Below are 56,422 nucleotides of genomic sequence, written 5' to 3'. Positions count from 1 at the left end.
TCGCCGCAGCAGCTGTTCGCGCTGCTGTCGACCCCGGCCCGGCACCAGGAGATCGACGGCGCCGACATGCTCCGCGGCGTGGACGGCGCGTCGGAGATCGGCGGTGTCGGCGACGAGTTCGTCATGAACATGCACAACGGCCAGCTCGGCGACTACCAGATGAAGAACACCGTCACCGCGTTCGAGACCGACCGCGTGATCGGCTGGGCCCCCGCGATGCACCCGATCGACCTGAAGAAGGACCAGATCGGCGACGTGCGCGCCGAGGGCCACACCTACACCTGGCACCTGGAGCCCGAGGGCGACGGCACGAAGGTCACCCAGGTCTACGACTGGAGCGGCGTGCAGGACCAGGACTTCCGGGGCTTCTTCCCGATGCTGTCCGAGGACCAGCTGGCCGACTCGATCGACAGGGCGGGCCGGGCCGCGTCCGCCTGAGCGACCCGCCACGACGGCGCCGCCCGCACCGCGCGGGGCGGCGCCGTCGTCGCGCTCAGGACGGCGCCAGCACGAGCCGGGCGAGCAGCCGGTCGGCCTCGGCGACCGGGTCCGCGGTGAGCCCGGCGTGCACCGGGCCGGGCCGCACGATCGTGCTGCGGGCGGTGGTCAGCCGCCGGAAGCGACGCCCGATGTCCTCCCCCGCCCCGGGCCCGCGGGCCGCCAGCGCACCGGTGGCGTGCCGGTCCGAGCGCGGCGGTTCGGGCACCGCGGCCACCGCGGCGACGGTCTCCAGCGCCTCGGCGACCGCGTCGGCGTCGGCCCGCGGGGCGAGCGCGGCCAGCCGGGCGCGGTCGAGGTGCACGCGGACGGCCAGCACGTCGCGGGCCCGGCAGTGCAGCAGCACCCCGGCGTTCATCGTCTCGCCGCGCTCGACGCACGGGACGACCTGCAGCAGTGCGTACTCGTAGGGCACCAGCGCGGTCACCGGACGCTCCCGCCGTCGCGCCCGGCGCCGCCGATGCGCAGCCACGGCGGGCGGCGCGGGGCCCGCCGCACCGGCCGCGGGCGGCCCGCCGCGACGGTCCGCGCCACCGCGGGCAGCCAGGCGTCGCGCTGCGCGACCCGGGCCAGCAGCGCATCGGCGTAGGCCTCGCGGACGGCGTCGGGGCCGTCGAACCCGTCGGGCAGGTGGGGGCCGTCGATCCACTCGTCGGGGACGAGCGCGACGACCTCGCCCAGCAGTGCCGGGGTGACCAGCGGGGCGAGCGCGGCGTCGGCGGCGTCGAGGTCGGGCGCGGAGCCCAGCAGCACGTGGTCGCCCGCGTCGAACGGGCGGCGGGCGAAGCGCGGTGCCGCCGACCAGTCGTGGGCGAAGGTCAGCGTCGCGCCGTGGTCGATCAGGTACGGGCTGCGGTGCCACAGCAGCATGTTGGAGTTGCGCCAGGACCGGTCGACGTTGCCGACCAGCGCGTCGAACCACAGCACGCGCCCGGCGAACCCCGGCCCCACGTCGAACGCGACCGGGTCCAGGTCGAGCGCGCCGGGCAGGAAGTCGACCGCGAGGTTGAGCCCGTCGGAGTGGCGCAGCAGCTCCTGGACCTCCTCGTCGGGCTCGGTGCGGCCCAGCCGCCCGTCGACGACGACCGTGGCCAGGCGCGGCACCGGCAGGCCCAGCGCGCGGGCCAGCTCGCCGGCGACGACCTCGTTGACCAGGACCGGGCGGCCCTGCCCGGCGCCGGTGAACTTCACGGCGTAGGTGCCCAGGTCGTCGGCCTCCATCAGCCCCGGCAGCGACCCGCCCTCGCGCAGCGGCGTGACGTAGCGGACGGCGGTCAGCCGGGGCAGCGTCCGGGCCGGCTCGGAGGTCACCCGCGGAGGCTATCGGGGCGCGCACGACACGAACGGCCCGCATCCCGTGGCGTCGGGATGCGGGCCGTCGTCGTGCTCGCCGGGGGTCGGCGGGGTCACCGGTCCGCCCGGCATCGGGGCGCGCGGGCGGACCGGGAGGTCGTCAGACCGAGACGGTCTGGCGCGGGATGGCCTGGGTCTGCTCCATCCGGCGGGCGGACTGGCGGGAGAGCACCTCGTCGAGGCTGAACCGGCCGGCGCCGGTGGACATCAGGATCAGGGTCGCGCAGATGATCGTGCCGACCAGCGCCCAGCCGTTGTCGGCCATGAACAGGCCGTTCTTGCCGTGGACGAACCAGATCGCGCCGCACATCACGAAGGTCATCAGCGCGCCGGGCACCACCATGCGCAGGCCGAGCGCGACCGACAGCGAGAACACGAGCTCCACGACGATCGTGAACGAGGCCGCGCCGATGGCCAGCGGGATGCCGAACTTCGCGAAGACCGTCGCCGTGTCGAAGAGACCGGCGTCGATCTTCTTCCACGAGTGCATGACCATGATGTAGGCGAGCACGAGACGGGCGACGAGCAGGACGACGTCGCGCGGGGTTCCGGTCAGGGAGCGGTACACGGTTCCTCCAGGTACGAGCTGATCACCGCGGGTGACCTCGTCACCACGGACTGCACAAGACCCTAAGCGCACGAACCCGCTCCGCCACCCGGTTCAGCGACTCTGCGCGACGAGACGGCCGCACCGCGCGACGAGATGCGCGCCACGGTGTGTCACCCGTACGGGGCCCGCCGCGACCGGTGCGTTCGGCGGCACGACCGGTCGAACGGCGGCCGGCGACCTCCCGCCCTCCGGATCGCCGCAGGTCACGAGCACGCAGCGTGCCACCCGGCACCGGCCCGTCACCCGGACGTCGTAGTGACACGCGCCTCACCCGGTCCGGTGTCACCCACGGTCGGGCCGGGGTGCAGTCCGGCGATGCGGACACACCGCTCGTCCCACCGGCGGCCGGTCGCGACGGGCGGTACGCCCGGGCGGCCCAGCGCCCTGCACCGGTGCCGCGGACCGGTGCGCCGCCGGTGGTCGTGTCGGCGCGCCCGGGGTGGGGTGCTGCGCCATGATGGCGGCCGTGTCCGACACGAACAGCAGAGACATCACGGCGACGCGGGAATGGACGGCGCTGACCGAGCACGCTGCGGAGGTCGAGCCACGGCACCTGCGGTCGCTGTTCGACGACGACCCGGGGCGGGCGACGGCACTGACCGCCGAGGGCGCCGACCTCGTGCTCGACTACTCCAAGCACCGCGTCACCCGCGACACCGTCGGCCTGCTCGCCGCGCTGGCCCGGGCGGCCGGGCTGCCCGCGCGCACCGAGGCGATGTTCACCGGCGAGCACGTCAACACCTCCGAGGACCGCGCGGTGCTGCACACCGCGCTGCGGCTGCCGCGCGACGCGTCGCTGACCGTCGACGGCCAGGACGTCGTCGCCGACGTGCACGAGGTGCTCGACCGGATGGGCGCGTTCACCGACGCCGTCCGCTCCGGGGAGTGGACCGGGTTCACCGGTCAGCGCATCCGCACCGTGGTCAACATCGGCATCGGCGGCTCGGACCTCGGCCCGGTCATGGCCTACGAGGCGCTGCGCGACTACGCCCTGCGCGAGCTCGAGTGCCGGTTCGTGTCCAACATCGACCCGACCGACCTCGTCGAGAAGACCCGCGACCTGGACCCGGCGACCACGCTGTTCGTGGTCTCGTCCAAGACCTTCACCACCCAGGAGACGCTGACCAACGCCCGCAACGCGCGGGCCTGGCTGCTCGACGGGCTGGGCACCGGCTCCACCGACGCCGTCGCCCGGCACTTCGCCGCGGTCTCGACCAACGCGGAGAAGGTGTCGGAGTTCGGCATCTCCACCGACAACATGTTCGGCTTCTGGGACTGGGTCGGCGGGCGCTACTCGCTCGACTCCGCCATCGGCCTGTCGCTGATGTGCGCCATCGGCCGGGAGCACTTCGCGCAGTTCCTGGCCGGGATGCACGCCATGGACGTCCACTTCCGCGAGACGCCGCTGGAGCAGAACCTGCCGGTGATCGCCGGGATGCTCGGCATCTGGTACTCGAACTTCTTCGGCGCCGACACCCGCGCGGTGCTCCCCTACTCCCAGTACCTGCACCGGCTGCCCGCCTACCTGCAGCAGCTGACGATGGAGTCCAACGGCAAGTCCGTCCGCCGGGACGGCACCCCGGTGACGACGACGACCGGCGAGATCTTCTGGGGCGAGCCCGGGACCAACGGGCAGCACGCGTTCTACCAGCTGCTGCACCAGGGCACCCGGCTCGTGCCGTGCGACTTCATCGGCTTCGCCCGCCCGCACCACGACCTGCCCGGCGAGGGCGAGGCCGACATGCACGACCTGTTCATGGCGAACCTGTTCGCACAGTCCGCGGCGCTCGCGTTCGGCAAGACCGCCGCCGAGGTCGAGGCGGACGGCACGCCCGCGGCGATCGTGCCGCACAAGGTGATGCCGGGGAACCGGCCGTCGTCGACGATCCTCGCCGAGCGGCTGACCCCGTCGGTGCTGGGGCAGCTCATCGCCTTCTACGAGCACGTGACGTTCGTCGAGGGCGTGATCTGGGGGATCGACTCCTTCGACCAGTGGGGCGTCGAGCTGGGCAAGGTCATGGCGAAGCAGTTCGGCCCCGCCCTCTACGCCGCCGACCCGCCGGACGCGCAGGAGGCGGGTCTCGACGGCTCCACCGCCGCCCTCGTCGGCCGCTACCGCGCCTGGCGCGGCCGCTGACCCGTCTCCCGTCCGGCGCGACCGTGCCCGCCGGGTGAGAATCCGGCCATGGACGACCGGGGACGACCGCCGCTGCCGGCCCGCCTGACCGGGCCGGTGGCGGCGGTGCTGCTCGTGCTGGCCGCCGTGCTCGTCGCCGTCGCGGCGACCGGCGGGCTGCAGGGCGGGGACACCGCGACGGCGGTCGGGCTGGCCGCCGACCGGATCCCGGGTGTCACGACCCTGGCCCTGGTCGTCACCGAGCTCGGCAACACCGTGGGCAGCACGGTGGTCGGGCTGGCGGGCGGGGCGCTGCTCGCCGGGCGCGGGCACCGCGCCGCCGGCCTGTGCCTGGCGGCGGTCCCGCTGGTCGCGAGCGTGGTGTTCACCGTCGTCAAGCGGCTCGTGGACCGGGCGCGCCCCCCGGCGGACCTGCAGGTGCTGGCCGTCGCCAACGAGTCGCTGCCGTCCGGGCACGCCACGATGGTCGCCGCCGCCTGGACGACGCTGGTGCTCGTGACCTGGCCGCTGCTCGCGGCACGGGGACGGGTGCTGCTCGCCGGGTTCGCCGTGCTGTGGGCGGGTGCGGTCGGGTTCACCCGGATCTACCTGGGCGTGCACTGGCTGTCCGACGTGCTCGCCGGGTGGGCGCTCGGGGCCGGGCTCGCGTTCGCCGGCACCACCGCACTGGCCGTGGTCACCGCGCGCCGGCGGGTGGGCGCGGCCTGAGCCCCGTCCCGGCGCCGGGCACCGGCGGCGTCACCACCGTCTCCGCCGGCCGAGGTGGCCGGACCGTCCCGGGAGGACCGATGAGAGCCGTCGAGTTCGGCACCGACCGCACCGCCCGCGTCGTCGACGTGGCCCCGCCCCGCCCGGATGCGGGCGAGGTGACCGTCCGCATCACCTCGGCCGGGGTCTGCGGGTCCGACGTCACCGCGCTGCGGGGGGTGCACCCCTTCCGGGTGCCGCCGCTGATCACCGGGCACGAGGGCGGCGGGATCGTCACCGCCGTCGGCGACGGGGTCGACCCGTCCTGGCGGGGCCGCCCGGTCGCGCTGGAGCCCCAGCGGGCCTGCGGGCGCTGCGCCCCGTGCACGACGGGTCTGGTCCACCTGTGCCGCGACCGGCTCATGCTCGGCATGGCGGGCTGGCCGGGGACCCTCGCCGAGCAGGTCACCGCCCCCGTCTCCTGCCTGCACCCGGTCGACGACGCCGTGCCCGCCGCGCTGCTCGCGCTGGCCGAGCCGCTGGCCGTCGCCGAGCACGCCGTCGCGGCGGGGCCCGCGCCCCGCGGGGCGCGGGTGGCCGTGCTGGGCGGCGGCCCGATCGGGGCGCTGCTCGTGCACCTGGCCGCGACCGGCGGTGCGGAGCACCTGCTCGCCACCGACCCGCGGGCGGCCAGCCGGGAGGCCTGCACGCGCGTCGGGGCGCACGCGACCGCCGACCCGACGACCGACGGGTGGCGCGACGCGGTGCGCGGCGACGGGTTCGACCTCGTCCACGTCGCCGCGACGGCCCCCGGGATCCTCGACGACGCCGTCGCGCTGCTGCGCCCGCGCGGCACCGTCGTCGTGGTCGGGCTGTTCGCCGGGCCGGTCACCTTCGACGTCGCCGCGCTGCAGCAGGACGAGAAGTCGCTGGTCGGGTCCACCGTCTACACCGCCGACGACTTCGCCGCCGCCGCCCGCGGGCTCGGCGAGCACTGGCGCACCCTGGCCGGCCTGGTCACCGACGGCGGGGGGCTCGACGGCGCCGTCGCGTTCCTGCGGGCCGCGCTGGACGGCCGCTCCGACGACGTCGTCAAGCTGCTCGTCGACCCGGCGGACGGTGCCCGGTGACCGGCACCCGCGACCCCCGGCGCGTCACCGCCGTCTACGACATCGAGGCCGTCGACCCCGAGCGGTCGGCCGCCGGGCTGGCCGGGGAGCAGTCCAGCGGCACCTTCACCGCCGTGCCGGGTGAGACCGACGCGCTGCGCGAACGCCACGGCGCCCAGGTCGTCGCCCTCGACGTCGGCGAGGAACGCGCCCCCTCGCTGCCGACCCGGTTCGCACCGGAGCGGGTGCGCCCGGCCCGCGCGACCGTCGAGTTCCCGATGGAGAACGTCGGCACCGACCTCGCGACGCTGCTCACCGCCGTCGCCGGGAACCTGTTCGAGCTGGGCGACCTCACCGCCTGCCGGCTGTCGTCGCTGACGCTGCCCGGGGAGTTCGTCGCCGCGCACCCCGGCCCCGCGTTCGGCGTGCCCGGCACCCGCGAGCTGATCGGCGGCGCCGGGGGCGTGCTGGTCGGGACGATCGTCAAACCCAACGTCGGGCTCGACGAGGACGGTTTCCGCTCCGTCGTGCGCGAGCTGGCCCGCGCCTCGATCGACCTGATCAAGGACGACGAGCTGATGACCGACCCCGCGTACCTGCCGCTGGCGACGCGGGTCCGGATCGCCACCGAGGAGATCGCCGCCGCCGAGCAGATCACCGGCCACCCGACGATGTACGCGTTCAACATCACCGGCGACCTGGCCGGGCTGCGGGCGCGGCACGACACCGTGGTCGCCGCCGGGGGCCGCTGCGTGATGCTGTCGGTGCCGATGATGGGGCTGCCCGCGCTGGCGTGGCTGCGCTCCTTCGCCGAGGTCCCGATCCACGGCCACCGGGCCGGGCTGGCCGCCCAGATGCGCCACCCCGCGCTCGGGGTGGACTACACGGCCTGGCAGCAGCTGGCCCGCCTCGCCGGGGCCGACCACGTGCACGTCAGCGGGCTGGGCAGCAAGTTCTCCGAGACCGACGACCAGGTCGCCGCGAACATCCGCAGCCTGCAGGCCCCGCTCGGGGAGACCCTGCCGGTGCTGCCGACGCTGTCGTCGGGGCAGACCGTGCACACCCCCGCCCCCACCTTCGCCGCCGTCGGCTCGACCGACCTGCTCATGCTGGCCGGGGGCGGGATCGTCGGGCACCCGGGCGGGCCCGGCGACGGGGTGCGGGCGCTGCGGGCGGCGTGGGACGCGGCCCGCTCCGGGACCCCGCTGGCGCAGGCCGCCCGGTCGGTGCCCGAGCTGGCGGCGGTGCTGTCGTGAGCGGGCCGGTGGTCGGGTTCTTCGCCGACGACCTCACCGGCGCCTCCGACGTGCTCGTGCAGGCCCACGGCGGCGGGCTGTCCGCGGCGCTGGTGCTCGACCCGGCGGGCGGGCTGCCGGACACCGACGTCGTCGGCGTCGCCGGGACCGCCCGGTCGCTGGCCGGCGACGAGCTCGACGCCGCCGTCCGCGCGGGGGTCGCGCCGCTGGTCGCGGCCGCCCCGCAGGTGCTGCTCTACAAGGTCTGCTCCACCTTCGACTCCTCGGCCACCGTCGGCAGCATCGGGCGCGGCATCGAGCTGCTGCACGAGGCGGTGCCCGGGCACGGGCCGGTGCCGGTCGCGCCCGCGCAGCCCTCGGCGGGGCGCCACACCGCGTTCGGCAACCACTTCGGCCGCTCGGGCGACGCGGTGCACCGCCTCGACCGGCACCCGGTCATGTCGCGGCACCCGGTCACGCCGATGCACGAGGCGGACCTGCGCCGCGTGCTGGCCGGGCAGCTCACCGGCGCCCCGGACGTGGCCCTGCTCGACCTGCCCGGGCACGCCGGCTTCGACGGGCACTGGGCCCGGCTGCGGGCCGGGCACGGCCCGGCGTTCGTCGTCGACGCCGTCACCGACGAGGACCTCGACCGGGTCGCCGCCGCGCTGCTCGCCGACCCGGCCGCGCCGTCGCTGGTCGTCGGGTCCGGCGGGATCATGGCCGCGCTCGCCCGCCGCCGCGGGTCCGGCGCCCCGCCCGGCGACGGCGACCGGGGCGCCACCGGCCCGGTGCTGGCCGTCAGCGCGTCGGCGTCGGCGGTGACCGGGGACCAGATCGACGACGCACTGGGCCGCGGCTGGACCGGGGTGCCCGTCCCCGCCGGCGCCGGGCAGCAGGACGCCGAGGCACGGGCGGGCGACGCGGTCACCGCGGCGCTGCGGCGCGGTGAGGACGTCGTCGCCTACACCGTCCGCGGGCCCGACGACCCCGCGCTGCGCCACGACGGCGCCGACCCCGCCGCCACCGGCGCCCGGATCGGGCGGCTCGCCGCGGCCGCCGTCACCGGGGGCCTGACCGGCGACGTCGTCGTGTGCGGCGGCGACACCTCCGGCCACGCGCTGGTCGCGATGGGGGCGCGGGAGCTGCGCGTCGTCGCGCCGTTCGTGCCGCTCGCGCCGGTCTGCCGGGTCACCGACGGCCCGCAGGCACTGACCGGGTGCCGGCTCGTGCTCAAGGGCGGCCAGGCCGGGCCGCCCGACGTCCTGCACCGCTTCGCGGCCGGGCGGCCCCGGTGAGGGCCGTGCTCAAGCCCGCGGCCGGGCCGGGCGTGGCCTACCGCGACGACGTCGCCGAGCCGCGGGCCGGGGCCGGCGAGGTCCTGCTCGCGGTCGAGGCGGCGTCGCTGTGCGGGACCGACCGGGAGCTCGCCGCGTGGGGCTCCGCGGCGCAGGCGTTCGCGCCGGCCCTGCCGGTGGTGCTCGGCCACGAGGGCGCGGGCACCGTGCTGGAGATCGGGCCCGGCGTCGAGGGACTGCGCGCCGGGGACCGCGTCGCGCTGGAGAGCCACCTCGCGTGCGGGCTGTGCGTGCCCTGCCGGACCGGGTGGGCGCACGCCTGCGAGCGGACCCGCATCCTCGGGATGCACGTCGACGGCGTGTTCGCCGAGCGGGTCGCCGTCCCGGCCGGGATCTGCGTCGCGGTGCCCGACGGCGTCGGCCCGCAGACGGCGGCGCTGCTGGAGTCCGCGGGCGTGGCGATGCACGCGGTGCAGCGCTGCGGGTACGCCGTCGCCGGGCGGTCCGTGCTGGTCAGCGGCTGCGGGCCGGTCGGGCTGGCGGTGGTCCACCTGTCACGGGTGCTCGGCGCCGCGCACGTCGTCGCGGTGGAACCGAACCCCGCCCGCCGCGCCCGGGCGCAGGCGTTCGGCGCGGTCGCGCTCGACCCGGCCGCCGGCGACGTCGTCGCCACCTGCCGCGACCTGGCCGGGCGGCGCGGCGGGTTCGACGTCGCCGTCGAGTGCTCCGGCGCGCCCGGCACGCTCGACCCGCTGCTCGCCTCGCTCGCGGTCGGCGCGACGCTGGTGACCGTGGGCCATCCCGGGCGGCCCGCCGCGGTCGACCTCGCCGCGCACGTGAACCGGCGCCAGATCGAGGTCCGCGGGATCTTCGGGCGACGGCTGTGGGACACCTGGGAGGACCTGCTGCTGCTCGTCGGGTCCGGGCGGGTGGAGCTGGACCGGCTGGTCACCCACCGGCTGCCGCTGTCCGCCGTGGACGAGGCGCTGGGGCTGCTCACCGGCGACGCCGGCAAGGTCCTGCTGCTGCCCGGCCTCGGCTGAGCCCTACCGCGGCGGGTCCGGCTCCGACGCGGCGCGCAACCGTGCGGCCCGCTCCCCCACCGCGACGAGCGCGCGGGCGTGGTCGTGCCACGCGCCGACGTCGCCGCGCAGCCAGGCCGCGCGCAGGTCGCCGGTCGCACGGGTCCACTCCCGCACCACCGCGACGCCCTCACCGGCCCCGCCGGCGCGGCGGCTGCGCAGCGCCCCGGTCACGGCGAGCACGGCGCGCATCGCCGTCGCGACCTTCCCGGTGATCTCGATCGGCACGGGCAGCCCGGCCGCCGCCTGCGCGACGACGGCGGCGCGGGCGGCCAGCACCGCGACCACCACGGCGGCGAGGACGGCGAGCACCGCGAGCAGCCAGAACCCGGCCCCGCCGACGCCCGGCAGGACCGCCGCGACGACGAGGGCGGCGAGCACCGCGGGCGGCAGCCACCGCGCCCACCGGGCAATACGGGTGCTCCCGTGCGCGCGGCGCTGGGCGGCGAGGTCGGGCGGGGAGTCGTCGGCGCGGACGAGGCCACGCTGGACGTGGAGCAGGGCGGTGTCGGACTCGTCCGGCATGAGGTGATTCTGCACGGCGGCCCGCACCGGGCCGCGCGTCAGGTCTGCTCCTGCGGGCACCACCACGTCGAGCGCCCGCCCACGGTCCCGTGCACCATCTCCGTCCCGCAGCGCGGGCAGTGCCCGCCCGGGTGCCGGTGCTCGATGACCTCGCCGGTGTGCACGCCGCCGCGGGCGATCGCCCGTTCCAGCGCCCGGTCGAGGTTGCGGTGCAGCCTGTCCAGGTCGGTGCGGGTGAGGTCGTGCACCCGCGTGCGCGGGTCGATCCGCGCCTGCCACAGCGTCTCGTCGGCCAGCAGGTTCCCGACGCCGGCGAGCACCGACTGGTCGAGCAGCCGCGCCTTGACCGCCGCCGTCCCGCGCAGGAGCCGGTCGCGGAACTCGGCCGGCTCCATGCCCTCCGCGTCGGGACCGAGACCGGACAGGTCGGGGTCGAGCCGGACCCGGCCGAGGCGGCGCTTGTCGAAGAGCCGGAAGCGGCCGCCGTCGTCGAAGGTCATCGTGAACCGGTCCCACTCGGCCTTGCGCGGCTGCCGGTCGGGGCGGGCGGGGCCGCCGCCGATGCGCTCGCCGTCGCCGTTGGTGACCACGATCCGCCCGCCCATGCCGAGGTGCACGCCCAGCGCGGGGCCGGCGTCGCCGTCGGCGGTCTCGGTGTCGCACCACATGGTCTTGCCGATGCGGTGGGCCCGGGTGAGCCGCCCGCCCTTCAGCGCGGAGGCGATGTCCCCGGGGCGGTGCGGGCGGCACACCCAGTCGTCGCGGTCGTCGACGTCGGTGATCGTCCGGCCGACGGCCTCGGCGAGGACCGTGCGCGCGTTCTCCACCTCGGGCAGCTCGGGCATGACGATCAGTGTGGCGCGATCGGGGAACACCCGCGCGGCGGTGCGTCGTTGGTCCCCGGTGTGACCACGGGTGAACGCATGAAGGTCCGGGCCCCCGAGCTGCGCGGGCGGCGCTGGCTCAACACCGGCGGGCGGGAGCTGAGCCTCGCCGGGCTGCGCGGGCGGATCGTCGTCCTGGACTTCTGGACGTTCTGCTGCGTCAACTGCCTGCACGTCCTCGACGAGCTCCGGCCGCTGGAGGAGGAGTTCGGCGACGTCCTGACCGTCGTCGGGGTGCACTCGCCGAAGTTCGTGCACGAGGCCGACCCGGCCGCGGTCGAGGCCGCCGTCGAGCGCTACGGCGTGACCCACCCCGTGCTCGACGACCCCGAGCTCGCCACCTGGGACGCCTACGCCGCCCGCGCCTGGCCGACGCTGGCGGTGATCGACCCGGACGGGTTCGTCGTCGCACGGATGGCCGGGGAGGGCCACGGGCCCGGGCTCGCGGCGCTGCTGCGCGAGCTGGTCGCCGAGCACGGGGACCGGCTGCGCCGCGGCGACGACCCGGCGGTGCCGCCGCCCGCGCCGGACACCGCGCTGCGCTTCCCCGGCAAGGTCGTCGCGCTGCCCGGCGGGACGTTCCTCGCCTCCGACACCGCCCACCACCAGCTCGTGGAGCTGCGGGCCGACCTGGGCACCGAGGTCCGCCGGATCGGGTCGGGCACCCGCGGTCTCGCCGACGGCGACGCGGACCACGCCCGCTTCTCCGAGCCGCAGGGGCTGCTGGTGCTGCCCTCGGCCGACGCGGTGCTCGTCGCCGACACCGTCAACCACGCCGTGCGCCGGGTCGAGCTCGCCACCGGCGCCGTGTCGACGCTCGCGGGGACCGGCGAGCAGCTGCGCGAGCGGGTCGCGCCCGGCGGGGTCTCGGCGCTGCTGTCCTCGCCGTGGGACCTCGCACGGTGGGACGGGCGGGTCGTCGTCGCGATGGCGGGCCCGCACCAGCTCTGGACCGTCGACCCGGACGGCGGCGAGGCGCGGGTGCTGGCCGGCACCTCCAACGAGGGGCTGCGCGACGGCCCGTTCGACGCGGCGTTCTTCGCCCAGCCCTCCGGGCTCGCGACCGGCCCCGACGGCACGCTGTGGGTCGCCGACAGCGAGATCTCCGCGCTGCGCCGCATCGGCGACGGCCCGGGCGCGGACGTCGCGACCGCCGTCGGGCAGGGGCTGTTCGAGTTCGGGCACCGCGACGGCCCGGCCGCGCAGGCGCTGCTGCAGCACCCGCTCGGCGTGACGGTGCTGCCCGACGGCTCGGTCGCCGTCGCCGACACCTACAACGGCGCCGTGCGCCGCTTCGACCCGGCGAGCGGGCAGGTCTCGACGCTGGCCGAGGGGCTCGCCGAGCCCTCGGACCTGCTCGTCGACGGCGACACGCTCGTCGTCGTCGAGTCCGCGGCGCACCGCCTGGTGCGGGTCCCGGTCCCGGGCGGGTCGCTGGTCGCCGGGGCCGCGCACGCCGTACGGCGCGCCCCGACCGCGCTCGCGCCGCAGGTGGCGCTGCGCATCGGCTTCGTCCCGCCGGCCGGGCAGTACCTCGACGACCGCTTCGGGGACCCGACCTCGCTCACGGTCGCCGCGGACCCGCCGTCGCTGCTGCTGGACGGGGCGGGCACCGCGACCGGGCTGACCCGCGCGCTGCGCCTGGACCCGGCGGCCGGGCCCGGCGTGCTGCAGGTCGCGGTGGCCGCGGCCGCCTGCGACGACCCGGGCGACGGGTTCGCCGCCTGCCACCGCTACCAGCAGGACTGGGGCATCCCGGTGACCGTCGGCGACGACGGCGCCGCCGAGCTGGACCTGGACCTGCGCTCGGTCTGAGCCGGACCGGCCGCTCAGCCCTCCAGCCAGGCCAGCACCGCCATGACGCGGCGGTGGTCGTCGGAGGACGGCGGCAGCCCGAGCTTGGTGAAGATCGAGGAGATGTGCTTCTCCACCGCCCCCTGGGTGATCACCATGAGGCGGCCGATCGCGGTGTTGGTGCGGCCCTGGGCCATCAGCTCCAGGACCTCGCGCTCGCGCGGGGACAGCTCGGCGAGCGGGTCGCGGCGGCGGCGCTTGGTGAGCAGCGCGGACACGACCTCCGGGTCGAGCACGGTGCCGCCCGCGGCGACCCGGCCGAGCGCGTCGGACAGGTCGGCGAGCTTGGACACGCGGTCCTTCAGCAGGTAGCCGACACCGCCACCGGCCTCGAGCAGGTCGGTGGCGTAGGACTCCTCGACGTACTGCGACAGCACCAGGATCCCGACGCCGGGGTGGTCGCGGCGGATCTCCAGCGCGGCCCGCAGCCCCTCGTCGGTGAACGACGGCGGCATCCGGACGTCGACGACCGCCACCTCGGGCCCGTGCTCGGCCACCGCCGCGACCAGCGCGGTCCCGTCGCCGACGGCGGCGAGCACGGTGGCGCCCGCCTCCTCCAGCAGCCGGACCAGGCCCTCGCGCAGCAGCACCGAGTCCTCGGCGAGGACCACCCGCATCGTCATGGATCCATGATCGGTCACGCGTCGCCCAGCCCGGCGACCGGGACCTCGGCGACGAGCACCGTCGGGCCACCGGGCGGGCTGTCCACCTCCAGCCGTCCCTCGACGATCTCCAGGCGGTCGGCGAGCCCGGCCAGGCCGTGCCCCTTGCCCGGGTGCGCGCCGCCGCGGCCGTCGTCGCGCACGCACACCCGCAGCAGCGTCGCGTCGACGGTCACGGTGACGCTGACCGCGGTCGCGCCGGCGTGCTTGGCGACATTGGTGAGCGCCTCGGTGACCACGAAGTAGGCGGTGTTCTCGACCAGCGCGGGCAGCCGGGCGCCGTCGTCGAGGCCGACGTCGAGGTCCACCGGGACGGGGCAGCGCCCGGCGGCGGCGCGCAGCGCGGGCCCGAGGCCGCGGTCGGCGAGGATCGGCGGGGCGATGCCCCGGGAGAGCGCGCGCAGCTCCGAGAGCGCCTCGCGGCTCTGCTCCAGGGCCTCGTGCAGCAGCGGGCGGGCGCGCTCGGGGTCGTCGTCGAGCCGGCGCACCGCGGCCTCGAGGTCCATCCCGAGCCGGACGAGGCGCTGCTGCGGCCCGTCGTGGATGTCGCGTTCGAGGCGGCGCAGGGTCTGCGCCTCGGCGGCGACGGCGGCGCGCCGCCCCGCGGCCAGCGCGAGCGCGCGGGCCCGCAGCGCGGCGGTCTGGTTGGTGAGCAGGCCACGGGCGAGCAGCGCGCGCACGTCGGTCAGCCAGCGCACCACCGTCGGCAGCGTCATCAGCAGCAGCACGCCCAGGCCGGTGTTGAGCGCGACGTCGCCGAGGGTCGAGTCGATGCCGGTGATCGAGCCGAACAGCGTCCAGTTGCGCTCCCCGCGGGGCAGCGACCACTGCCAGAAGACGTAGAACAGCCCGCCCAGCCCGGTGACCGCCCACACCAGCGCGACGGCGGCGGTCACGATCCGCACCGGCAGCGCGGTGACGGCGTGCGCGACGTCGCGCCAGCTCTGCGGGTCGGCCAGCGCGCGGAACAGCCGCCCCATCAGCGAGCGGCCGCGGTTGGGCCGGTAGTGGTGCGGGGGCAGCGGGCCGCCGGTCGCGGCCTCGGTCGCCCGCCGCTCCAGCTCGGCGAAGCCGCGCGCGGCCGCCAGCATCCCGACGGTGATCGGCAGCCCGATCCAGACGACGAACGTCCCGGCGCCCAGGCCCAGCCCGACGAGCACGACGAGCCCGCTGACCACCGCCAGCGGCAGGCCGGCGAGCAGGTAGGCCATCTGCGCGCCGAGCCGGGTCCGTCCCGGCCACGCCGACGGCCAGCCGGTCGGGTGCGGCAGGTGCGGGCCGCCGTCGCGCAGCAGGTACTCGCGCAGTGCGCCGTTGCCCCAGCCCTCCAGGACGCGGACGAGGTGGACGTCCAGCGGGCTGCCGCCCGGCTCGTCGGGGGCAGGGCGCTTCCGCGTCGCGACGTCGCGGTCGTCGTCCGGCACGGTGTCGCCTCCGAATCGGGTGCGGTTGCTCCGCGGACGAGGATAGGCGGAGTGACGAACGCCCCCGCGGGGTCGCGCGTCCCGGCCGCGCCGTGATGAGCTACCCACAGTAAGAAACGCGACGACGCGAGAAGGTGTACCCGTGGACTCCGCCGACCTCACCGACGTTCTGACCTCGGTCCGTGACTTCATCCGCACCGAGGTGGTGCCGCAGGAGGAGCGGATCGACGCCGAGGACGCCGTCCCCGAGCGCATCGTCGCCCAGTGCAAGGAGATGGGGCTCTACGGCTTCACCATCCCCGAGCAGTACGGCGGCCTGGGCCTGACCGCGTCGCAGGAGGTGCGGCTGGCCTTCGAGCTCGGCTGGACCACCCCGGCGCTGCGCTCGCTGTTCGGCACCAACAACGGCATCGCGGGGCACGTCCTGCTGGAGGGCGGGACCGAGGAGCAGAAGAAGCAGTGGCTGCCCCGGCTGGCGTCCGGCGAGGTCACCGCGTCGTTCGGGCTCACCGAGGCCGACGCGGGCTCCGACCCGTCCTCGCTGTCCACCCGGGCCGTGCGCGACGGCGACGCCTGGGTCCTCAACGGCTCCAAGCGCTACATCACCAACTCCCCCGTCGCCGACGTGATCATGGTGTTCGCGCGGACCGACCCGGACGCGCCGGGCAACCGCGGCATCTCGACCTTCCTCGTCCCGAAGGACACCCCCGGCCTGTCCGTCGGGCCGAAGGACCACAAGATGGGCCAGTTCGGCGCGTGGACCGCCGACGTGCACCTCGACGACGTCCGCGTCCCGTTCGACCACGTGGTCGGCGGCGAGGACGGCATCGACAAGGGCTTCCTGGTCGCCGCGAAGTGCCTGGCCCACGGGCGGCTGCACATCGCCGCCGTCTGCGTCGGGATGGCCGACCGGCTGGTGCACGAGACCGTCGAGTACGCCCGCACCCGCGAGCAGGGCGGCAAGCCGATCGCCCGCTTCCAGCTTGTCCAGGGCCTCGTCGCGGACTCGGTCACCGACGCCCGCGCCGGCCGCGGCATGGTCCTCGAGGCCGCCCGCACCTTCGACGAGGGCACCGACATGGTCTCCGGGCCCGCCGCCGCGAAGTACTTCTGCTCGGAGATGGTCGGCCGGGTCGCCGACCGGGCGGTGCAGGTGCACGGCGGGGCAGGTTACATGCGCGGCGTCGCCGTCGAGCGGTTCTTCCGCGACGCCCGGCTCTTCCGCATCTACGAGGGCACCAGCCAGATCCAGCAGGTGATCATCGCCCGCGACGCGCTGGGGAAGGCCGCCCGCGGCTGAGGCCCCCACGCAGGCGCCCGCCCGGTGCGCCCCGGCCTCCCCGGCCTGCCCCGAGGGGCACTCTCGTGACACCCGCCGGCCCCGGGCGGCGGCCCAGGGCGCCGGCCCCGGGCGGCGCCCCCAGGGGCACCTTCGTGACACCGCCCGCCCCCGGGGCTGCTCCGAGGGGCACCTTCGTTGCCCTCTAAGCCACGAGAGTGCCCCTCGGAGCAGGGCGGGGCGCCGGCCGACGCGCGACGGAGTTGTCCACAGGGGCGCAACTCGCACCGGGACCGGGGCCCGGCGGGGGCACGCTCTCCGTATGCCCCGCCGTAGCGCGCCGTCCCCGGCCGACATCGCCTCCCGCTGCGACGACGCCGTCGTCCCGGTCCGGCTCCTCGAGTCGTTCGGGCTGGACCGGCGCACCATCGCGCGGCGCTGCCGGCCCGGGGGTCCGTGGCGCAGCCTCTGCCCCGGGGTGGTCAAGCTGGCCAACGGTCCGGTCACCCGCGACGAGCGCCAGCGGGCGGCGCTGATCGTCGCCGGTGACGGCGCGATGCTCACCGGGCTCGACGCGTTGCTGCTGCACCGCGTCCGCGTGGCCCCGGCCCCGCACGGACCGGTGCACGTGCTGGTGCCGCACGAGCACCGCCGCGGCCGGGGGACGATCGTCCGGGCCGAGCGCACCCGTCGCGCGCCCGAACCGGTACGACGGCGGCACCCGGTCGCGCCCGTCGCCCGCGCGGCCGTCGACGCGGCCCGCTGCTCACGGGACCGCGACCTGGTGCGGACCCTGTTCGCCGGCCTGCTCCAGCACGGTCACTGCTCGCTCGCCGATCTGCGCGACGAGCTGGTCGCCTGCAGCAGCCGGGGGGCGGCTCTGCCGCGCACGGTCCTGGGCGAGATGGTCGCCGGCGTGCGGTCGGTCGCCGAGGCCAGGGCCCGACGGCTGGTGGCCCGCAGCCGTCTACCCCGGCCGCTGTCGAACGTGCGGCTGCTGGACCGCGACGGGACGGTGATCGCGGTCGTCGACTTCTGGTGGCCCGAGGCAGGACTCGTGTGGGAGATCGACTCGATCGAGTTCCACCTCTCCCCCGACGACTACGCCCGCACCGTGCGCCGGCGGTCGGCACTCGGCCGGCGCGGGGTCGTCGTCGTCCAGACGCTTCCCGGCGACCTCCGGCGACGGCCGGCGGAGGTGCTGGACGAGCTGCGCCGCTGCCACGCGCGCGCACTCGCGTCGCCGGCACCGGACGTTCGCCAGGATCTCTCCCCCGCCGCCTGACGGCGCCCGCCTGTCGCCGCGCCGCCCCTCTCCGCGTGCTCCGAGGGGCACCCTCGTAGCACAGCCCGATGCCGCGCCGCGCCGGGCCCGGCCGCGCCGGGCGAGGCCAGGCCGGGCCGGGCCGGGCGCGCGCCGGGCCGGCCCGGTGCGCGCCCGGGGACGACGACGGCCCCCGTCCCGGGTGGGGCGGGGGCCGTCGGTGCGTCGGGCTCAGTGGGCGGCGGGGCCCCGGTGGTACTCGAACACCAGCCCGCCGACGGCGATCAGCACGAGCGTCATGCCCACGACGATCATCCAGGCGTACCAGAAGGCGACGCCGAGTGCGGCGAACGCCGCGGCCGCGGCCAGGCCCAGCGGCCAGTAGCTGCCGGGCGAGAAGAAGCCGACCTCGCCGGCGCCGTCGGACACCTCGGCCTCCGGGTTGTCCTCCGGGCGCTCCTCGAGGCGCCGCGAGACGAACCGGAAGTAGGTGCCGACGATCAGGGACAGACCGGCGGTCAGCCACAGCGCCGTGACGCCGACGACCTCGCCGGCGATGAACATGTACGCCAGCGCGGCGAGAATGAAGAAGCCGGTGACGATCTCGAAGATCCGGGACTCGATCTTCATGGCGTGCTCGTCCTCCCTCAGCCCGTGACCTGCGCGGCCAGCTGGCCGCGGTCGGTCGAAAACGGCTGCGTGCTGATCGCCTCCGGCGCGCACCACTGACCGCAGTTCAGCGCCTGCAGCGCCTCACCCGTCGTGTAGGCCTGCCCGGTCTGCGGGTTGGTCTCCTTGCGGAGCTGGATGTACCGGTCGAACAGGGCGGGCTCCAGGGCGCGCACCTCGAAGTTCATCTGCGAGTGGTAGGTGCCGCACAGCTCGGCGCAGCGGCCGACGAACGCGCCCTCGCGGTCGATCCCGTCGATCACGTAGGTGTTGTCCTGCTCGTTGCGCTCCGGGTACGGGAAGACGTCCCGCTTGAACAGGAACTCCGGCACGTAGAACGAGTGGATCACGTCGGGCGAGCGCTGGGTGAACTCGATCGACCGGCCGGTCGGCAGGACCATGACCGGGATCGTGTCGCTGGTGCCCAGCGTGCTCACCGGGCGGCCGCCCTGGCCGGCCTCGTCGGGGTAGGAGAACTCCCAGTTCCACTGGAACCCGACGATGTCCACGCGCAGGTCGGCCGGACCGCCCGCGGTCGGGCTCTCCTTGTCGATGTAGTTCTGCACGTTGACCGTGAAGCCGAACAGCACCGCCACGATGACGGTGGGGATCGCGGTGAACACCAGCTCGACCGGCAGGTTGTACTGCGTCTGCCGGGGCAGCGTGCCGTCGTCGTCCTTGCGCTTCCGGTGCAGGATCATCGCCCAGAACATGGCGCCCCAGGTGATGACGCCGACGACGAGCGCGGCGATCGCGGACCAGGTCCACAGGTTGCGCATGGCCTCGGCCTCGGAGGTCACCCCCTCCGGCCACCCGAACCGGATGACCTCCTGGACCGAGCAACCGGCCAGAGCCGGCGCCGCCAGCAGGCCGACCACGGCCACCTTCGCCGCCCGGGCGATCCGGGAGCGGCCTTCGGTTCGGGCCACTGCACGCCGCCTTCCTGTCGTCTCCTGCGTACGCCGCACTGCCAGCACGTTCTTCCTTGCTTCGTCGATACGAGCCAGCGGCCGAAGATGATCGTGTGCCACCCGTATGGAGCACCGTCTTCGACCTCGCGTAGAGACTAGACGAACCCCCGTCGGCCCGCGCCCCCCGGGGTTGGGGGGACGGGACGTGAACGCGGTCACCGGCCGGAGCGAAACCGGCAGTCTGGCAGCGGGAAGACCGTTTCGCACCGGGGCGCGCGAGACCCGTCCGGCTGACTCGGCATACTGACCGGTGTGTGCGGACTGCTGGGACTGCTGACCGCCGGGGCGGACGCCGCGACCCGGGTCGAGCCGATCGCCGACGCGCTGCGCTGTGCGCGGCACCGGGGACCCGACGAGAGCGAGACGTGGAACGACCACGATCTCGTCCTGGGGTTCAACCGGCTCTCGATCATCGACGTCGACCACTCCCACCAGCCCCTGCACTGGGGGCCGGTGCCGGGTGAGGACACCCGCTACACCATCGTCTTCAACGGCGAGATCTACAACTACCTCGAGCTCCGCGAGGAGCTGATCGAGACCTACGACGCCGCGTTCGCCACCGACGGCGACGGCGAGGTCATCGTCGCGGCCTTCCACTACTGGGGCCCCGACGCCGTCCAGCGCCTGCGCGGGATGTTCGCCTTCGCCATCTGGGACGTCGTCGAGCGCGAGCTGTTCCTGGCCCGGGACCCGTTCGGCATCAAGCCGCTGTTCCTGGCCACCACCCCGGCCGGCACCGCGTTCGCCAGCGAGAAGAAGTCGCTGCTGCAGCTCGCCGGTGAGCTGGAGATCGGCCTGGACCTGGAGCCGGCCGCGCTGCAGCACTACCTGACCCTGCAGTACGTGCCCGAGCCGATGTCGCTGCACCGGATGATCTCGCGGGTCGAGTCCGGCACGCACGTCACCGTGCGCCCGGGCGAGGAGCCGCTGCACCAGCGCTACTTCGCGCCGAAGTTCATCTCGCTGCCCAGCCACGCCCCGGCCAGCGCCGAGGCCGAGGCGATCGTGCACGGCGAGATCGCCGACGTGCTGCGCGACTCGGTCGCCAAGCACATGCGCGCCGACGTCACCGTGGGCGCGTTCCTCTCCGGTGGCATCGACTCCACCGCGATCGCGGCGCTCGCCAAGGAGCACAACCCGAACCTGATCACCTTCACGACCGGGTTCGAGCGCGAGGGCTACTCCGAGGTCGACGTCGCCGCGGAGTCCGCGGCCGCGATCGGGGTGCGCCACGTCGTCCGCACCGTGAAGCCGGACGAGATGATGGAGGCCCTGCCGCTCATCATCTGGTACCTCGACGACCCGGTGGCCGACCCCGCGCTGGTCCCGCTCTGGTTCATCGCCCGCGAGGCCCGCCAGCACGTCAAGGTCGTGCTGTCCGGCGAGGGCGCCGACGAGCTGTTCGGCGGGTACTCGATCTACCGCGAGCCGCTGTCGCTGTCGCCGTTCGAGAAGGTGCCCGGCACGCTCAAGCCGCTGATGCGCCGGGCGTCGCGCAAGATGCCCGAGGGCATGCGCGGCAAGGACCTGCTGCGCCGCGGGTCGCTGTCGATGGAGCAGCGCTACTACGGCAACGCCCGGATCTTCCGCGACGACCAGCTGCACGAGGTCCTGCGCGGCTACGACCCGCGCGTCTCCCACCAGGACGTGACGGCGCCGCACTACTTCGCCAGCCACGACTGGGACCCGGTGGCCCGGATGCAGCACGTGGACCTGTTCACCTGGCTGCGCGGCGACATCCTGGTCAAGGCCGACAAGATGACGATGGCGCACTCGCTGGAGCTGCGGGTGCCGTTCCTCGACCCCGAGGTCTTCGACATCGCCTCGTCGCTGCCGCAGTCGCAGAAGATCACCCACGGCTCGAACGGCACCACGAAGTACGCGCTGCGCCGGGCCTGCGAGGGGATCATCCCGCCGCACGTGCTCAACCGCCCGAAGCTCGGCTTCCCGGTGCCGATCCGGCACTGGCTGCGCGACGAGATGTACGCCTGGGCGCGCGACATCCTGCAGAACTCCGGTGCCGGGCACCTGATCGACCTGCAGGCCGTGCACCGGATGCTCGACGCCCACCGCGAGGGCCCGGTCGACCACTCCCGGCGGATCTGGGCGGTGCTGGTGTTCCTGCTGTGGCACGGCATCTTCGTCGAGAAGCGGATCGTGCCGGAGGTCCCGACGCCGACCTACCCGGTCAAGATCTGACCCGTGCACGGCCGAACGGCCGGTACCCGCCTGGTGCGGGTACCGGCCGTTCGTCGTCGGTGGGGGCGGGATCAGGCGGGCAGGGCGCCGCGGATCTCGTCGGCGGCCGCGTCGCCGAACGCCCCGGCGAGACGGGTCAGCGCCGCGTCGCGGTCCCAGGTCCACTCCTGCGGGCCGTCGGACTCGAGCACGTAGGTCGCGATGAGCGCGCCGAGCTGGGCGGAACGCTCCAGCGACAGGCCGGCGCCGACGGCGGTGAGGAACCCGGCGCGCCAGGCGTCGCCGACGCCGGTCGGGTCGACCTGCTCGGTCGGCGGGACGACGTCGATCCAGGTCTCGGTGCCGTCGGACCCGACGATCACCGCGCCCTTCTCGCCGTGCGTGGTGATCCGGGTGCCGACCTTCGCGCCGATCTCCTCGGCGGTCCAGCCGGTCTTCTTGAGCAGCAGCTCGAACTCGTAGTCGTTGGTGACCAGGTAGGTCGCGCCCTCGACGAGGCGGCGGACCTCCGGGCCCTCCATCCGGGCGAGCTGCTGGGACGGGTCGGCGAGGAAGGGGTAGCCCTGGGTCCGGCACTCGTCGGTGTGGCGCAGCATGGCCTCGGGGTCGCTGGCGCCGATCAGCACCAGGTCGAAACCGCCGACGCGCTCGGCGATCGGGGCGAGCTCGATCTCCTTCGACTTGGCCATCGCGCCGGTGTAGAAGGACGCGATCTGACGCATGTCGTCGTCGGTGGTGCAGACGAAGCGGGCGGTGTGGACGTCGTCGTGGGTGTGCACCCCGGAGGTGTCCACGCCCAGGTCGTCGAGGATCGCGCGGTACTCGGCGAAGTCGGCGCCGACCGCGCCGATCAGCACGGGGTTCTGGCCGAGCACACCGAGGGCGAAGGCGATGTTGCCGGCGACCCCGCCCCGGCGGACCGTCAGGTCGTCGACCAGGAAGCTCACCGAGATCCGGTCGAGCTGCTCGGCGAGGATCTGCTCGGAGAACTTCCCCGGGAAGTGCATCAGGTTGTCGGAGGCGATCGATCCCGTCACGGCGATAGGCACGAAGGGCACCCTACGTCACCGACGACGACGGGCCCCGCCGGAGATCACCGGCAGGGCCCGTCGAGGTGGTGCTCAGTTGAAGCTGTCGCCACAGGCGCAGGAGCCGCCCGCGTTCGGGTTGTCGATCGTGAAGCCCTGCTTCTCGATGGTGTCGACGAAGTCGATGGTGGCGCCCTGCAGGTACGGGGCGCTCATCCGGTCGACGCCCACCTTGAGGCCGTGGAAGTCACGGAACAGGTCGCCGTCGAGCGAGCGGTCGTCGAAGAACAGCTGGTAGCGCAGGCCGGCGCAGCCACCGGGCTGCACCGCGATGCGCAGGTGCATGTCGTCGCGCCCCTCCTGCTCGAGCAGGGTGCGCGCCTTCACGGCGGCGGACTCGGTCAGCTCCACGCCGTGGGTCTGCTCCGCAGCGGTGGCAGCGTTCTCTACGGTCATGACTCTCCCAACAACGCGCATGGCCCGCCGTGTTCCCACCGGCGGTTGCTTTCCCGCGGCCCATACTACGACGGCCGCGCCGCGCGCAGCCCGCGGACGACCGCCCGATCGCCGGGACGGCGGATGAGCCGCGTCACCTGCTCCAGCGCGGCGCGACCCGGGCGGCGAGCCCGGCGAGCGTCCCGGCGGGGTCGGCCATGGACGCCTCGACGCCCACCTCGTCGGCCACCCCGAAGGCGGCGTCGACCCCGGCCGCGCCCGCCTCGCGGCGCCCGACGCTCACCTGCCCGGCGAGCACCACGCACGGCGTGCCCCGGTCGGCCGCACCCCGCGCGACGGCGGTGATGAGCTTGCCGCGCAACGACTGCCAGTCGAAGCTCCCCTCCCCCGTGACGACGACGTCGGCCGAGTCGAGCTCGGCGTCGAGCCCGACGAGCTCCCGGACCAGGCCGGCGCCGGACTCGACGCGCGCCCCCAGCGCGAGCAGCGCCGCGCCGAGCCCGCCGGCTGCCCCCGCGGCGGGGATCTCGCGCACGTCGCGGCCCGCGAGGCCGGCCAGGACGTCGGCGAACCGGGCCAGGGCGGTGTCGAGCTCGGCGACGGCGGCGTCGTCGGCGCCCTTCTGCGGGCCGAACACCGCGGCGGCGCCGTGCCGCCCGAGCAGCGGGTTGTCGACGTCGGAGGCCGCGACCAGCTCCATGCCGCCCAGGTCGGGGCGGCCGTCGAGGCGGGCGCAGCAGTCCAGGGCGGCGCCGCCGGGCGGGAGCGGCAGGCCGTCGTCGTCGACCGGGACGGCACCCAGCGCGGCCAGCATGCCCGCGCCGCCGTCGGTGGTGGCGGACCCGCCGAGCCCGACGACCGCGCGGGTCACGCCGGCGTCGCGGGCGTCGGCGAGCAGCTCCCCGACGCCGTGGGTGGTCGCGGTGCGGGCCACGCCCGGCACCCGGTCCTCGCGCGGGACGTGGTGCAGCCCGCACGCCGAGGCGCACTCCAGGTAGGCGGTGTCACCGACGCGCAGCCAGGACCCGGTCACCGGGTCGCCGAGCGGGCCGGTGACCTCGCGCTCGTGCACCGTCCCGCCGAGGGCGGTGTGCAGCACCTCGGCGAAGCCGGTGCCGCCGTCGGCGAGCGGGACGATCCGGACGTCGGCGCCCGGTGCGCCGCGCCGCCAGCCCTCGGCGATCGCCTCGGCCGCCTCCCGGGCACTGAGCGTTCCGCCGAAGGAGTCGGGAGCCACCACGATCCGCATGCCGGGCAGGCTAGCGGCGGCCCGTATTGTGAGTCCCTGTGAGGTTCCTGCGCCGTTCCGAGAGCTCCGACCAGGCCGGTCAGACGGCCGTCGAGCCCCCGGCGGGCACGGACGCGGCGGAGACGGAGGACGAGGGCGCGACCCGCTCGCGTCCCCACACCACTCCCGGCAAGGGCCGGGCGACGCCGAAGCGCCGTGACGCCGAGGGCAAGCGACGCGGGCCCGCCCCGCCCCCGCCCCGCACCCAGCGCGAGGCCGCGAAGCTCGCGAAGGCCAACCGGCCGTCGAAGGACCAGCGCCGCGCGCAGGCACTGGACCGGCGCAAGCGGATGGACGCCGGCGACGACCGCGTCCTGCTCCCCCGGGACCGGGGCAAGGTGCGCGCCCACGTCCGCGACATCGTGGACTCGCGCCCGCACGTGATCGGCCTGTTCCTGCCGCTGGCCGCGCTGGTGCTGGTCGCCGCGCTGGTCCAGAACCCGGTGATCCAGCAGTACGTCACGCTGTTCACGTTCCTGATGCTGATCGTGATGGTCGTCGAGGGCACGCTGCTGGGCATGCAGGTGCTCAAGAAGACCCGCGCGAAGTTCCCGGACGAGGAGATCAAGGGCCTCGGCACCGGCTGGTACGCGTTCTCCCGGGCCACGCAGCCGCGCCGGATGCGCGTCCCCAAGCCGCGGGTCAAGCGCGGCGACACCGTCTGACCGCCCGTCGCACGACGGCCCGGCCCCGCACCGCGGGAGCCGGGCCGTCGTGCGTTCAGGACAGGACGAGCGGCCCGCCGGGCAGGTCCAGCACCGCCTCCAGCGACGGCGTCTCCCCCGCGACGACGTCGGCCTCCCCGGCGGCACCGACCGCGTCGAGCAGCGCCCGCACCCGGTCCGGGTCGGGATGGGTCAGGCGCAGCGTGCGCAGGCTCGCGGGCACCGGCAGGTCGCCCGAGGGGTGGCGGGTGGCGCCCCAGTCGATGAGGAACGGCAGCACGCCGCCGCCGTCGTCGGGCGGGAACGCCAGCCGCCAGGCCAGCAGCTCGCCATCCGGGCGGCGCCGCGACATGTCCCGGGCCGGGCCCGGGTCGTGGCCGGCCGCGCGGGCCGCCGCGCGGGCGGCGTCCAGGTCCCCGACGCGCACCGCCCAGGTCACCAGCGCGGGCGCGGCCAGGGTGTCGATGCGGAACGGGCGGGGTGCGGGCGGCTCGTCCTGCGCGGGGTCGGGCCCGACGACCTCGAGGTAGCGGCCGGGACCGATCCCGGCGAGCCGGTTGCGCGTGCCGAGCCCGGTGTGCGGTCCGCCCTCCAGCGTGTGGAGGTGGCGTCCGGCCAGGTCAGCGGCGGTGCGGTCGACGTCGGGCGTGGCCAGGACGAGGTGATCGAGCACCTTCGCGACGCTACCGGGAACCGGTAGGACACGATGTGCGGCGTGACTCCTCCAGTCGAACTGCGGACGCTCGTCCTCGGGGGCACGCGCTCCGGCAAGTCGCGCCACGCCGAGGACCTGTTCGGCGACGCACCGGCGGTCCGCTATCTCGCGACCGCCCGGCGGGTCCCCGGCGACGCCGAGTGGGACGCGCGGATCGCGGAGCACACGGCACGCCGACCGGCGGGCTGGACCACCGAGGAGGTCGGCGGCACCGCGCTCGCCGAGGCGCTGACGCGGCCCGGGCCGGTGCTGGTGGACGACCTCGCGACCTGGCTGACCGGGGTCCTCGACGACGCCGGCGCCTGGGACGCGGCGACGGTGCCCGCCGCGGTCGGCGAGGCCGTCGACGGGCTGGTCGCCGCTGTCGCCGCCGCCCCCGGCCCGCTGGTGCTGGTGTCGGCCGAGACCGGGCTCGGGGTGGTGCCGCAGACGCGGGCGGGACGGCTGTTCCGCGACCGGCTCGGGGAGCTCAACGCGGCTCTGGCGCGGGTCTGCGGCGAGGTCGTCCTCGTCGTGGCCGGGCGGGCGCTGCCGCTCCCGGCCGACGCCGCCGCGGCCGCCGCGGGGCCGGGCACGCCCCGGGCGGCGCGCCCGGTGATGCGGGCACGCCAGGTCGGCGCGGGGTCGAGCGTGACCGGCGCACCGCCCGCCGACCCCGCCGGCGCGGCCGCGGAGCCCGCACCCGTCGGGGGCGCGCCCGCCGTGCCGGCCGAGCCGGGGTCCGCCGGACCCGCGGTCGCCGCGTCCTCGGTGCCGGAGGTCCCCGGCGACCCCGCGGCGTCGGAGGTCGCCGACCCCGCCGGTGACGTCGCCGGCACCCCCGCCGGGGTGCCCGGCGCGGTCGTCCCCGCCACCGGCGCGGCCGCGGGCGCCGTGGCCGGGGCGTCGGTCACCGACGAGCCGGACTCCGGGGTGGAGATCGTCCCGGTCGCCGTCGGGCGCCCGGACACCCGCAGCCGCCGCGAGGCCGTCGCCCTCGTCGAGCGGCTCGCCGCCCCCACCGGCGGGCTCGGCCGGCTCGGTGAGCTGGGCGTCTGGCTGGCGTCGTGCCAGGGCACCTGTCCCCCGCAGCCGCCGGCCCGCCCGCGGGTCGTGCTGCTGGCCGCCGACCACGGCATCGCCGCGAACGGTGTGTCCGCCTACCCGCCGGAGGTCTCCGCGCTGCGGGCCACCGCCGCCGCGGCCGGACGGCTGCCCGTCGCCGTCGCGGCGCGGGCGGCCGGGGCGACCGTGCGGACCGTCGACGTCGGGCTGGTGTCCGGCGCCGAGGGCGCCGAGCCCGGCTGGCTCGTCGCGCACGGCAGCGGGCGCATCGACCGCGAGGACGCGCTGAGCGAGGAGCGCGCGACCGCGGCGTGGCTGACCGGGCGGCGCCTGGCCGACTCCGAGATCGACGCGGGCGCGGACGTGCTCGTCCCGGCCACGCTCGCGGTCGGCGCCACCACCCCCGCCGCGACCCTGGTGGCGGCGCTGACCGGGGCCGAGCCGGTGGCCGTCGTGGGCCGGGCCTCGGGCATCGACGACCGGGCCTGGATGCGCAAGGCCGTCGCCGTCCGCGACGCGCTGCGCCGCGCCCGGCCCTACCTGCGCGACCCGCTGGGGCTGCTGCGCACGGTGGGCGGCATCGACCTGCTCGTCCTGGCCGGGTTCCTGGCCCGTGCCGCGGAGCGCAAGGTCCCCGCGGTGCTGGACGGTCTCGCCGTCGGCGCGGCGGCGCTGCTCGCCGACGAGCTCGCCCCCGGGGCGAAGGACTGGTGGCTGGCCGCGCAGCCGTCGACCGAGCCGGCCGCGACGCTGGTGCTGGAGCAGCTGTCGCTGGTCCCGGTGCTGGACCTGGCGGTCCGGACCGAGGACGGCACGGCCGCCGTGACCGCGCTGCCGCTGCTCACCACGGCCGCCCGGCTGCTCGCCGAGACCGGTTCGGCCGAGGACACCGGCGTCGTGACCGGGGACGTGACCGCGCCGGCCGGCGCCGGACGGTGACCACCCGGCCGGGACCGTTCGCCGGGCTCGCGCTGGCCGTCAGCTGGCTGACGGTGCTGCCCGCCCGGGTCCGCACCACCGACGGCGGCGCCCTGCCCGACGGCGTCGCGGCGGCCGCGCTGCGCTGGGCGCCGCTGGTCGGGTCCTGCCTCGGGGCGGCCGGCGGCGCGCTGCTGGCCGTCCTGACCCTCGCCGGGGTGTCGCCGCTGGTAGCGGGGCTGCTGACGGTCGGGGCGGGTGCGCTCGCGACCCGCGGGATGCACGTCGACGGCCTCGCCGACACCGCCGACGGGCTGGGCAGCTACGGCCCGCCGGAGCGGGCGCTGCGGGTCATGGCCGACGGCGGCGCGGGCCCGTTCGCCGTGGTCACGCTGCTCGTGGTGCTGGGGGCGCGGGCCGCCGCGCTGGCCCAGCTCGCCGTCGCACCGCCGCTCGTGGTGGTCCTGGCGTGCGCCCTGGCGGCGGCGGTCGGGCGGGCCGGGTTCTGCTGGGTGGCGCGCCGCGGGACACCGGCGGCCCGTCCGGGCGGGCTGGGCGCGACCGTCGCGGGGTCGCAGCCGGTGTGGGTCGCGCCGCTGTGGTGGGCCGGGCTGGCCGTGGCCGGAGCGGCCGCGCTCACCGCGGCGGAGCGGCCGGCGGGGCTGCCCGCGGTGCTGCCGGGCGTGCTGCTCGCGGTGCTGCCGGGCGTGCTGCTCGCAGCGCTGCTGGTGGTGGGGCTCGCCCGGCACACCCGGCGGCGGTTCGGCGGGATGAGCGGGGACGTCCTCGGCGCCGCCTGCGAGCTGTCCGGCACCGCGGTGCTGGTCGTCCTGGCGACGACACTGACGGCGTGATCACCGGTCGTGGAGCGTGGCGCCCGCCTCGCGGACCGCGCGCTCCACGACCGGTGATCGTGGGTCAGACCGAGGCGGGCGCCGGCACGAGGGTGTGCATCCAGCCGTGCGGGTCCGGGGCCGCGCCGCGCTGGATCGCCGTCAGCGCCTCGCGCAGCTGCAGCGTGACCGGGCCGGGCTCGCCGTTGCCGACGGTCACCTCCCCGCCGCTGTGCTTGACCGTGCCGATGGGCGTGATGACGGCGGCGGTGCCGCAGCCGAAGACCTCGGTGAGCGTCCCGTCCGCGGCGCCGCCGAGCCACTCCTGCCCGGAGATCCGCCGCTCGGCCACGGAGATCCCCAGGTCCTTCGCGACGGCGATCAGCGAGTCGCGGGTGATGCCGGCGAGCACCGACCCGCGCAGGTCCGGCGTCGCGAGCTCGACCGAGCCGTCCTGCCCGCGGAAGACGAAGAACAGGTTGTTCGAGCCCATCTCGTCGATCCACCGGCGCTCCTCGGCGTCGAGGTAGGCGACCTGGGCGCAGCCGTGCCGGGCGCCGACCGACTGCGGCAGCAGCGACGCGGCGTAGTTCCCGCCGCACTTCGCGGTGCCGGTGCCGCCGAGCGCGGCCCGGGTGTACTCGGTCTCCAGCCACACGTCCATCGGCTTGACCCCGCCCGCGAAGTACGGGCCCGCGGGCGAGGCGATGACGGCGTAGAGGTACTCCGAGGACGGGCGCACCCCGAGCCCGACCTCGGTCGCGATCATGAACGGACGCAGGTACAGCGAGTCCTCCCCGCCCGCCTCGGGCACCCACTCGGAGTCGACGGCGAGCAGCTCGGACAGCGAGGCGAGGAACAGCTCCTCGGGGAGCTCGGCCATGGCGAGCCGCCGCGCGGAGCCGGCGAAGCGGGCGGCGTTGGCGTCGGGCCGGAACGAGGCGATCGAGCCGTCGGGCTGCCGGTAGGCCTTGAGCCCCTCGAAGATCTCCTGCCCGTAGTGCAGGACCATCGACGACGGGTCCAGCGTCATCGGCCCGTACGGCACGACCGCCGGGTCGTGCCAGCCCGTCCCGGCGCTCCACCGGATCGTCACCATGTGGTCGGTCATGTACCGGCCGAAACCGGGATCGGCCAGTACGTCGGCGCGCCGCTGCGGGGACGCCGGGGCGGGGTTGCGGGTCACGGAGAACTTCGGCGCGCTCATGGGGGAAACGGTATCCCCGGTGTCCGGCCGGCAAACAGTCGGATTCCCGAGGAACGGACGCCCGGACGCGTTCAGCGCACGTGCGAGGGCACCATCGGCGGCTTGACGACCTCGACCGGCAGCGACCGGCCGCGGACGTCGATCACCAGGGCGTCCCCGACGGCGACGCCGGGGGCGGTGTCCACCAGGGCCAGCGCGATGCCGGTGCGCAGGGTCGGGGAGAACGTGCCCGAGGTGACGACGCCGACGGGGGCGCCGCCCTCGCCGTCGAGCACGGTCATGCCCGCGCGGGGCACCCCCCGCCCGGTGGCCCGCAGCGCGCGCAGCCGCCGCGACGGACCGGCCGCGCGCTCGGCGACCAGGGCGTCACGGCCCCAGAACGACGGCTTGTCCCAGCCGACGGCCCAGGCGCTGCCGGCCTGCACCGGCGTGATCTCGGTCGACAGCTCGTGCCCGTGCAGCGGGTAGCCCATCTCGGTGCGCAGGGTGTCGCGGGCGGCGAGCCCGCAGGGACCGCCGCCGACGGCGCGCACGGCGTCGAGCAGGGCGTCCCACATCGCCGGGGCGGCCGCCGCGTCGAGCACGACCTCGTAGCCGTGCTCGCCGGTGTAGCCGGTCCGGCAGATCCGCACCCCGCCGTCGGACAGGCCGCCCTCCAGGTCGGTGAAGGCCATGTAGTCCAGGTCGGCGACGCCCGCGCCGCCGGCCCCGAGTGCCGCGGCGAGCGCCTCGCCCGAGCGGGGGCCCTGCACCGCCAGCACGGCGAGCTCGCGGTGCCGGTCGGTGATCACGACCCCGGACGGCGCCCCCTCGGCCAGCGCGGTGACGATCCGGGTGGAGTTGGCGGCGTTGGGCACCAGCAGCAGGTCGTCCTCGGCGGCCAGGTAGACGATCATGTCGTCGAGGACGCCGCCGTGCTCGTCGCAGGCCATCGTGTACTGCGCCCGGCCGGGCCCGATGCGGCCCAGGTCGTTGGTGAGGCAGGTGTCCAGGTGCGCGGCCGCGCCCGGCCCGGAGATCGGGACGGTGCCGAGGTGACTGACGTCGAACAGGCCCGCGGCCTCGCGGACCGCGGTGTGCTCGGCGACGGTCCCGCCCGGGTAGGAGATCGGCATCGACCACCCCCCGAACTCGCCGAGGGTGGCGTCGAGGGCGACGTGCCGGTCGTGCAGCGGGCTGGGCAGGAGCTCGTCGGTCACGCGCTCGACCCTAGTGCCCGGCACGGGCCCCGAGGGGCCTCAGGCCGCCCGCTCCTCCGGATCGGTGCGCGGCACCGCGTCCCCGGCGGCGGCGCGGGAGCGCGAGCGCGCGGTGACGGTGCACAGCACCCAGCCCGCCGCGAGCGCGCCCACGGTCGCCAGCAGCGGAAGGACCGGCATCGCCGCCGCGACGACGAGACAGCCCGCCGCCCCGGCGGCCGCGACGGCGGCGGCCCGGCCCGGCCGGCCGGGCAGCTGCAGCACCGCCGCGTGCAGCACCGCGTGGTGCACCAGGGCCGCGACCACCGTGACCACGATGGCCGTGGTCGCGGAGAACAGCAGCGTCATCGCCAGGGTGAGCACGCCGAGCGTCAGGTCCGCGACCCACGGCGTGCCGCGGGACCCGCCGCGGCCGAGGAACGCGGGCAGCTCCCCCTCGCGGGACAGGCGGGCGGAGCCGGCCGCGGCCCGCGACAGCGCGCCGAGCAGGGCCGCGACCGTCGCCGCGGCCGCGCCGATCCGCACCAGCACCCCGACCGGGGCGCTGCTGCCGGTGTCCATCAGCGCCGCCAGCGGCGCCGAGGCCGAGGCCAGACCCGGCACGCCCAGCCCGCGCAGCAGCGCGGCGGAGAGCAGCAGCAGCAGCGCCGTGGTGACGAGGACGGCGATCGCCGGGGCCCGGCGGATCGCACGGGCCGGGTCGCGCAGGCTCCCGCCGAGCTCGGCGACGCGCGAGAGCCCGGTGAAGGCGAGGAGGACGAACCCGGCCGCCGCGAGCACGCCCAGCGGACCGGGCTCGATCGCGGCCTGCAGGGTGGCGACGGCGGGTGCCCCGGGCGTGCCGGCGGCGTCGCCGGCGAGCCCGGCCCCGGTCGCCGCGGCCGGCATCGCCGAGGACGGCGCCGTCTGCGGGCCCCCGGCCGACAGCCCGACCCCGATCGCGACGGTCAGCGCCAGCAGGGTGCCGACGACGAGCCCGCGCGCGGCGCCGGGCGAGATCCGCACGCCGAACGCGTTCACCGCGACGACGGCCAGGACCGCCACCACCGCGATCGTCACCGGCTGGGTGGGTAGCACGTAGGCCCCGAACACCAGTGCGGCGGCCGACCCGGCCGCGGCCCGTGACGTCACCCGGGCCACCGCCCCGAGCCGCAGCGCGCACACCGGCAGGTCCCCGCGGGCCAGCTCCGGGCCGGCCGGGCGGGCCAGCGTGAGGTACGCCGTCGAGGCCACCGTCGCCAGCGCGAGGAGCGCGGCGAGCACGACCCCGAGCGGGAACCAGCCGCCCGCCGAGGCCGCCGCGGGCCCCAGCGAGGCGTACAGCCCGGTACCGAACGTCGCCGAGAGGGCGACGACGACCGCGGTCACGGTCGGGATCCGGTACGGGGGGCGTGGCACCCGCCCACCATCCCATCCACCCCTGTGCCGCGCGGCGCCGCGGGGGTGTCATTACCATCTCGGTCCGGTCTCGCCGGGCCGCTCCCCACCCGCCCGGTGCACGGGACGCGTGCACCGGCGACGGAGCGTGACCCGCGGGCGGCCACGAGCCGCCCGATCGACACCCGATCGATACCGACCGCGACCGCGAACCCGTGCGACCCGAGGAGTGCCACCCGTGCCGATCGACGACCCGACCCTCCCGCAGACCGCCGCCCACAGCGGCTCCGAGCCGGAGGCGGTCGTCGACGCCGTCGTCGTCGGCCTGCACGCCCCCGAGTCCGACGGCGACGGGCCCGTCCTCGCCCCGGGTGCCGGCGCGGTCGACGCCGCGTTCTCCGGCGAGCTGCTCGCGCTGCTCACCACGGTCGGCGCGACCGGCAAGGCCGAGCAGGTCGTGTCGCTGCCCGCCCGCGGGGCGCTGGCCGCGCCGCGGCTGGTCGCCGTCGGGCTGGGGCGCCCGGCCGAGGGCCCGAGGGCGGCGGAGGCGGTGCGCCGCGCCGCCGGTGCCGCCGCCCGCGCGCTGGCCGGGACCGGCTCGGTGCTGAGCACGCTGTCCGCCCTCGACGCCGAGGCCGCCGTCGTCGGCGCCGTGCTCGGGGGCTACCGCTTCGACGCCCACCGCTCCTCGGTCGACCCGTCGTCGGCGCCGGTCGGGGCGTGGTCGTTCAGCGGGACCGACGACGGGTCGGTGCGGCGCGCGGCGCTGGTCGCCGAGGCCGTCGCGACCACCCGCGACCTGGTCAACACCGCCCCGAACGTGCTGTTCCCGCAGACCCTCGCCGAGCGCGCGGTCGCGCTGGGCGAGCGGGCCGGGCTGGTCACCGAGGTGTTCGACGACGCGCACCTGCGCGAGCAGGGCTACGGCGGCGTCACCGGCGTCGGGAAGGGGTCGGTGAACCCGCCCCGGCTGGTCCGCCTCACCTGGGACGGCGGCGGCGCGGCCACGAAGCGCGTGGCGCTGGTCGGCAAGGGCGTCACCTTCGACACCGGCGGCATCTCGCTCAAGCCCAACGCCGGCATGGCCGACATGACCTCCGACATGGGCGGCGCCGCGGCCGTGATCGCGACCGTCGTGCTGGCCGCGAAGCTGGAGCTGCCGGTCACGGTGACCGCGACCGTCCCGATGGCGGAGAACATGCCCTCCGAGCGCGCGTACAAGCCGGGCGACGTGCTCGACATGTACGGCGGGCGCACCGTCGAGGTCCTCAACACCGACGCCGAGGGGCGGCTGATCCTGGCCGACGCGATCGTGCGCGCCGCCGAGGACGACCCCGACTACCTCGTCGAGACCTCCACGCTGACCGGCGCCCAGCAGGTGGCGCTCGGCCTGCGCACCGCCGGGGTGATGGGCAGCGACGCGCTGCGCGACCGGGTCACCGCGCACGGCACCGCGACCGGTGAGGACGCCTGGGCGATGCCGCTGCCGGAGTACCTGCGCTCCGAGCTGGACTCGCGCGTCGCCGACATCGCCAACGTCAGCGGGCAGCGCTTCGCCGGGATGCTGCTGGCCGGGATGTTCCTCAAGGAGTTCGTGCCGGCCGGGCTGGAGTGGGCCCACATCGACATCGCCGGGCCGTCGTACAACACCGGCGGGCCGCGCGGCTACACCACCAAGGGCGGCACCGGCGTGCCGGTGCGCACGCTGCTGGCGTTCCTGGAGGACGTGGCCGCGAACGGCTAGCGGTCCTGCAGCGCGTCGAGCGCGACGGCGAAGGCGGCGGCCAGGCGGAAGTCCAGGCGCGGGTCCGGGACGGTGACGTCGTAGGAGTCGCGCAGCGACCACCGCCGGTCGCTGCTCATGAGCGTCGCGCCGCCGGCGTCCTCGGTCAGGTCGACGTGGTACGGCAGCGGCAGGTTCTCGAACACCCGCCGGGCCAGCGCGACGCCGAGGCTGCGCTCGCGCCCGGTCGCGGTGAGCCCCGGCGCGGTCACCGTCCAGGTCGAGCGCAGCAGGCTCGCGCCGAACCGCTTGCCGAAGGTCCCCAGCACCCGGCCGTGCTCGTCGACCACGTCGTGCTCGGCGCGCACGTCCAGGCGCTGGCGGGCCCGGAAGGAGAACACCGCGCGCGAGCGGCTGTCGTCGGCCCAGAACGTGACCTGCTCCTTGAACGCGAAGCGCTTCTGCTGGGCGAAGGCCATCAGGGCGCCCGCGCTGCCGTCCGGGTTCGCGGCGTGGACGTCGTAGCGGTTCACGCCGAGCGTGATCCGCTGGCGGACGAGGAATCGGGGCAGGTGCATCTCGGCGCTCACGCCCGCGAGTCTGGCCCGCCCGCGGTGCGGGCACCGGCACCGCCACGGGTGTTACCGACGGGTAGGGCATACTGCCGCGCATGCCGCGACAGCGCCGTCACGAGATCCCCGCGCACGCCCCCCGCTCCGCTGTGGTCACCGGTGCCGCCCGCGGCATCGGCGAGGCCATCGCCACCGAGCTGGTCGGGCGTGGCTACCGGGTGCTCGTCACCGACCTCGACGCCGCCGCCGCGCAGGCCACCGCGGAGCGCATCGGCGCCGCCGCCGGCACCGCCTGCGACGTCACCGACCCGGCCGCCTCGGCCGCCGCGGTCGCCAGGGCCCGCGAGCTCGCCCCGCTCGGCGCCTGGGTCAGCAACGCCGGGGTCGGGTTCGACGGCACCGTCACCGGCGTCTCCGACGCCCACGCCCGCGCCCTGGTGGAGGTCAACCTGCTGGGCCCGGTGTGGGGCGCCCGCGCCGCGGTCGCCGCGTTCCGCGAGCAGGCCGCCGCGGGCACCGCGCAGGGCGGCGAGATCGGCATGACCGTCTCGCTGTCGGCGCTGGGCCCGGTGCCGGGGCTGTCGCTGTACGCGGCGTCCAAGGCCGGGGCGCTGTCGGTGGCGTCCGCGCTGGCCTCGGAGGTCCGCCGCGAGGGCATCGGGGTGCACGCGGTCTGCCCGGACGGGGTGAACACCGAGCTGCTGCGCTCGATGGAGCCCGGCGGCCAGGGGCAGGCACTGGTCCGGTCCGGGGTGCTCGTCACGCCCGAGCAGGTCGCCACGGCGCTGGTCGGGATGTTCGGCACGAGCAGGGTCTACCGGACGCTGCCGGCCTGGCGCGGTGCGGTGCTGCGGCTGACCGCGCTGGTCCCGGGCCCGGCGCTGCGCCTGGAGCCCGCGATGCGGGCGGTCGGCGCCCGCCGGGCGCGGTCCCTGCGCCCCTGAGCCGCTACCGGTCGCGGTCGCGGTCGCGCGCCCGCAGCTCGCGCAGCATCCGGTCCCGGCGCTCCTTCTTGCGCACGGCCCGCTCCCGGGCGTCGTGCTCCCGCATCCGGTGGGGGTAGCCGACGAGCTGGACGTCGTAGATCGGCATCGTCATCGACCGCGCCAGCTTGCGGGCCGCCGCGGGGCTCGCGACACGCCGTCTGGTCCATTCGCCGTCGTGCGCGACGAACACCACGGTCGTCTCCGTCACGGTCGTGCGCGGCTCGACGAACGCCTCGACACCGATCCGCTCGGCCGACCACCGGCGCAGGTGGGCCTCCCCCTCGGCGTAGGCGCCGCGCCCTCGTCCGCCCCCGGATCCCCACCCGGACCTGCGGCCCGACGGTCCACGCGACCGGAACAGGTCCAGCAGACCCATGCACGTCACCCTCTCCTCGACCTGACGGCGTGCCGCCGCGTCCGGCACGAACCGGACACGCTCCCTGCGAGTGTCCAACGAGCGGCACCACCGATTTGCTCCCGACACCCCACTGGCGCAACCGGGGCCAGGTGACAAGATGGTCGCCGCGTGGCGGGGTCACGTCCGGCGGAACCGGTCCACCGGCGGTGATCCCCGGAGGGAGCTGATCGGTGTCCGACCCGGGCGCTCGTTCCGCCGACCTGGTGATCCTGGGTGGTGGATCCGGCGGCTACGCCTGCGCGCTGCGCGCCGCGGAGCTGGGGCTGTCGGTGGTCCTGGTCGAGAAGGACAAGCTCGGCGGGACCTGCCTGCACCGCGGCTGCATCCCGACCAAGGCGCTGCTGCACGCCGCCGAGGTCGCCGACCACGCCCGTGACGGCGCCGACGTCGGGATCCGGTCCACGTTCGACGGTGTCGACATGGCCGGGGTCAACGCCTACAAGGACGGCGTGGTCTCCCGGCTGTACAAGGGTCTGCAGGGCCTGGTCGCCTCGCGCGGGATCACCGTCGTGCACGGCGCGGGGACCCTGGAGGGCCCGGGCTCGGTGCGCGTCGGCGACGACCGGTTCACCGGGCGGCACGTCGTGCTCGCCACCGGCTCCTACGCCCGCTCGCTGCCCGGGCTGGAGCTCGACGACCGCGTCGTCACCTCCGACGCCGCGATCTCCCTCGACGAGGCCCCGCGCCGGGTCGTGGTGCTCGGCGGCGGCGTGATCGGCGTGGAGTTCGCCAGCGTGTGGCGTTCCTTCGGGGCCGAGGTCACCGTCGTCGAGGCGCTGCCCCGGCTCGTCCCGAACGAGGACGAGTTCTGCTCCACCCAGCTCGCCCGCGCGTTCCGGCGCCGCCGGATCACCGCCCGCACCGGGGTGCGGTTCGCCTCGGCGACGCGCAGCGGGGACACCGTCACGGTCGCGCTGGAGTCCGGCGAGGAGATCGAGGCCGACCTGCTGCTGGTCGCGGTCGGCCGCGGCCCGAACACCACCGGGCACGGCTTCGCCGAGGCGGGCGTCGCGATGGACCGGGGCTTCGTGACCGTCGACGAGCGCCTGCGCACCAACCTCGACGGCGTGTACGCCGTCGGCGACGTCACCCCGGGCCTGCAGCTCGCCCACCGCGGCTTCGCGCACGGGATCTTCGTCGCCGAGGACGTCGCCGGGCTGGCGCCGCGCCCGGTGACCGACGACGGGATCCCCCGCGTCACCTACTGCGACCCCGAGGTCGCCTCGGTCGGCCTGACCGAGCAGGCCGCGCGGGAGCGCCACGGCGAGGTGCACACCCTGACCTACGACCTGGCCGGCAACGGGAAGTCGCAGATCCTGCAGACCACCGGCGCCGTCAAGCTCGTCGCGGCGGGGCCCGCCGGGGAGGGCGGTCCCGTCCTCGGCGTGCACATGGTGGGATCACGGATCGGCGAGCTCGTCGGGGAGGCACAACTCATCTACAACTGGGAGGCTCTGCCCACCGACGTCGCCGCCCTGATCCACGCCCACCCCACGCAGAGCGAGGCCCTCGGAGAGGCCCACCTCGCGCTGGCCGGGAAACCGCTGCACACCCACGGCTGACCCCGGCCGTCCCACAGACCCGAACACCCCCGCGGAACAAGAGGAGCTCCACCCCACATGGCCGTCACCGTTGAGATGCCCGCCCTGGGCGAGAGTGTCACCGAGGGCACCGTCACCCGCTGGCTCAAGGCCGAGGGCGACACCGTCGAGGTCGACGAGCCGTTGCTCGAGGTCTCGACCGACAAGGTCGACACGGAGATCCCGTCGCCCGCTGCGGGCGTGCTGAAGCGCATCATCGCGGGCGAGGACGACACCGTCGAGGTCGGCGGCGAGCTCGCCGTCATCGGCGACGCCGACGAGGCCGACGACTCCGGCTCCGCCGACTCCGGGTCGGAGCAGGCCGAGGAGTCCGAGCCGGAGCCCGAGCCGGAGCCGGAGAAGGAGGAGACCCCGGCGTCCTCCGGCGGCTCCTCCTCGGGTGGCTCGTCGTCCGGCGGCGGCTCCGGCACCCCGGTCACGATGCCCGAGCTGGGCGAGTCGGTCACCGAGGGCACCGTGACCCGCTGGCTCAAGGAGGTCGGCGACTCCGTCGAGGTCGACGAGCCCCTGCTCGAGGTCTCCACCGACAAGGTCGACACCGAGATCCCGTCGCCGGTCGCGGGCACCGTGCTCGAGCACACCGTCGCCGAGGACGAGACCGTCGAGGTCGGCGCGCAGCTCGCGCTGGTCGGTGACGGCTCGGCCGCCCCGGCGCAGGACGAGGCGCCCGCGCAGGAGAAGGCTCCGGAGAAGAAGAAGGAGGAGCCGGCTCCGAAGAAGGAGGAGCCCGCGACCGAGGCGGAGCCGGAGCACCCCAAGGCCGAGGCCCCGGCGCAGGAGCAGAAGGCCCCGGCCGGCTCCGAGGACACCCCGAAGGGCGCGGTCGAGCCGTCGTCCAACGGGTCCGGGGACAAGCCCTACGTCACCCCGCTGGTGCGCAAGCTCGCCGAGGAGCACGGCGTCGACCTCGCGTCGGTGACCGGCTCGGGCGTCGGCGGCCGCATCCGCAAGCAGGACGTGCTGGCCGCCGCCGAGCAGAAGTCCGCTCCGGCGGAGAAGCCGGCCGCCGCGGCGGAGAAGCCCGCCGGTGGTGCGCCGAAGGAGCCGCAGGCCGTCCCGACCCGCTCGGGCGACGCGCCGGAGCCGGGCTCCACGGTCAAGCTCCCGCGCCTGCGCCAGGTCATCGCGCAGCGGATGAACGAGTCGCTGGCCACCTCGGCGCAGCTGACCACCGTCCAGGAGGTCGACCTCACCCGCATCGTCAAGCTGCGGAACCGGGTCAAGGAGGACTTCAAGAAGCGTGAGGGCGCCAACCTCACCTTCCTGGCGTTCATCGCCAAGGCCACCATCGAGGCGCTCAAGGCGTTCCCGTCGCTGAACGCCTCGATCTCCGAGGACAACAAGCAGGTCACCTACCACGGCTCGGTCCACATGGGCATCGCCGTGGACACCCCGCGCGGCCTGCTCGTGCCGGTGATCAAGGACGCCGACGACCTGTCGCTGTCGGGCATCGCCAAGAAGATCGCCGACGTCGCGGCCCGCACCCGCGACGCGAAGATCGGCCCGGACGAGCTGTCCGGCGGCACCTTCACGATCACGAACATCGGGTCCGCGGGCGCGCTGTTCGACACGCCGATCATCAACCAGCCCCAGGTCGGCATCCTGGGCACCGGCGCGATCTCGAAGGAGCCGAAGGTCGTCACCGGCCCGGAGGGCGAGGACGTCATCGCCATCCGCTCGGTGTGCTTCCTGCCCCTGACCTACGACCACCGCCTGGTCGACGGCGCCGACGCAGGCCGCTTCCTGTCGGCGGTCCGGGCGCGGCTCGAGGAGGGCGCGTTCGAGGCCGAGCTCGGCCTCTGACACCGCACGGTCAGCACGGCGGCCCGTCCCGGTTCCCGGGGCGGGCCGCCGTCGTTCACCGGTCCGGGTGAGCGGGTGACGACCGTCGCGGCGGGTCCGGCTCGCGCGCGCGCCCGTGACCCGGAAGGATCGCGCCCGTGCGAGTCGTCGTGGCCGGTTCGTCCGGACTCATCGGAACCGCCCTGGTCGCCCACCTGCGGGGCGCGGGGCACGAGGTGCTGCGTCTGGTCAGACGCACCCCCGCCGCCCCGGACGAGCGCGGCTGGGACCCGCCCGCGGGCACGATCCAGGACGGCACGCTCGACGGCGCCGACGCGGTCGTCAACCTCAACGGGGCCGGGATCGCGGACCGCCCGTGGACCGGGGCGCGCAAGCAGCTGATCCGCGACTCGCGCAACGTCCCCACCGACGTCCTCGCCGCCGCGGTGGCCCGCCACGGCGTCCCGGTGCTGGTCAGCGGCTCGGCCGTCGGCTACTACGGCGACACCGGCGACCACGTCGTCGACGAGTCCGCGCCGTCGGGCTCGGGGTTCCTCGCCGACGTGTGCCGCGACTGGGAGGCCGCGGCCGCCCCGGCCGCCGACGCCGGCGCGCGGGTCGTGCTCGTCCGCACCGGGCTGGTCCTGTCCCCCTCCGGCGGGCTGCTGGCCATGCTGCGCCCGCTGTTCAAGGGCTTCCTCGGCGGCCGCATCGGCAAGGGCACCCAGTACATGCCGTGGGTCTCGCTCGACGACCAGGTCTCCGCGATCCGGTTCGCCGTCGAGACCGACGGCCTGTCCGGCCCGGCGAACGTGACCGGCCCGGTGCCGGTCACCAACTCCGAGTTCACCCGGGAGATGGCCGCCGCCGTGGGGCGCCCCGCGCCGTTCCCCGTCCCCGGCCCGCTGGTGTCCACCGTGCTCGGCGAGATGGGCCGCGAGATGCTGCTCGGCGGGCAGCGCGCGGTCCCGGCCGCGCTGCTGGAGGCCGGGTTCCAGTTCCGCCACCACACGGTCGGCGACGCCCTCTCGGCGGCGGTCGGCACGTGAGCACCGCGGACGTCGACGTCGTGGTGGTCGGCGCGGGCCTGGCCGGCCTGCGCGCGGCCGCGGTGCTGCACCGCCACGGGCTCGCCGTCCGGGTCCTGGAGGCCGCCGACCGGGTCGGCGGACGGATCGCCACCGACGTCGTCGACGGGTTCCGCTGCGACCGCGGGTTCCAGGTCCTGAACTCCTCCTACCCGGCGCTGCACGCCGCGCTCGCCCCGCACGGGCTGGACAGCCTCGCCGCGCGACCGTTCGAGCCGGGCGCCGCGATCCGGGCCGGCGACGGCGAGCTGCACCGCTTCGTCAACCCGCTGCGCCGCCCCGCCTCGGCCCCGGCCACCGCGTTCGACGACCTGCTCGGGCCGGTGGACAAGGCCCGGCTGGTCGCGTGGACGGCCAAGGTGCTGGCCTCCCCGCCGTCGCGCACGGCGACCCTGGTCGCCCACTCGGCGGCCGAGGACCTGGACGCGGCCGGGATCGGCGGGGCGGTCACCGACCGGTTCCTGCGCCCGTTCCTGTCCGGGGTGCTGGCCGAGACCGCGCTGGAGACCTCGGCGGCGTTCGTGCGGCTGGCGTGGCGCAGCTTCGCCCTCGGCACGATCGTCGTGCCCGACGACGGCATGGAGGCACTCCCCCGCCGCCTCGCCGCGGCCCTGCCCGAGGGGACGGTCTCGCTGCACACCCCGGTGCGCGCGGTGCGCGGCGGACCGGTCCCGGCCGTGGACACCGGCGACGGGACGGTGCGCGCGCGGGCGGTCGTCGTCGCCGCGGACCCGCGCACGGCGGCCGCGCTGCTGCCCGGCATCGGCGAGCCGCGGATGAACGCGCTGACCACCTTCTTCCACGTCCCGCCGCAGGCGCCGACGGCCACCGGGCTGCTGCACCTCGACGGGACCGGCGGGCCGGTCGTGAACACGATGGTGATGACGGCGGCCGCACCCGGCTACTCCGCCGACGGGCGCCCGCTGGTGGCGTCCTCGATCGTCGGCACGCCGGGCGCGACCGGTGTCGACGAGCCCGCCGTGCGCCGCGAGCTCGCCCGGGTCTGGGGCGTGGGCACCGACGACTGGGAGCACCTGCACACCGCGCAGGTCGACGAGGCGCTGCCGCTGCTGCCCGCCGGGCGTCCGCTGCGCCGGGACGTGGACCTGGGCGGGAACCTGTTCGTCGCCGGCGACCACCGCGACACCCCGTCCACGCAGGGCGCGCTGGTCAGCGGTCGGCGGGCGGCGCAGGCGGTCCTGGCCCGGCTGGGGGCGGCGTAGGCTCGCGGGCATGGCCGCCCCGCACCTGACCTGCCGTGCCGGATCCGACGCCGTCCGGGTGGACCGGCTCGGCCGCGTCGAGTACCTCGCCGCCTGGGACACCCAGAAGGCGCACGCGGCCGCGCGGAAGGACGGCACCGGCCCGGACGTGCTGATGCTGCTGGAGCACCCGCCGGTCTACACCGCGGGGCGGCGCACCCAGCCGCAGGACCGTCCCACCGACGGCACCCCGGTGATCGACGTCGACCGCGGCGGGCGGATCACCTGGCACGGGCCGGGGCAGCTGGTCGGCTACCCGATCGTCGCCCTGGGCGAGCCGATGGACGTCGTCGACTACGTCCGCCGCCTCGAGGAGGCGATCATCCGGGTCTGCCACGACCTGGGGCTGGCCGACGCCGGCCGGGTCGAGGGCCGGTCCGGGGTGTGGCTGCCCGCGCACGGCTTCACCCCCGAGCGCAAGGTCGCCGCGATCGGCGTGCGGATCTCGGGCGGGGTCACCCAGCACGGCTTCGCGATCAACTGCGACGCCGACCTCGGCGACTTCGGGCGCATCGTGCCGTGCGGGATCCCGGACGCCGGGGTCACCACGCTGACCGCCGAGCTGGGCCGCGACGTCACCGTCGACGAGGTCGCCGGCCCCGCGGCGGCCGCCGTGCTGGACGCGCTCGACGGCCGCCTGCCGGTGACCGAGCACCCGGTCGCCCGGCAGGTCGACCTGATGTCCGGCCTCGGCTGAGGTCCCGCCCCGCTCAGGCGAGCTGCGGCACGACGGTCGCGGCGAAGTCCTCGATGTGCGCGAGGTCGGCGAGGTCGAGGACCTGCAGGTAGAACCGCGTCGCACCGGTCGTCTCCGACCACCGGCCGAGCTGGTCGACGACCTGGTCCGGGGTACCGGCCAGGCAGTTCGCCCGGACCTCGGCGGCGTCGCGGCCCACGGCGTCCGCGCGGCGGTCGACCTCGGCGTCGTCGCGGCCCAGGCACAGCATCTGCGCCACCGACCAGGTGAGCGCGCCCGGGTCGCGCCCGGCGGCGGTGCAGGCGTCGCGCACCCGGCCGAACTGCGTGGCGACGGTGCCGGGCTGCTGGAAGGGCACGTTGAACTCCGAGGCGAACCGCGCGGCCAGCGCCGGGGTCTTCCGCTTCCCCATCCCGCCGACGATCACCGGCGGCGCGTCCTGCACCGGGCGCGGCAGGGCCGGGGAGTCGGTGATCGTGTAGTGGGTGCCCCGGTGGTCGAAGCGCCCGCCCTCCGGGGTCGCCCACAGCCCGGTGAGGATCTCCAGCTGCTCGGTGAGGATCTCGAAACGCCGTGCCAGCGGCGGGAACGGGATGCCGAGCGCGGCGTGCTCGGCCTCGAACCAGCCCGAGCCGAGGCCGAGCTCGATCCGGCCGCCGGACATCTCGTCGGCCTGCGCGACGGCGACGGCCAGCGGGCCGGGCAGCCGGAACGTGGCGCTGGTGACCAGGGTGCCGAGCCGGATCCGCTCGGTCTCGCGGCCGAGCGCGGCCAGCGTCACCCAGGCGTCGGTGGGACCCGGCAGGCCGGGGCCGTCGCCCATCGCGAGGAAGTGGTCGGAGCGGAAGAACGCGTCGTAGCCGGCGTCCTGCGTGGTGCGGGCGACCCGCAGGAGATCGGTGTAGGTCGCACCCTGCTGGGGCTCGGTGAAGATCCGGAAGTCCACGGAGGGCGACGCTAGCGCGCCCGCCGCCGGGGCGCCGCCGGTGCCGGGGGCTACGGTCGCGCCGTGCATCCCGTCCCCGACCAGACCGGCCGGACCGTCGTCGTCACCGGCACCACCTCCGGGCTCGGGCGCGCCCTGGCCGCCGCGCTGGCCCGGGCCGGGGCCCGGGTCCTGATGACCGCCCGCGACGAGGCCCGCGGCCGCGCCGCGGCGGCCGAGGCCGGGGGCGAGCTGGTGCTGCTCGACCTCGCCGACCTGGGCTCGGTGCGCGCGGCGGCCGCACGGATCCGCGAGCGCACCGGCGACACGGTCGACGTCCTGGTCAACAACGCCGGCGTGGCGATGGGTCCGCGGGCCGCGACCGCCGACGGGTTCGAGCTGCAGATCGGCACGAACCACCTCGGCCCGGCCGCGCTGACCTGGCTGCTGATGCCGGCGCTGCGGGCCGCCGGGGACGCCGAGCGGCCCTCGCGGGTGGTGACGACCTCCAGCCTCGGGCACCACGGCGCCCGGCTCGACGTCGACGACCTGCACCGGCGCCGCCGCCGCTACTCCCCGACGGCCGCCTACGGGGCGTCCAAGCTCGCGAACCTGCTGTTCGCCGCGGAGCTGGACCGACGGCTGCGCCTGGCCGGCGACCCGGTCCTGTCGGTGGCCGCCCACCCGGGCATGACCGAGTCCTCGCTGCTGGCCAACGCGGTCCGCCGTGCCGGGGGCGGGCCGTGGTCGCGGGTCGCGCTCGCGGCGGAGCGGCTCGTCGTGCAGCCGGTGGCCGACGGCATCGCCCCGCAGCTCGCCGCGGCGACCGGGCCGGTGCACGGCGGCGACTACCTGGGCCCGACCGGACAAGGGGGGACCCGCGGCCCGGCCGGGCCCGCGCGTCGGTCCGCCGCCGCCCGCGACGCGGTCCTCGCGGGCAGGTTGTGGCAGGTCACGGCCGCCGAGACCGGCATCACACCCGACCCCGGGCGTAGGGTGCAGGGGTGACCGTCGCACCCGAAGGCCGCAAGCTGCTCCGCCTCGAGGTCCGCAACAGCGAGACCCCGATCGAGCGCAAGCCGTCCTGGATCCGCACCCGCGCCAAGACCGGTCCGCAGTACACCGAGCTGAAGGGCCTCGTCCGCTCGGGCGGCCTGCACACGGTGTGCGAGGAGGCCGGCTGCCCCAACATCTACGAGTGCTGGGAGGACCGGGAGGCGACGTTCCTCATCGGCGGCGAGCAGTGCACGCGGCGCTGCGACTTCTGCCAGATCGACACCGGCAAGCCCGCCGACCTCGACACCGACGAGCCGCGCCGGGTCGCGGAGTCGGTGCAGCAGATGGGCCTGCGCTACTCGACCGTCACCGGCGTCGCCCGCGACGACCTGGACGACGGCGGCTCCTGGCTCTACGCCGAGACCGTCCGCAAGATCCACGAGCTGAACCCGGGCACCGGCGTCGAGCTGCTCGCCCCGGACTTCAACTCGATCGACGCGCAGCTCGTGCCGGTGTTCGAGTCCCGGCCCGAGGTGTTCGCGCACAACCTGGAGACGGTCCCGCGGATCTTCAAGCGGATCCGCCCGGCGTTCCGCTACGAGCGCTCGCTGGAGGTCATCACCAAGGCCCGCGAGTTCGGCCTGGTCACCAAGTCGAACCTGATCCTGGGCATGGGCGAGACCCCCGACGAGGTCACCGCCGCGCTGCGCGACCTGCACGCCGCGGGCTGCGAGATCATCACGATCACCCAGTACCTGCGCCCGACCAAGCGCCACCACCCGGTGGAGCGCTGGGTCAAGCCCGAGGAGTTCGTCGAGCACTCCCGCGCCGCGGAGGAGATCGGCTTCGCGGGGGTCATGGCGGGGCCGCTGGTGCGCTCGTCGTACCGGGCGGGGCGGCTCTACGCCCAGACCGTCGCCCACCGCGGCGAGGAGCTCTCCCCCGCCCTGGCGCACCTGGCCGAGTCCGGCCCGGCCGCCCAGGAGGCGAGCTCGCTGCTCGCCCGCGGATAGGCACTAGGCTGCCCGCACCGTCGATCTCCGCGCAGAAGTAGGCTGGTCACATGCCCGGCAAGCCCCGCAAGCCCACACCCGATGAGAAGAAGGCGCTCAAGGCCCAGAAGAAGGCCGCGTCCAAGCAGCGTCGCCAGCAGATCTGGCAGGCGTTCCAGATGCAGCGCAAGGAGGACTCTAAGCTCCTCCCGATCATGATCGGCGTGTTCGTCGGGTCGATCGTGGTGCTCACGCTCATCGGGTGGCTGGTCGGCCTGACCTGGTTCTTCGTGCCCTTCGGCGTGCTGATCGGCGCGCTGGCGGCGTTCAGCGTGTTCGGGCGCCGGGTGCAGAAGTCGGTCTACCTCAAGGCCGACGGGCAGCCGGGAGCCGCGGGCTGGGCGCTGGACAACATGCGCGGGCAGTGGCGGATCACCCAGGGCGTCGCGGGCACCACCCAGCTCGACGCCGTGCACCGCGTCATCGGACGGCCGGGGATCATCTTCGTCGCCGAGGGTGCGCCGCACCGGGTGAAGAACCTGCTCGCGCAGGAGAAGAAGCGCACCGCGCGGGTCGCGGGCTCCACCCCGATCTACGACGTGATCGTCGGCAACGAGGAGGGCCAGGTCCCGCTCAAGGGGCTGCAGCGCCACCTCATGAAGCTGCCGCGCAACATCTCCGCCGCGGAGATGGACTCGCTCGAGGGCCGGCTCAACGCCCTCGGCAGCCGCGCCGCGGCGATGCCCAAGGGGCCGATGCCGCAGGGCGCGAAGATGCGCAGCGTCCAGCGCGCCGTGCGCCGCCGCTGAGCCCTCACCCGCCCGCGCCCGGGTCGCCCCGGTCGGCGAGCACGCAGTCCGCGCAGGTGCTCCCGCCCGGCACCCGGTAGTACAGGCAGCACGACCGCCGCCGGAAGCTCCAGACGTGGTCCGGGGCGACCGGCGGCCTGCGCTCCCCCGTGCCCGTCAGGCGCGGGTGGGCCAGCAGGTCCGCGGCGGCGGCCGCGACGGCCGCGCAGGCGTCGGGCCGCTCGATGTCGAGCACGCGTTTCGCGCCCGCGACCGACGACGCGACGTTGCCCCACAGCACCGTGCCCGACACCCCGAAGCGGTCCCGGGTCGCAGCCACCAGGGGCGCGAGGACGTCGTCGAGCAGCGGGCCCAGCGGCGACGGGCCGCCGGACGCCGCGGGCACGATCCGCGGCGGGCCGAGGGCGACGACGTCGCCGAGCGGGGTGGTGGACCACCACAGCGTCGCGGGCGCGACGTCGAGCACCACGCCGTGCAGCGCGAGCGCGGCCAGCGGCCCGGACACCAGCCGTGCCGCGAGACCCTGCACCATCACCGACGCGGCGATCCGCCGGCCGAGCGGGGGCGGCGCGCCGAGCGCCACGCGGGTGCGCTCGACCCGGTCGAGCAGGGCGTCGGGCGCCAGGAACGCGGCCAGGTCGCGTACCGGACGGCCGGCGGCGCGCTCGGCGGCCAGCTCGCGGAGCTCGAAGAACGGCCCGACGGCGGCGAGCCCGGCGAGCACCTCGCCCACCGGCGGCGCCGCGGCCCGCACCCGGGTCACGACGCCACCGGCCCGGCGCCGGGCACCACGGCGCTCCCCGGTACCAGCACCACCGCGGCGGCGACCACGGCGAGCGCCTGCGCGCCGGCCGACACCACCAGCAGCAGCAGGAGCACGGCGGCCCAGACGAGCACGCGGGCGAGCGACCGGCCCGGTGCGGCCCGCCCGGTCACGGCCGGTCCCCGGGCACGGCGGGCAGCGGCAGCCCGGTGACGATCCGGGCCGCGGCGGCACCGGCGGCACGCCCGTACGGCGGGTGGGCACCCGCCCGCACCGGCCCGGGCTCGGTGAGCGCGGGCCGGTCGGCCGGCAGCTTCGCGTGGTGCACCACGACGGCACCGGCCGCGTCGATCCCGACGCCGACGTCGAGCCGCGACCGCCGGGCCGCCCGGTGGGCCAGCGCGACCGCGCCCGCGTCGCCGGGCGGCCCGCCGACGGCGGTCGGGTCGGGCCACGCGGCGGCGGGCACCCCCTCCTCCTCCACGCCGGCGAGCACCTCGCGCAGCACCGCCGCGGGGGCGTCGGGGTGGTGGCGCACGACCACCGCGGGCGGTTCCGGGGCCGACGCGGCGGGGCTCACGCGACCGGCTCCGCGTCGGCGACCATCGCGTGGGCGTGCGCGTCCACCAGCCCCGAGGCCACCGCGTTGCGCGGGCCCTCGGTGCCGTGCACGTTGCCCGTCCCGCAGACGACGCCCTGCCCGGCGAGCGCGTCGGCGATCATCCGGGGGATCTCGAAGTCGAGCGCCGAGCCCCCGAGCAGCACCACGAAGTCCAGCATCCGCAGCGACCCGCCCGGCGCGACCTGGCGCAGCGCGCGCAGGGCGTTGACGACGAACACCCGGCGCTTGGCCTCCCGGCGCACCCGCACGACGTGGTCGACCGAGTGCCGGGTCGGCACCGGGACAGGACCGTCCGGGGTCATCACGACGACCCGGGCGAACACGTGCGACGGCAGCGGCTCGGTGTAGAACTGGACCGAGCCGTCCTCGTGACGCAGGTGGAAGAAGCTCTCCACCTTGGCCAGCGGGTACCACTTGACCTGCTCGGCGGTCTCCCGGTCGTCGAGGGCGAGCTCGGAGTCGATGAGCTTGGTGACCAGCTCCCCCGCCCCGGCGACGTGCACCGCGGTGGACGTCCCGTCGCGGGTGAGCAGGGCCGCGTCGGTGGAGCCGCCGCCCATGTCGAGCACCGCGATGGGGGTGTCGGTGCCCGGCGTGGTGAGCGCCCCGCGCACCGCCATCTCCCCCTCGACGCCGCCGATGCGGGCGTGGCAGCCGAGGGCCGCGGCGACCCGGTCGGCGACGACCTGCATGCGGCTGCGGCTGGTGCGCACCATCGCGGCGAGCGCCACCGCGTTCTCCAGCGCGACCTCGCCCGCCAGCCCGCCGCGGACCTCCCGCGGGACGAAGGTGTCCACGGCCAGGACGTCGCGGATCCGGATCTCCGCGGCCGGTCGCCCGGTCACGTCGGTCATGGTGTCGCGGACCTGGGCGAGCATCCCGCCGACGTGCGTGCCGGGCTGCCCGGTCGCGTCGTCGAGGGGCTGGACCCGGGCGAGCAGGTCCATGATCGCGTCGGCGCCCGCGTCGACGTCGATCCGCAGGGTCTTGCCGGCCCCGGTCAGGGCCAGCTCCCCGACCGGTACCCGGCGGTCGGAGACGTCCCCGGCCGGCGTCCGCACGACGACCGCCGACCGGTTCCCGGTCAGCGCCCGCGCGACCGGCGCGACCTGGCGGGTCTGCTCGGGGTCGAGGCCGAACACCGTGGCCAGGCCGTAGGAGTCGGCCAGGGTCCGGATGGTGCGCCCGGGCGCGGCGACCTCGACCGCGGCCGTCATGCCCAGCGGCACCCGCTCGACGGCGCCGACCTCGTCGACGATCGGGACGGCCACCGGGATCCGGTTGGCGACCAGGACGGCGTCGTCCTGGGCGAGCACGGCGGCGACCAGGTCCAGACCGCGCCCGAGGGCACCGCCCAGCACCGCGGCGACCCGGTCGAAGTCCCACCCCCGCCCGACGACGGCGATCACCGGCCCGTCCGGCACCGGTCCCGTCCCGGCCAGGTCCTCGATCGCCACCGTGACGCCGACCCCGAGGCCCTCGCCACCCGGGGTCGACGGGTTGTGCCCGATCATCGTGGACTCGGTGATGATCGTCTCGGTGATCGTCTCCATGGCCAGCCCGCTGATCACCGGGGTGGCCTCGTTGAGCAGCACCTCGTCCAGCTCGGCCACGCTCCGCCGGGCCCGCTCCAGGGCCCGGCGGACCGCGGTGACCGCGCCGTCGGTGTTGTCCGGGGTGCCCTTGACCCCGGTGGTGCGGGTCAGGGCGGTACCGAGGTGGGTGACCCGGCCGCGCGCGTCGACCGTCGCCGCGCAGGCCTCGGTCGTCGAGTTGCCGATGTCCACACCCACGACGAGGCGCGACGCGTCCGTCCCGTGCACCCGTCCCCCTCTCAGCCCGCGTCGCTCAGTGCGCCGGACACCGACACCTCGACGGGCCGGACGCCGTGCCGGATCTGCTCGAACTCCTTGAGGTGCAGCAACGCCGCCTTGGCCTGCCAGCGCGGGCGTGCCATCTGGTCGTTGCGGGTCGGGACCGGCTGCGGGGACTCGCCCTTGGCGTACTGGGCGGCGTTGGACCCGATGCCGCGGAAGACCTCGGCGTCGAGCAGCGGGGACTGCGGGAACAGCTCCAGGTTGCTCAGCCGGGCCAGGTCCTTCTGGTGGATCATCGTGGTGCCCCGCGACAGCACGCCGACGCAGATGCCCGAGCCGGACAGCTTCGCCCCGGTGTGCGCGATCGCGGCCAGGTCGGCGGTGTCCCACACCCGCACCAGCCGCGAGGTGACGCCCTGCTCCTCGATGCCGGCCATGAGCTGGCGGAGCACCTCGGCGTGCGGGACGTCGACGATCGTGCGGGTGAAGAACCCGCCGAAGGCCGGGGACAGCGCGATGACGACCTCGTCGGGCCGGGTGCCGCGGGCGGCGGGGCCGGTCTCGGTCAGGGACAGCCGGTACGGGTTCTCGGTCGGGGTGCTCACGAGACCTCCTCCTCGGGGTTCTCGGCGCTGGTGACGTGACGGAGCCGCTTGAGCTCGGTCCACCGCTCACCGCTCAGGCGGTAGCCGGTGCCCGGGCCGGCGTAGTCGTTGGCGTCGTTGATCGCCGCGCGCGGCACGAAGTCCCCGTCGAGGATCGCCGAGGTCTGCAGCAGGTCGCCGGACACGCGCTGGCGCAGCACGGCCAGCAGGTTCTCGGCGATGTCGTGGAAGCCGGTCCGCTCCAGGATCTTCACCAGGTCCAGGCCGGTGACACCGCGGTCCATCACCGACTGGGCGCCCTTGAGGTCCTCCAGGACCTCGCGCAGCGGGTAGTCGGCGCTGGAGTTGGCGTAGGTGGCGGCCTCGACCTCGTCGTCGGTGATGCGCGGGAGGTCGAGCTCGGCGAACACGGCCTGCATGGCCCGCGCCGCCTTCTCCCGCACGGCGAGGATCTCCGGCTCGCGGACGTGGCGCAGCCCGCCGTCGATCTGCAGGTCGCGCTGGATGGTGTTCCAGTCGTCGTAGTCCTCGACGTCGAGGTTGGACCCGGCGAACATGTTGTCCGAGTTCGGGACGCCGGAGAAGCCGGAGCACACCAGGTCCTGGCCGGACAGCAGCTGCGGCATGAGCCGGCTGGTCCGGCGCATCGCCGAGTGCGAGAACGACTGGTCGTTGCCGGCTGCGCACTCCAGGTCGACCATGTTGCAGACGAGGTTCTCCGCGGCGACGGCGCGGATGCCGCCGGGCACGGCGCCGGGCACACCGATGCAGGAGATCGAGCCGTTCTGCAGCCCCTGCACCCCGGCACCCTTGGCCATCAGGATGCAGCGGATCTCCAGGAAGAGCATCGAGCGGCCCTCGGCGTTGCCCATCTGCACCTCCGAGCCGGTGCCCGAGGTGAAGCGCATCTTGATCCCGCGCGAGGCGTAGGCGCTCGCGAGGAACGTCTTGGACCAGGGGGTGTCGTCGCCGTCGACGAAGACCGACTCGGTCCCGTAGACCGAGATCGTCTCGGCGTAGCCGGTGATGCCGCGCATGCCGAGGTCGAGCTCGGTGGCCTCCTCCAGGGCGCACTGGGTGATCACCCCGCCGCGCCCGGCCTGGGCCCCGACCTGCAGGCCGATCGCGACGAGCGGGGCGTAGCGCAGCACGCCCAGGGTCGTCTCCAGCTCGGCGAAGCCGCGCAGCGCGGCCTCCGCGGCGTCGGCGGCGACCTGCACGGGGTTGTCCCGGGCGCTGGTGGAGTGCGCCTGGTTGGCGGGCGTGCGGCGGGCCCGCATCTTCTGCATCGACATCATGATCTCGACGACGTTGAGCAGCTTGACGACGTCGAGGAGCTTGGCCGGGGTGAGACCGCGGGTGAGGTCGAGGACCTCGGCGCGGGTGACGCGCGGGTCGACGAGCATCCGGGCGATGTCGGCCGACGGGACGGCGTTGGCGTGCTCGGCGACGTCCACGTCGAGCGCGTGGTCGGCGATGAAGGTGTCCATGAAGTCGAACTCGGCGCGCGGGCGGCCGTCGAGCTCGACGATCACGCCGTTCTCGACGCGCACGCTCGGCGCGGGGTCGAAGTCGCTCTCCATCGCGACGAGGCCCTTCTCCGGCCACTCCTCGACGAAGCCGTCGAGGTTGACCGGGCGGGACTCGAGCATCTCGGTGCGCCGCGAGGTGCGCGGGGGTGCCGGCGCGCCGGCGGCGGGCAGGGTGCTGGTCATCGGTCAGTCTCCTTCGCGGGCGAGCAGGTCGCGGTCGGCGTAGACCTGCGCGGCCTCGCGGACGAGCGCGGCGCAGAGCGTGGCGGAGTAGGCGTTCTCGAGCCGGTCGGCGATCTCGGCCAGCCGCGCCGCCGAGGAGGCCCGCGGGCGCAGCGCGTTGTAGATCGCGAGGACCTCCTCGTCCGGCACGGCGGTCAGCTCGGCGGCCCGGCGCATGTTCTCCCCGAGCTGGCGGCGGCCCACCGCCTCGGAGATCTCGCCCTGCAGCTGCAGGGTCCCGGGTGCGATGCGCAGGTCCTCGTTGCGGATCTCCCCCGCGACGACGGCGGCCATCGTGACGTCGGCGAGCGGGCGGCCGGTGGGCGTCCGCAGCAGCTCGGGCCGCTGCACCGACAGCGGGTAGTCGGTGGGTCCGAGGGTGGTGCTCATCGGGTCTCCTCCAGCTGGGACGGGTGCTCGGCGGGCGCCGCGGGCTGCGGGACCCGGCCGACCGGGACCTCCCCGCTCGCGGCCATCTCGATCTCGGCGGGGGTGAGGAAGCGCTCCACGAGCAGCACGAACGCGCCGCCCCCGAGCAGGCCGCCCAGCAGCGGGGCGACGATCGGCAACCACCAGTAGGGGACGCCGGCGGCGGTGACGAAGGCGGTGTCGTAACCGGTGACGAACGAGGCCAGCCGCGGGCCGAGGTCGCGGGCCGGGTTGATGGCGTAGCCGGCGTTGGCCCCGAAGGAGATGCCGATGCCGACGACCAGGAAGCCGATCATGAACGGCGCGGTGTTCGCGCCGGGCGGGTTGTTCAGCGCGTTGGTGAGCGCGAAGATCACGAACACGAGGATCGCGGTGCCGACGATCTGGTCCCCGAACGCGGTGAGGATCGAGATCCCCTCGCCCGGCAGCGTCGAGAAGATGGTCTGGGTGGCGGTGGTGTGGCCGGCGTCGACCCGGGCGATCGCGTCGGCGTAGACGGCGCGCACGACCAGGGCGGCCACGAACGCGCCGGCGGTCTGGGCCAGCGAGTACGGCAGCACCTTGCGCCAGGCGAAGCCCTTGAACACCGCCAGCGCCAGGGTGACGGCCGGGTTGAGGTGGGCGCCGCTGACCCGTCCGGCGACGTAGACGCCCATCGTCACCGCGACGCCCCAGCCCCAGACCAGGGTGGACCAGTCGCCGGCGGCGCCGTCGGAGGTGAGGACCTGCGCGACGGTGCCGCAGCCGATCACGATCAGGACGAAGGTGCCCGCGAACTCGGCGGCGAGCTCGCCGACGTCGCCGCGGGTCACGCCAGCGCCGCGACGGCGGCCTCGGCCACCGTCACGTCCTGCTCGACCGACCCGGCGCTGACGCCGACCGCCCCGACCAGCTCGCCGTCGCGGTGGATCGGGATGCCGCCGCCGAAGGTCACCAGCCCGCCGGAGGTCTGCTCCAGGCCGTAGAGCTCGGCGCCGGGCTGCACCAGCGGGGTCAGTGCGGCGGTCGGGAGGTTCATCAGGATCGAGGTGCGCGCCTTGCGCTGGGCGATGTCGATGCTCACCCGGATCGCGCCGTCCTGGCGGGCGAAGGCGAGCAGGTGGCCGCCGTCGTCCACGACGGCGACGTTCATCGGCTGGCCGATCTCGGTGGCCTTGGCCAGTCCGGCGGCCAGTGCCTTCTCCGCGTCCTGCAGGGTCAGTCGCTGCATTCGGGCCTCACTCCTCGTCGAGTCCGGCCCGGTGTGACCCCGGGCACGTCACGACGCTAGGAGTTCGGCTGCCTGCGCAGATATGAGGACTGTCCCTACCCCCACGCCGTCCGGTCAGGTCCGGACGGCTCAGCTCCCCGCGCCGAACCGGGCGAGCATGGTGCGGTTGCGGGCGCCGGTCTTGCGCAGGACGGCGCCCACGTGCTTCTCGACGGTCTTCACCGAGATGGCGAGCCGGAAGGCGATCTGCTTGTCGGCCAGCCCCTGCTCGACGAGCTCGCGGACCTCCCGCTCGCGTTGCGTCAGCACGCAGCGCGACCCGGTCGCGGGCGCGGCGACCCGCGCCCCGGGGGAGAACGACGCGCACGGCGCCGGCGGGTCCGGGAAGCAGGCCCGCACCCGGGTGCCCCAGCCCGGGGTGCTGTCGACGTCGAGCTGACCGCCGGCGGCGCGCACCGCGGCGGCCGCGCGGGCCAGCCCCGCTCCCGCGCCGCGGACCGGGTCGAAGCCGCGTCCGTCGTCCTCGACGATCAGCCGGACCGCGCCGGGCTCGAACACCAGCCCCAGCCGCAGCGTGCCGGCCGCGGAGTGGCGCACCGCGTTGTCGAGCAGCGCCCGCGCGACGACCAGGACCGCCTCGCCGACGGCCGGGTCGGGCACCCGGTCCGCGCCCATCGTCACGACCCCGCCGCGGGCTCCGAGCGCGTGCAGGGCCCGGTCGAGCTCGGTGCGCAGCACCGTCACCAGGTCCGGGGCCGCCGGGACGGCGTCGGCGAGCAGCCGGGCGGCCACCACGGCGACCGCGGCCCGCCCGGCGAAGCCCTCGACCTCGGTGGTGTCGGCGACGGCGAACGGGTCGCCGCCGAACACGCAGGCCCCGAGGAGCTCGTCGTCCCACCAGAGCGGGGCGCCGATCAGGCCGGGCGGGCCCGGCACGACGACCGTCCGCTGCTCCCGGACGAGGCGGCTCAGCACCGGCCCGACCGAGGGCAGGGGGTCGTGGTGGACGACGGTCGTCGCGACGCCGTCGCCGGCACCGGGCGCGCGCAGCAGCGCCACGGCGCCGCCCGCGCCGCCCAGCCGTCGCGACGTCCGCCGGACGAGGTCGTCCAGCAGCGTCGTGACACCCCGGTCCTGCACCGCACCGTGGCTGAGGATCACCCGGTCCTCCCGGTATCCAACATGCATCTATGTCGCGTGCCCGACCCGAACGGTAGGGACAGCGGGCTCGACGGGCAAGCCTCGCGAACACGAACGGCCTGCGTACGGCATGATTCAGTCGTGGACGACAGACCGGGCGACGCCAGCGCGACCGAGCGCGCGTACCGGTTCGCGAAGGCCGGGATCCTCGACGGGACGCTCCCGGCGGGCGAGCTCATCAGCGAGGGGCAGGTCGCCCGCCCGCTGCAGCTGAGCCGCACCCCGGTGCGCGAGGCCTTCCTGCAGCTGCAGTCCGAGGGGCTGCTCAAGCTGTTCCCCAAGCGCGGCGCACTGGTGGTGCCGGTCTCCCCCGGCGAGGTGGACGCCGTGGTCGAGGCCCGCGACGTCATCGAGTCCCACGCCATCGAGACGGTCGTCGGGACCGACGACGAGACCCTCGGCGAGGTCGTCGCCGCCATGTCGGCCGCGATCGACGAGCAGGTCGCCGCCGTCGCGGCGCGCGACGAGTCCGGCTTCGTCGAGGCCGACCGCCGGTTCCACGTCGCGCTGGTGTCCGCCGGGTGCCGCAGCCTCCTGCTGGAGGTCTACGGCTCGCTGCGCGACCGGCAGCTCCGCATGAACCACGGCGCGCTCGGCGGGCGCTTCCCCGGCCGGGCCGAGCGGCTCGTCACCGAGCACCGGGCGATGTTGGACCGGGTGCGTGCGCGCGACCACCGCGGCGCGGTGCACGCGCTGCGGGTGCATCTGGCGGGCACCCGCGCCTCGGTCCTCGGCACGCCGCCGCCCGCGGCGGGCTGAGCGGGCTCAGGCCCGCAGCGTCCGGACGACGATCGTCGAGGACGCCCGGTCGTGCCAGCCGCGGCCGTCGGCGTCGCGCAGGAACGGCGGCAGCACGACCGCGACCATCGCGGTGCGCAGCACCGCCCGGGGCACGCCGACGTGGGTCGCCATGTCGGTGCGGGCCACGCGCATCCCCAGCGCCCGGTGTCCCGGCGAGGTGCCGAGCACCGCGACCGACAGCGAGGTGAGGACGAACCACGCCCCCAGCACCCACCAGCTGAACTCCGCGGTGCCCAGTGCGTCGACCCCGGCCACGAGCAGGACGAGCAGGTAGCACAGGAACCAGTCGATGCAGACCCCGCCGACGCGGCGCCCGAACCCGGCGACGCTGTAGTGCCCGCTCGCCGGCAGCCCGAAGCGCTCGCCCGGGTGCGCCGCCGGACCGTCGCCCCCTCCGGGGGATGAACCGGGGAGCCAGGACTCGATCCAGCGGGCCATGCCTTCTAGCGTAGGCGGCGCAGAGACACCGGCGGTGGCGGCCCGGACCGGGCATCGGGAACGAACGTGACCCAGGTCGCGGGCGGTTCAGTTAACGTCGGTGAAACAGGTGAGTGATGGGTGAGCAACACGGCACTCCTACCGTCACCCACGATCTCCACCAGCGATTGAAGGAGCCCGAGAGAGTGTTCAGCAACGCCGAAGAGGTACTCAAGTACATCTCGGACGAGAAGGTCGAGTACGTCGACATCAGGTTCTGCGACCTGCCCGGCGTCATGCAGCACCTCACCGTCCCCGCCAAGACGGCCGGTGATCTCCTGGAGAACGGCGCGGCCTTCGACGGCTCGTCGGTCCGCGGGTTCCAGGCGATCAACGAGTCCGACATGGCGCTGTTCCCGGACCCGAACACCGCGCGCGTCGACCCGTTCCGCAAGCACAAGACGCTGAACATCAACTTCTTCG

At 75.6% G+C, this 56,422-nt stretch carries 56 protein-coding genes (2 of these 56 only partly in view); 26 read left to right on the top strand and 30 right to left on the bottom strand.

The annotated features are described in order from the left end of the window. Positions 1–438, top strand: the 3' portion of a protein-coding gene (locus WJX68_RS00550; RefSeq protein ID WP_340285446.1) for an SRPBCC family protein. 39 nt of this gene lie to the left of the window's left edge; the window shows 438 of its 477 coding nt (coding positions 40–477); the start codon falls outside the window, past its left edge; the stop codon is at positions 436–438. A gap of 55 nt (positions 439–493) precedes the next feature. Here the strand turns inward: WJX68_RS00550 and WJX68_RS00545 are convergent, their stop codons facing one another. The 3 genes from WJX68_RS00545 to WJX68_RS00535 all read right to left on the bottom strand — a co-directional run bounded on the left by WJX68_RS00545 (position 494) and on the right by WJX68_RS00535 (position 2,419). Continuing rightward, a complete protein-coding gene (locus tag WJX68_RS00545; RefSeq protein WP_340285445.1) occupies positions 494–925 on the bottom strand; it encodes a DUF3037 domain-containing protein in 432 nt (143 codons plus the stop codon). Continuing rightward, complete coding sequence (locus tag WJX68_RS00540; RefSeq protein ID WP_340285444.1) at positions 922–1,809, bottom strand: HipA family kinase; 888 nt, start codon at positions 1,807–1,809, stop codon at positions 922–924. The genes WJX68_RS00545 and WJX68_RS00540 overlap by 4 nt, the downstream gene beginning before the upstream one ends. Before the next feature lie 142 nt (positions 1,810–1,951). Next, positions 1,952–2,419 (bottom strand): DoxX family protein, encoded by a 468-nt coding sequence (locus WJX68_RS00535; RefSeq protein WP_340285443.1) that lies wholly within the window; start codon positions 2,417–2,419, stop codon positions 1,952–1,954. A 508-nt stretch (positions 2,420–2,927) separates the two neighbouring features. Between WJX68_RS00535 and pgi the strand changes: the two genes are divergently transcribed. The 6 genes from pgi to WJX68_RS00505 all read left to right on the top strand — a co-directional run bounded on the left by pgi (position 2,928) and on the right by WJX68_RS00505 (position 9,970). Continuing rightward, positions 2,928–4,598, top strand: coding sequence for a glucose-6-phosphate isomerase (gene pgi, locus WJX68_RS00530; RefSeq protein WP_422785627.1), 1,671 nt, complete (start codon positions 2,928–2,930; stop codon positions 4,596–4,598). Positions 4,599–4,646: 48 nt separating this feature from the next. Beyond that, positions 4,647–5,306, top strand: coding sequence for a phosphatase PAP2 family protein (locus WJX68_RS00525; RefSeq protein WP_340285442.1), 660 nt, complete (start codon positions 4,647–4,649; stop codon positions 5,304–5,306). A gap of 80 nt (positions 5,307–5,386) precedes the next feature. Beyond that, positions 5,387–6,415, top strand: a complete 1,029-nt coding sequence (locus tag WJX68_RS00520; protein WP_340285441.1) for a zinc-dependent alcohol dehydrogenase — start codon at positions 5,387–5,389, stop codon at positions 6,413–6,415. Beyond that, positions 6,412–7,650 (top strand): RuBisCO large subunit C-terminal-like domain-containing protein, encoded by a 1,239-nt coding sequence (locus tag WJX68_RS00515; RefSeq protein ID WP_340285440.1) that lies wholly within the window; start codon positions 6,412–6,414, stop codon positions 7,648–7,650. The genes WJX68_RS00520 and WJX68_RS00515 overlap by 4 nt, the downstream gene beginning before the upstream one ends. Continuing rightward, positions 7,647–8,927 (top strand): four-carbon acid sugar kinase family protein, encoded by a 1,281-nt coding sequence (locus WJX68_RS00510; protein ID WP_340285439.1) that lies wholly within the window; start codon positions 7,647–7,649, stop codon positions 8,925–8,927. The genes WJX68_RS00515 and WJX68_RS00510 overlap by 4 nt, the downstream gene beginning before the upstream one ends. Positions 8,928–8,932: 5 nt before the next feature. Beyond that, the gene (locus WJX68_RS00505; protein ID WP_340285438.1) at positions 8,933–9,970 is read left to right on the top strand and encodes a zinc-dependent alcohol dehydrogenase; all 1,038 of its coding nucleotides are present in this window, start codon (positions 8,933–8,935) and stop codon (positions 9,968–9,970) included. Positions 9,971–9,973: 3 nt separating this feature from the next. On the opposite strand, the gene WJX68_RS00500 is transcribed toward WJX68_RS00505, so the two are convergent. After that, entirely contained in the window at positions 9,974–10,534 is a 561-nt protein-coding gene (locus WJX68_RS00500) for a hypothetical protein (protein WP_340285437.1), read from the bottom strand. Between the two features lie 38 nt (positions 10,535–10,572). Further along, complete coding sequence (locus WJX68_RS00495) at positions 10,573–11,379, bottom strand: Fpg/Nei family DNA glycosylase (protein WP_340285436.1); 807 nt, start codon at positions 11,377–11,379, stop codon at positions 10,573–10,575. A gap of 78 nt (positions 11,380–11,457) precedes the next feature. On the opposite strand from WJX68_RS00495, the gene WJX68_RS00490 reads away from it, so the two are divergent. Further along, positions 11,458–13,233 (top strand): NHL domain-containing thioredoxin family protein, encoded by a 1,776-nt coding sequence (locus WJX68_RS00490; protein ID WP_340285435.1) that lies wholly within the window; start codon positions 11,458–11,460, stop codon positions 13,231–13,233. A gap of 14 nt (positions 13,234–13,247) precedes the next feature. Here the strand turns inward: WJX68_RS00490 and WJX68_RS00485 are convergent, their stop codons facing one another. Then, entirely contained in the window at positions 13,248–13,889 is a 642-nt protein-coding gene (locus tag WJX68_RS00485; protein ID WP_340285875.1) for a response regulator transcription factor, read from the bottom strand. A gap of 20 nt (positions 13,890–13,909) precedes the next feature. Further along, positions 13,910–15,358 carry a sensor histidine kinase gene (locus WJX68_RS00480; RefSeq protein WP_340285433.1) on the bottom strand — a complete coding sequence of 483 codons (1,449 nt, stop codon included), beginning with the start codon at positions 15,356–15,358 and terminating at the stop codon, positions 13,910–13,912. 142 nt (positions 15,359–15,500) lie between these two features. On the opposite strand from WJX68_RS00480, the gene WJX68_RS00475 reads away from it, so the two are divergent. Both WJX68_RS00475 and WJX68_RS00470 read left to right on the top strand, forming a co-directional pair. Beyond that, complete coding sequence (locus WJX68_RS00475; RefSeq protein ID WP_340285432.1) at positions 15,501–16,658, top strand: acyl-CoA dehydrogenase family protein; 1,158 nt, start codon at positions 15,501–15,503, stop codon at positions 16,656–16,658. A 301-nt stretch (positions 16,659–16,959) separates the two neighbouring features. Then, positions 16,960–17,922, top strand: coding sequence for a hypothetical protein (locus WJX68_RS00470; RefSeq protein WP_340285431.1), 963 nt, complete (start codon positions 16,960–16,962; stop codon positions 17,920–17,922). A 210-nt stretch (positions 17,923–18,132) separates the two neighbouring features. Here the strand turns inward: WJX68_RS00470 and WJX68_RS00465 are convergent, their stop codons facing one another. Both WJX68_RS00465 and ctaC read right to left on the bottom strand, forming a co-directional pair. Continuing rightward, positions 18,133–18,531 carry a cytochrome c oxidase subunit 4 gene (locus WJX68_RS00465; protein WP_340285430.1) on the bottom strand — a complete coding sequence of 133 codons (399 nt, stop codon included), beginning with the start codon at positions 18,529–18,531 and terminating at the stop codon, positions 18,133–18,135. A 17-nt stretch (positions 18,532–18,548) separates the two neighbouring features. After that, positions 18,549–19,499 (bottom strand): aa3-type cytochrome oxidase subunit II, encoded by a 951-nt coding sequence (gene ctaC, locus WJX68_RS00460; RefSeq protein WP_340285429.1) that lies wholly within the window; start codon positions 19,497–19,499, stop codon positions 18,549–18,551. 294 nt (positions 19,500–19,793) lie between these two features. Here ctaC and asnB point away from each other — a divergent pair, with 294 nt between their 5' ends. After that, on the top strand, positions 19,794–21,740 hold the full coding sequence (asnB, locus tag WJX68_RS00455; protein WP_340285428.1) for an asparagine synthase (glutamine-hydrolyzing): 1,947 nt from the start codon (positions 19,794–19,796) through the stop codon (positions 21,738–21,740). Between the two features lie 71 nt (positions 21,741–21,811). Here asnB and WJX68_RS00450 read toward each other — a convergent pair whose 3' ends face one another. From WJX68_RS00450 to WJX68_RS00440, 3 genes are all read right to left on the bottom strand, one after another. Then, positions 21,812–22,747: a carbohydrate kinase family protein gene (locus WJX68_RS00450; RefSeq protein ID WP_340285874.1), complete on the bottom strand. Its 936-nt coding sequence runs from the start codon at positions 22,745–22,747 to the stop codon at positions 21,812–21,814. Between the two features lie 114 nt (positions 22,748–22,861). Continuing rightward, positions 22,862–23,224 carry a HesB/IscA family protein gene (locus WJX68_RS00445; protein ID WP_340285427.1) on the bottom strand — a complete coding sequence of 121 codons (363 nt, stop codon included), beginning with the start codon at positions 23,222–23,224 and terminating at the stop codon, positions 22,862–22,864. Between the two features lie 133 nt (positions 23,225–23,357). After that, entirely contained in the window at positions 23,358–24,473 is a 1,116-nt protein-coding gene (locus WJX68_RS00440; RefSeq protein ID WP_340285426.1) for a glycerate kinase family protein, read from the bottom strand. Between the two features lie 38 nt (positions 24,474–24,511). Between WJX68_RS00440 and WJX68_RS00435 the strand changes: the two genes are divergently transcribed. Further along, positions 24,512–25,177, top strand: coding sequence for a DUF3043 domain-containing protein (locus WJX68_RS00435; RefSeq protein ID WP_340285424.1), 666 nt, complete (start codon positions 24,512–24,514; stop codon positions 25,175–25,177). 55 nt (positions 25,178–25,232) lie between these two features. On the opposite strand, the gene WJX68_RS00430 is transcribed toward WJX68_RS00435, so the two are convergent. Further along, positions 25,233–25,850, bottom strand: a complete 618-nt coding sequence (locus WJX68_RS00430; RefSeq protein ID WP_340285422.1) for a VOC family protein — start codon at positions 25,848–25,850, stop codon at positions 25,233–25,235. 42 nt (positions 25,851–25,892) lie between these two features. Here WJX68_RS00430 and WJX68_RS00425 point away from each other — a divergent pair, with 42 nt between their 5' ends. Together WJX68_RS00425 and WJX68_RS00420 are read left to right on the top strand one after the other, a co-directional pair. Further along, positions 25,893–27,875, top strand: coding sequence for a bifunctional adenosylcobinamide kinase/adenosylcobinamide-phosphate guanylyltransferase (locus tag WJX68_RS00425; protein WP_340285421.1), 1,983 nt, complete (start codon positions 25,893–25,895; stop codon positions 27,873–27,875). Further along, on the top strand, positions 27,872–28,708 hold the full coding sequence (locus tag WJX68_RS00420) for an adenosylcobinamide-GDP ribazoletransferase (RefSeq protein WP_340285418.1): 837 nt from the start codon (positions 27,872–27,874) through the stop codon (positions 28,706–28,708). The genes WJX68_RS00425 and WJX68_RS00420 overlap by 4 nt, the downstream gene beginning before the upstream one ends. A gap of 64 nt (positions 28,709–28,772) precedes the next feature. Here the strand turns inward: WJX68_RS00420 and WJX68_RS00415 are convergent, their stop codons facing one another. The 3 genes from WJX68_RS00415 to WJX68_RS00405 all read right to left on the bottom strand — a co-directional run bounded on the left by WJX68_RS00415 (position 28,773) and on the right by WJX68_RS00405 (position 32,491). Further along, a complete protein-coding gene (locus WJX68_RS00415) occupies positions 28,773–29,894 on the bottom strand; it encodes a branched-chain amino acid aminotransferase (RefSeq protein WP_340285415.1) in 1,122 nt (373 codons plus the stop codon). Between the two features lie 71 nt (positions 29,895–29,965). Next, entirely contained in the window at positions 29,966–31,093 is a 1,128-nt protein-coding gene (gene gcvT, locus WJX68_RS00410) for a glycine cleavage system aminomethyltransferase GcvT (protein ID WP_340285413.1), read from the bottom strand. 39 nt (positions 31,094–31,132) lie between these two features. Further along, complete coding sequence (locus tag WJX68_RS00405; RefSeq protein ID WP_340285412.1) at positions 31,133–32,491, bottom strand: APC family permease; 1,359 nt, start codon at positions 32,489–32,491, stop codon at positions 31,133–31,135. Between the two features lie 217 nt (positions 32,492–32,708). On the opposite strand from WJX68_RS00405, the gene WJX68_RS00400 reads away from it, so the two are divergent. After that, positions 32,709–34,214 (top strand): leucyl aminopeptidase, encoded by a 1,506-nt coding sequence (locus WJX68_RS00400; RefSeq protein WP_422785626.1) that lies wholly within the window; start codon positions 32,709–32,711, stop codon positions 34,212–34,214. On the opposite strand, the gene WJX68_RS00395 is transcribed toward WJX68_RS00400, so the two are convergent. After that, entirely contained in the window at positions 34,211–34,783 is a 573-nt protein-coding gene (locus tag WJX68_RS00395) for an LURP-one-related family protein (protein WP_340285411.1), read from the bottom strand. The genes WJX68_RS00400 and WJX68_RS00395 overlap by 4 nt on opposite strands. 80 nt (positions 34,784–34,863) lie before the next feature. On the opposite strand from WJX68_RS00395, the gene WJX68_RS00390 reads away from it, so the two are divergent. After that, a complete protein-coding gene (locus WJX68_RS00390) occupies positions 34,864–35,709 on the top strand; it encodes an SDR family NAD(P)-dependent oxidoreductase (RefSeq protein WP_340285410.1) in 846 nt (281 codons plus the stop codon). A 4-nt stretch (positions 35,710–35,713) separates the two neighbouring features. Here WJX68_RS00390 and WJX68_RS00385 read toward each other — a convergent pair whose 3' ends face one another. Continuing rightward, the gene (locus WJX68_RS00385; RefSeq protein WP_340285409.1) at positions 35,714–36,127 is read right to left on the bottom strand and encodes an oxidoreductase; all 414 of its coding nucleotides are present in this window, start codon (positions 36,125–36,127) and stop codon (positions 35,714–35,716) included. A 212-nt stretch (positions 36,128–36,339) separates the two neighbouring features. Between WJX68_RS00385 and lpdA the strand changes: the two genes are divergently transcribed. From lpdA to lipB, 5 genes are all read left to right on the top strand, one after another. After that, a complete protein-coding gene (gene lpdA, locus WJX68_RS00380) occupies positions 36,340–37,731 on the top strand; it encodes a dihydrolipoyl dehydrogenase (RefSeq protein WP_340285408.1) in 1,392 nt (463 codons plus the stop codon). A gap of 57 nt (positions 37,732–37,788) precedes the next feature. Further along, a complete protein-coding gene (sucB, locus tag WJX68_RS00375; protein ID WP_340285407.1) occupies positions 37,789–39,573 on the top strand; it encodes a 2-oxoglutarate dehydrogenase, E2 component, dihydrolipoamide succinyltransferase in 1,785 nt (594 codons plus the stop codon). A gap of 137 nt (positions 39,574–39,710) precedes the next feature. Further along, a complete protein-coding gene (locus WJX68_RS00370) occupies positions 39,711–40,601 on the top strand; it encodes a TIGR01777 family oxidoreductase (RefSeq protein WP_340285406.1) in 891 nt (296 codons plus the stop codon). Further along, positions 40,598–41,863 (top strand): NAD(P)/FAD-dependent oxidoreductase, encoded by a 1,266-nt coding sequence (locus WJX68_RS00365; protein ID WP_340285405.1) that lies wholly within the window; start codon positions 40,598–40,600, stop codon positions 41,861–41,863. Before WJX68_RS00370 ends, WJX68_RS00365 begins: the two co-directional genes overlap by 4 nt. A 10-nt stretch (positions 41,864–41,873) precedes the next feature. Continuing rightward, a complete protein-coding gene (gene lipB, locus WJX68_RS00360; protein ID WP_340285403.1) occupies positions 41,874–42,599 on the top strand; it encodes a lipoyl(octanoyl) transferase LipB in 726 nt (241 codons plus the stop codon). A gap of 13 nt (positions 42,600–42,612) precedes the next feature. Here lipB and WJX68_RS00355 read toward each other — a convergent pair whose 3' ends face one another. Beyond that, a complete protein-coding gene (locus WJX68_RS00355) occupies positions 42,613–43,545 on the bottom strand; it encodes an LLM class F420-dependent oxidoreductase (RefSeq protein WP_340285402.1) in 933 nt (310 codons plus the stop codon). A 63-nt stretch (positions 43,546–43,608) separates the two neighbouring features. Here WJX68_RS00355 and WJX68_RS00350 point away from each other — a divergent pair, with 63 nt between their 5' ends. From WJX68_RS00350 to WJX68_RS00340, 3 genes are read left to right on the top strand one after another with little or no spacing between them, the layout of a single operon-like run. Beyond that, on the top strand, positions 43,609–44,532 hold the full coding sequence (locus WJX68_RS00350) for an SDR family NAD(P)-dependent oxidoreductase (protein ID WP_340285400.1): 924 nt from the start codon (positions 43,609–43,611) through the stop codon (positions 44,530–44,532). Beyond that, positions 44,529–45,533, top strand: a complete 1,005-nt coding sequence (gene lipA, locus WJX68_RS00345) for a lipoyl synthase (protein ID WP_340285398.1) — start codon at positions 44,529–44,531, stop codon at positions 45,531–45,533. Before WJX68_RS00350 ends, lipA begins: the two co-directional genes overlap by 4 nt. Before the next feature lie 50 nt (positions 45,534–45,583). After that, complete coding sequence (locus WJX68_RS00340) at positions 45,584–46,321, top strand: DUF4191 domain-containing protein (RefSeq protein WP_340285396.1); 738 nt, start codon at positions 45,584–45,586, stop codon at positions 46,319–46,321. A 4-nt stretch (positions 46,322–46,325) separates the two neighbouring features. Here the strand turns inward: WJX68_RS00340 and WJX68_RS00335 are convergent, their stop codons facing one another. The 10 genes from WJX68_RS00335 to WJX68_RS00290 all read right to left on the bottom strand — a co-directional run bounded on the left by WJX68_RS00335 (position 46,326) and on the right by WJX68_RS00290 (position 54,682). Continuing rightward, positions 46,326–47,084: a (2Fe-2S)-binding protein gene (locus WJX68_RS00335; RefSeq protein ID WP_340285395.1), complete on the bottom strand. Its 759-nt coding sequence runs from the start codon at positions 47,082–47,084 to the stop codon at positions 46,326–46,328. Beyond that, positions 47,081–47,257 carry a hypothetical protein gene (locus tag WJX68_RS00330; RefSeq protein WP_340285394.1) on the bottom strand — a complete coding sequence of 59 codons (177 nt, stop codon included), beginning with the start codon at positions 47,255–47,257 and terminating at the stop codon, positions 47,081–47,083. The genes WJX68_RS00335 and WJX68_RS00330 overlap by 4 nt, the downstream gene beginning before the upstream one ends. Then, on the bottom strand, positions 47,254–47,664 hold the full coding sequence (locus WJX68_RS00325; RefSeq protein ID WP_340285392.1) for a glycerol dehydratase reactivase beta/small subunit family protein: 411 nt from the start codon (positions 47,662–47,664) through the stop codon (positions 47,254–47,256). Before WJX68_RS00325 ends, WJX68_RS00330 begins: the two co-directional genes overlap by 4 nt. Further along, positions 47,661–49,529 (bottom strand): diol dehydratase reactivase subunit alpha, encoded by a 1,869-nt coding sequence (locus WJX68_RS00320; protein ID WP_340285390.1) that lies wholly within the window; start codon positions 49,527–49,529, stop codon positions 47,661–47,663. The genes WJX68_RS00325 and WJX68_RS00320 overlap by 4 nt, the downstream gene beginning before the upstream one ends. A gap of 11 nt (positions 49,530–49,540) precedes the next feature. Next, complete coding sequence (locus WJX68_RS00315) at positions 49,541–50,128, bottom strand: propanediol/glycerol family dehydratase medium subunit (protein ID WP_340285388.1); 588 nt, start codon at positions 50,126–50,128, stop codon at positions 49,541–49,543. Beyond that, positions 50,125–51,843 (bottom strand): propanediol/glycerol family dehydratase large subunit, encoded by a 1,719-nt coding sequence (locus WJX68_RS00310; RefSeq protein ID WP_340285386.1) that lies wholly within the window; start codon positions 51,841–51,843, stop codon positions 50,125–50,127. The genes WJX68_RS00315 and WJX68_RS00310 overlap by 4 nt, the downstream gene beginning before the upstream one ends. Before the next feature lie 3 nt (positions 51,844–51,846). Continuing rightward, positions 51,847–52,272: a diol dehydratase small subunit gene (locus tag WJX68_RS00305; protein ID WP_340285385.1), complete on the bottom strand. Its 426-nt coding sequence runs from the start codon at positions 52,270–52,272 to the stop codon at positions 51,847–51,849. Continuing rightward, on the bottom strand, positions 52,269–53,123 hold the full coding sequence (locus WJX68_RS00300) for an MIP/aquaporin family protein (protein ID WP_340285384.1): 855 nt from the start codon (positions 53,121–53,123) through the stop codon (positions 52,269–52,271). The genes WJX68_RS00305 and WJX68_RS00300 overlap by 4 nt, the downstream gene beginning before the upstream one ends. Further along, a complete protein-coding gene (locus WJX68_RS00295) occupies positions 53,120–53,521 on the bottom strand; it encodes a GlcG/HbpS family heme-binding protein (RefSeq protein ID WP_340285383.1) in 402 nt (133 codons plus the stop codon). Before WJX68_RS00295 ends, WJX68_RS00300 begins: the two co-directional genes overlap by 4 nt. Positions 53,522–53,650: 129 nt before the next feature. Beyond that, on the bottom strand, positions 53,651–54,682 hold the full coding sequence (locus WJX68_RS00290) for a LuxR C-terminal-related transcriptional regulator (protein WP_340285382.1): 1,032 nt from the start codon (positions 54,680–54,682) through the stop codon (positions 53,651–53,653). Between the two features lie 120 nt (positions 54,683–54,802). On the opposite strand from WJX68_RS00290, the gene WJX68_RS00285 reads away from it, so the two are divergent. Further along, on the top strand, positions 54,803–55,480 hold the full coding sequence (locus tag WJX68_RS00285; protein WP_340285380.1) for a GntR family transcriptional regulator: 678 nt from the start codon (positions 54,803–54,805) through the stop codon (positions 55,478–55,480). A 6-nt stretch (positions 55,481–55,486) separates the two neighbouring features. Here WJX68_RS00285 and WJX68_RS00280 read toward each other — a convergent pair whose 3' ends face one another. Further along, on the bottom strand, positions 55,487–55,960 hold the full coding sequence (locus WJX68_RS00280; RefSeq protein ID WP_340285378.1) for an RDD family protein: 474 nt from the start codon (positions 55,958–55,960) through the stop codon (positions 55,487–55,489). A 185-nt stretch (positions 55,961–56,145) separates the two neighbouring features. On the opposite strand from WJX68_RS00280, the gene glnA reads away from it, so the two are divergent. Further along, positions 56,146–56,422, top strand: partial view of a type I glutamate--ammonia ligase gene (gene glnA / locus WJX68_RS00275; protein WP_340285376.1) — the start only. 1,145 nt of this gene lie beyond the right edge of the window; only the first 277 of its 1,422 coding nucleotides appear in the window; its start codon is at positions 56,146–56,148; the stop codon falls past the right edge of the window.

Source organism: Pseudonocardia spirodelae (assembly GCF_037727765.1).
GTDB classification, from domain to species: domain Bacteria; phylum Actinomycetota; class Actinomycetes; order Mycobacteriales; family Pseudonocardiaceae; genus Pseudonocardia; species Pseudonocardia spirodelae.
The sequence above is the reverse complement of the archived record's forward strand: the minus strand, read 5'-3'. Positions and strand labels throughout refer to the sequence as shown.

Bases quoted from the DNA above. Each gene is read 5' to 3' on its own strand.
- WJX68_RS00305 (WP_340285385.1), bottom strand. From the start codon at position 52,272: ATGAGCACCACCCTCGGACCCACCGACTACCCGCTGTCGGTGCAGCGG.
- WJX68_RS00520 (WP_340285441.1), top strand. From the start codon at position 5,387: ATGAGAGCCGTCGAGTTCGGCACCGACCGCACCGCCCGCGTCGTCGAC.
- WJX68_RS00485 (WP_340285875.1), bottom strand. From the start codon at position 13,889: ATGCGGGTGGTCCTCGCCGAGGACTCGGTGCTGCTGCGCGAGGGCCTG.
- WJX68_RS00490 (WP_340285435.1), top strand. From the start codon at position 11,458: ATGAAGGTCCGGGCCCCCGAGCTGCGCGGGCGGCGCTGGCTCAACACC.
- WJX68_RS00295 (WP_340285383.1), bottom strand. From the start codon at position 53,521: ATGCAGCGACTGACCCTGCAGGACGCGGAGAAGGCACTGGCCGCCGGA.
- sucB (WP_340285407.1), top strand. From the start codon at position 37,789: ATGGCCGTCACCGTTGAGATGCCCGCCCTGGGCGAGAGTGTCACCGAG.
- WJX68_RS00525 (WP_340285442.1), top strand. From the start codon at position 4,647: ATGGACGACCGGGGACGACCGCCGCTGCCGGCCCGCCTGACCGGGCCG.
- lipB (WP_340285403.1), top strand. From the start codon at position 41,874: ATGGCCGCCCCGCACCTGACCTGCCGTGCCGGATCCGACGCCGTCCGG.
- WJX68_RS00340 (WP_340285396.1), top strand. From the start codon at position 45,584: ATGCCCGGCAAGCCCCGCAAGCCCACACCCGATGAGAAGAAGGCGCTC.
- WJX68_RS00280 (WP_340285378.1), bottom strand. From the start codon at position 55,960: ATGGCCCGCTGGATCGAGTCCTGGCTCCCCGGTTCATCCCCCGGAGGG.
- WJX68_RS00310 (WP_340285386.1), bottom strand. From the start codon at position 51,843: ATGACCAGCACCCTGCCCGCCGCCGGCGCGCCGGCACCCCCGCGCACC.
- WJX68_RS00415 (WP_340285415.1), bottom strand. From the start codon at position 29,894: ATGAGCGCGCCGAAGTTCTCCGTGACCCGCAACCCCGCCCCGGCGTCC.
- WJX68_RS00500 (WP_340285437.1), bottom strand. From the start codon at position 10,534: ATGCCGGACGAGTCCGACACCGCCCTGCTCCACGTCCAGCGTGGCCTC.
- WJX68_RS00450 (WP_340285874.1), bottom strand. From the start codon at position 22,747: ATGCACTTCCCGGGGAAGTTCTCCGAGCAGATCCTCGCCGAGCAGCTC.
- WJX68_RS00470 (WP_340285431.1), top strand. From the start codon at position 16,960: ATGCCCCGCCGTAGCGCGCCGTCCCCGGCCGACATCGCCTCCCGCTGC.
- WJX68_RS00495 (WP_340285436.1), bottom strand. From the start codon at position 11,379: ATGCCCGAGCTGCCCGAGGTGGAGAACGCGCGCACGGTCCTCGCCGAG.
- WJX68_RS00465 (WP_340285430.1), bottom strand. From the start codon at position 18,531: ATGAAGATCGAGTCCCGGATCTTCGAGATCGTCACCGGCTTCTTCATT.
- WJX68_RS00390 (WP_340285410.1), top strand. From the start codon at position 34,864: ATGCCGCGACAGCGCCGTCACGAGATCCCCGCGCACGCCCCCCGCTCC.
- WJX68_RS00445 (WP_340285427.1), bottom strand. From the start codon at position 23,224: ATGACCGTAGAGAACGCTGCCACCGCTGCGGAGCAGACCCACGGCGTG.
- WJX68_RS00385 (WP_340285409.1), bottom strand. From the start codon at position 36,127: ATGGGTCTGCTGGACCTGTTCCGGTCGCGTGGACCGTCGGGCCGCAGG.
- WJX68_RS00440 (WP_340285426.1), bottom strand. From the start codon at position 24,473: ATGCGGATCGTGGTGGCTCCCGACTCCTTCGGCGGAACGCTCAGTGCC.